This window comes from Paraburkholderia sp. WS6, from assembly GCF_030464835.1.
Taxonomy (GTDB): domain Bacteria; phylum Pseudomonadota; class Gammaproteobacteria; order Burkholderiales; family Burkholderiaceae; genus Paraburkholderia; species Paraburkholderia madseniana.
Map to the genome: position 1 here is coordinate 1 of NZ_JALQCK010000056.1, position 53,528 is coordinate 53,528.

General features: G+C 60.6%; 50 protein-coding genes. 21 read left to right on the forward strand and 29 right to left on the reverse strand.

Going from position 1 to position 53,528, the window contains the following annotated elements; all coding sequences use genetic code 11:
• Positions 1–387 precede the first annotated feature (387 nt).
• The 3 genes from kynA to kynB form a co-directional block, all read right to left on the reverse strand.
• Positions 388–1,332 (reverse strand): tryptophan 2,3-dioxygenase, encoded by a 945-nt coding sequence (kynA, locus tag M0D64_RS39915; RefSeq protein ID WP_171926079.1) that lies wholly within the window; start codon positions 1,330–1,332, stop codon positions 388–390.
• 10 nt (positions 1,333–1,342) lie between these two features.
• Complete coding sequence (gene kynU, locus M0D64_RS39920; protein ID WP_171926080.1) at positions 1,343–2,593, reverse strand: kynureninase; 1,251 nt, start codon at positions 2,591–2,593, stop codon at positions 1,343–1,345.
• A gap of 76 nt (positions 2,594–2,669) precedes the next feature.
• On the reverse strand, positions 2,670–3,308 hold the full coding sequence (kynB, locus tag M0D64_RS39925; RefSeq protein WP_171926081.1) for an arylformamidase: 639 nt from the start codon (positions 3,306–3,308) through the stop codon (positions 2,670–2,672).
• Positions 3,309–3,438: 130 nt separating this feature from the next.
• On the opposite strand from kynB, the gene M0D64_RS39930 reads away from it, so the two are divergent.
• Positions 3,439–3,948: an Lrp/AsnC family transcriptional regulator gene (locus tag M0D64_RS39930; RefSeq protein ID WP_054034335.1), complete on the forward strand. Its 510-nt coding sequence runs from the start codon at positions 3,439–3,441 to the stop codon at positions 3,946–3,948.
• Positions 3,949–4,032: 84 nt separating this feature from the next.
• On the opposite strand, the gene M0D64_RS39935 is transcribed toward M0D64_RS39930, so the two are convergent.
• Positions 4,033–4,542: a flavin reductase family protein gene (locus M0D64_RS39935; protein WP_154558628.1), complete on the reverse strand. Its 510-nt coding sequence runs from the start codon at positions 4,540–4,542 to the stop codon at positions 4,033–4,035.
• A gap of 256 nt (positions 4,543–4,798) precedes the next feature.
• Here M0D64_RS39935 and msrA point away from each other — a divergent pair, with 256 nt between their 5' ends.
• Positions 4,799–5,347, forward strand: a complete 549-nt coding sequence (msrA, locus tag M0D64_RS39940) for a peptide-methionine (S)-S-oxide reductase MsrA (RefSeq protein ID WP_153134590.1) — start codon at positions 4,799–4,801, stop codon at positions 5,345–5,347.
• Between the two features lie 151 nt (positions 5,348–5,498).
• Here the strand turns inward: msrA and M0D64_RS39945 are convergent, their stop codons facing one another.
• From M0D64_RS39945 to pdxH, 3 genes are all read right to left on the reverse strand, one after another.
• On the reverse strand, positions 5,499–6,860 hold the full coding sequence (locus M0D64_RS39945) for a DUF72 domain-containing protein (protein WP_266261714.1): 1,362 nt from the start codon (positions 6,858–6,860) through the stop codon (positions 5,499–5,501).
• Positions 6,861–6,962: 102 nt separating this feature from the next.
• The gene (locus M0D64_RS39950) at positions 6,963–8,177 is read right to left on the reverse strand and encodes a cyclopropane-fatty-acyl-phospholipid synthase family protein (RefSeq protein WP_266261715.1); all 1,215 of its coding nucleotides are present in this window, start codon (positions 8,175–8,177) and stop codon (positions 6,963–6,965) included.
• 140 nt (positions 8,178–8,317) lie between these two features.
• Positions 8,318–8,959 (reverse strand): pyridoxamine 5'-phosphate oxidase, encoded by a 642-nt coding sequence (gene pdxH / locus M0D64_RS39955; RefSeq protein ID WP_171926084.1) that lies wholly within the window; start codon positions 8,957–8,959, stop codon positions 8,318–8,320.
• Positions 8,960–9,203: 244 nt separating this feature from the next.
• On the opposite strand from pdxH, the gene tcdA reads away from it, so the two are divergent.
• Positions 9,204–10,073, forward strand: coding sequence for a tRNA cyclic N6-threonylcarbamoyladenosine(37) synthase TcdA (tcdA, locus tag M0D64_RS39960; protein ID WP_171926085.1), 870 nt, complete (start codon positions 9,204–9,206; stop codon positions 10,071–10,073).
• 12 nt (positions 10,074–10,085) lie between these two features.
• Here tcdA and trxA read toward each other — a convergent pair whose 3' ends face one another.
• Positions 10,086–10,934 carry a thioredoxin gene (gene trxA, locus M0D64_RS39965; protein WP_171926086.1) on the reverse strand — a complete coding sequence of 283 codons (849 nt, stop codon included), beginning with the start codon at positions 10,932–10,934 and terminating at the stop codon, positions 10,086–10,088.
• Between the two features lie 156 nt (positions 10,935–11,090).
• Positions 11,091–11,966 carry a pirin family protein gene (locus tag M0D64_RS39970; RefSeq protein WP_171926087.1) on the reverse strand — a complete coding sequence of 292 codons (876 nt, stop codon included), beginning with the start codon at positions 11,964–11,966 and terminating at the stop codon, positions 11,091–11,093.
• A 173-nt stretch (positions 11,967–12,139) separates the two neighbouring features.
• Here M0D64_RS39970 and vapB point away from each other — a divergent pair, with 173 nt between their 5' ends.
• From vapB to M0D64_RS39990, 4 genes are all read left to right on the forward strand, one after another.
• Positions 12,140–12,373 (forward strand): type II toxin-antitoxin system VapB family antitoxin, encoded by a 234-nt coding sequence (vapB, locus tag M0D64_RS39975; protein WP_054034329.1) that lies wholly within the window; start codon positions 12,140–12,142, stop codon positions 12,371–12,373.
• Positions 12,373–12,774 (forward strand): type II toxin-antitoxin system VapC family toxin, encoded by a 402-nt coding sequence (locus tag M0D64_RS39980; RefSeq protein WP_266261716.1) that lies wholly within the window; start codon positions 12,373–12,375, stop codon positions 12,772–12,774. Before vapB ends, M0D64_RS39980 begins: the two co-directional genes overlap by 1 nt.
• A gap of 74 nt (positions 12,775–12,848) precedes the next feature.
• Positions 12,849–13,730, forward strand: coding sequence for an EamA family transporter (locus M0D64_RS39985; RefSeq protein WP_266261717.1), 882 nt, complete (start codon positions 12,849–12,851; stop codon positions 13,728–13,730).
• Between the two features lie 127 nt (positions 13,731–13,857).
• Positions 13,858–15,699 (forward strand): hypothetical protein, encoded by a 1,842-nt coding sequence (locus M0D64_RS39990; protein WP_266261718.1) that lies wholly within the window; start codon positions 13,858–13,860, stop codon positions 15,697–15,699.
• A 151-nt stretch (positions 15,700–15,850) separates the two neighbouring features.
• On the opposite strand, the gene M0D64_RS39995 is transcribed toward M0D64_RS39990, so the two are convergent.
• Together M0D64_RS39995 and tsaE are read right to left on the reverse strand one after the other, a co-directional pair.
• Complete coding sequence (locus M0D64_RS39995; protein ID WP_266261719.1) at positions 15,851–17,428, reverse strand: N-acetylmuramoyl-L-alanine amidase; 1,578 nt, start codon at positions 17,426–17,428, stop codon at positions 15,851–15,853.
• A complete protein-coding gene (gene tsaE, locus M0D64_RS40000; protein WP_266261720.1) occupies positions 17,410–18,030 on the reverse strand; it encodes a tRNA (adenosine(37)-N6)-threonylcarbamoyltransferase complex ATPase subunit type 1 TsaE in 621 nt (206 codons plus the stop codon). The genes M0D64_RS39995 and tsaE overlap by 19 nt, the downstream gene beginning before the upstream one ends.
• A 17-nt stretch (positions 18,031–18,047) precedes the next feature.
• Here tsaE and queG point away from each other — a divergent pair, with 17 nt between their 5' ends.
• The 3 genes from queG (at position 18,048) to xerD (ending at position 20,801) form a co-directional block, all read left to right on the forward strand.
• Positions 18,048–19,289 carry a tRNA epoxyqueuosine(34) reductase QueG gene (gene queG / locus M0D64_RS40005; protein WP_266261721.1) on the forward strand — a complete coding sequence of 414 codons (1,242 nt, stop codon included), beginning with the start codon at positions 18,048–18,050 and terminating at the stop codon, positions 19,287–19,289.
• Positions 19,290–19,398: 109 nt separating this feature from the next.
• Positions 19,399–19,869 (forward strand): methylated-DNA--[protein]-cysteine S-methyltransferase, encoded by a 471-nt coding sequence (locus tag M0D64_RS40010; protein ID WP_266261723.1) that lies wholly within the window; start codon positions 19,399–19,401, stop codon positions 19,867–19,869.
• The gene (gene xerD, locus M0D64_RS40015; RefSeq protein WP_266261724.1) at positions 19,866–20,801 is read left to right on the forward strand and encodes a site-specific tyrosine recombinase XerD; all 936 of its coding nucleotides are present in this window, start codon (positions 19,866–19,868) and stop codon (positions 20,799–20,801) included. The genes M0D64_RS40010 and xerD overlap by 4 nt, the downstream gene beginning before the upstream one ends.
• Before the next feature lie 6 nt (positions 20,802–20,807).
• Here the strand turns inward: xerD and M0D64_RS40020 are convergent, their stop codons facing one another.
• Entirely contained in the window at positions 20,808–22,370 is a 1,563-nt protein-coding gene (locus M0D64_RS40020; protein WP_266261725.1) for a class I adenylate-forming enzyme family protein, read from the reverse strand.
• A gap of 196 nt (positions 22,371–22,566) precedes the next feature.
• Between M0D64_RS40020 and ybaK the strand changes: the two genes are divergently transcribed.
• Both ybaK and plsY read left to right on the forward strand, forming a co-directional pair.
• Entirely contained in the window at positions 22,567–23,058 is a 492-nt protein-coding gene (ybaK, locus tag M0D64_RS40025; RefSeq protein ID WP_266261726.1) for a Cys-tRNA(Pro) deacylase, read from the forward strand.
• Between the two features lie 113 nt (positions 23,059–23,171).
• Positions 23,172–23,792 carry a glycerol-3-phosphate 1-O-acyltransferase PlsY gene (gene plsY / locus M0D64_RS40030; RefSeq protein WP_266237453.1) on the forward strand — a complete coding sequence of 207 codons (621 nt, stop codon included), beginning with the start codon at positions 23,172–23,174 and terminating at the stop codon, positions 23,790–23,792.
• Positions 23,793–24,018: 226 nt separating this feature from the next.
• Here plsY and M0D64_RS40035 read toward each other — a convergent pair whose 3' ends face one another.
• Entirely contained in the window at positions 24,019–24,504 is a 486-nt protein-coding gene (locus M0D64_RS40035; protein ID WP_054034313.1) for a YajQ family cyclic di-GMP-binding protein, read from the reverse strand.
• Between the two features lie 184 nt (positions 24,505–24,688).
• Here M0D64_RS40035 and murB point away from each other — a divergent pair, with 184 nt between their 5' ends.
• Positions 24,689–25,732, forward strand: a complete 1,044-nt coding sequence (gene murB, locus M0D64_RS40040; RefSeq protein WP_266261727.1) for a UDP-N-acetylmuramate dehydrogenase — start codon at positions 24,689–24,691, stop codon at positions 25,730–25,732.
• Between the two features lie 144 nt (positions 25,733–25,876).
• Here murB and M0D64_RS40045 read toward each other — a convergent pair whose 3' ends face one another.
• Entirely contained in the window at positions 25,877–27,103 is a 1,227-nt protein-coding gene (locus M0D64_RS40045; RefSeq protein ID WP_154558610.1) for an argininosuccinate synthase, read from the reverse strand.
• A gap of 246 nt (positions 27,104–27,349) precedes the next feature.
• Entirely contained in the window at positions 27,350–28,279 is a 930-nt protein-coding gene (gene argF / locus M0D64_RS40050; protein WP_097390264.1) for an ornithine carbamoyltransferase, read from the reverse strand.
• Between the two features lie 437 nt (positions 28,280–28,716).
• Between argF and M0D64_RS40055 the strand changes: the two genes are divergently transcribed.
• A complete protein-coding gene (locus M0D64_RS40055) occupies positions 28,717–29,064 on the forward strand; it encodes a DUF3579 domain-containing protein (RefSeq protein WP_154558609.1) in 348 nt (115 codons plus the stop codon).
• 244 nt (positions 29,065–29,308) lie between these two features.
• Here the strand turns inward: M0D64_RS40055 and rpsT are convergent, their stop codons facing one another.
• On the reverse strand, positions 29,309–29,587 hold the full coding sequence (gene rpsT, locus M0D64_RS40060; RefSeq protein ID WP_054034306.1) for a 30S ribosomal protein S20: 279 nt from the start codon (positions 29,585–29,587) through the stop codon (positions 29,309–29,311).
• A 576-nt stretch (positions 29,588–30,163) separates the two neighbouring features.
• Between rpsT and murJ the strand changes: the two genes are divergently transcribed.
• Positions 30,164–31,714 (forward strand): murein biosynthesis integral membrane protein MurJ, encoded by a 1,551-nt coding sequence (gene murJ, locus M0D64_RS40065; protein WP_154558608.1) that lies wholly within the window; start codon positions 30,164–30,166, stop codon positions 31,712–31,714.
• A gap of 5 nt (positions 31,715–31,719) precedes the next feature.
• Entirely contained in the window at positions 31,720–32,562 is an 843-nt protein-coding gene (locus tag M0D64_RS40070; RefSeq protein ID WP_154558607.1) for a SirB1 family protein, read from the forward strand.
• A gap of 110 nt (positions 32,563–32,672) precedes the next feature.
• On the opposite strand, the gene M0D64_RS40075 is transcribed toward M0D64_RS40070, so the two are convergent.
• The 5 genes from M0D64_RS40075 to lpxK all read right to left on the reverse strand — a co-directional run bounded on the left by M0D64_RS40075 (position 32,673) and on the right by lpxK (position 36,763).
• Positions 32,673–33,431: a 3-hydroxyacyl-CoA dehydrogenase gene (locus M0D64_RS40075; RefSeq protein ID WP_115780869.1), complete on the reverse strand. Its 759-nt coding sequence runs from the start codon at positions 33,429–33,431 to the stop codon at positions 32,673–32,675.
• Positions 33,432–33,712: 281 nt separating this feature from the next.
• On the reverse strand, positions 33,713–34,378 hold the full coding sequence (adk, locus tag M0D64_RS40080) for an adenylate kinase (RefSeq protein WP_266261728.1): 666 nt from the start codon (positions 34,376–34,378) through the stop codon (positions 33,713–33,715).
• Between the two features lie 214 nt (positions 34,379–34,592).
• The gene (kdsB, locus tag M0D64_RS40085; RefSeq protein WP_266261729.1) at positions 34,593–35,393 is read right to left on the reverse strand and encodes a 3-deoxy-manno-octulosonate cytidylyltransferase; all 801 of its coding nucleotides are present in this window, start codon (positions 35,391–35,393) and stop codon (positions 34,593–34,595) included.
• A 169-nt stretch (positions 35,394–35,562) separates the two neighbouring features.
• Positions 35,563–35,766: a Trm112 family protein gene (locus tag M0D64_RS40090; RefSeq protein ID WP_006050060.1), complete on the reverse strand. Its 204-nt coding sequence runs from the start codon at positions 35,764–35,766 to the stop codon at positions 35,563–35,565.
• Positions 35,747–36,763 (reverse strand): tetraacyldisaccharide 4'-kinase, encoded by a 1,017-nt coding sequence (gene lpxK, locus M0D64_RS40095; RefSeq protein ID WP_266261730.1) that lies wholly within the window; start codon positions 36,761–36,763, stop codon positions 35,747–35,749. Before lpxK ends, M0D64_RS40090 begins: the two co-directional genes overlap by 20 nt.
• Before the next feature lie 576 nt (positions 36,764–37,339).
• On the opposite strand from lpxK, the gene xseA reads away from it, so the two are divergent.
• Together xseA and M0D64_RS40105 are read left to right on the forward strand one after the other, a co-directional pair.
• Complete coding sequence (xseA, locus tag M0D64_RS40100) at positions 37,340–38,719, forward strand: exodeoxyribonuclease VII large subunit (RefSeq protein ID WP_154558602.1); 1,380 nt, start codon at positions 37,340–37,342, stop codon at positions 38,717–38,719.
• A 219-nt stretch (positions 38,720–38,938) separates the two neighbouring features.
• Positions 38,939–39,517 (forward strand): superoxide dismutase, encoded by a 579-nt coding sequence (locus M0D64_RS40105; RefSeq protein ID WP_054034297.1) that lies wholly within the window; start codon positions 38,939–38,941, stop codon positions 39,515–39,517.
• A 523-nt stretch (positions 39,518–40,040) separates the two neighbouring features.
• Here the strand turns inward: M0D64_RS40105 and M0D64_RS40110 are convergent.
• The 4 genes from M0D64_RS40110 to M0D64_RS40125 all read right to left on the reverse strand — a co-directional run bounded on the left by M0D64_RS40110 (position 40,041) and on the right by M0D64_RS40125 (position 43,913).
• Complete coding sequence (locus tag M0D64_RS40110) at positions 40,041–40,805, reverse strand: hypothetical protein (protein ID WP_266261731.1); 765 nt, start codon at positions 40,803–40,805, stop codon at positions 40,041–40,043.
• Positions 40,806–41,199: 394 nt separating this feature from the next.
• The gene (locus M0D64_RS40115; protein WP_266261732.1) at positions 41,200–42,939 is read right to left on the reverse strand and encodes a hypothetical protein; all 1,740 of its coding nucleotides are present in this window, start codon (positions 42,937–42,939) and stop codon (positions 41,200–41,202) included.
• Between the two features lies 1 nt (position 42,940).
• Complete coding sequence (locus M0D64_RS40120; RefSeq protein WP_266261733.1) at positions 42,941–43,369, reverse strand: hypothetical protein; 429 nt, start codon at positions 43,367–43,369, stop codon at positions 42,941–42,943.
• Between the two features lie 52 nt (positions 43,370–43,421).
• Complete coding sequence (locus M0D64_RS40125) at positions 43,422–43,913, reverse strand: hypothetical protein (protein ID WP_266261734.1); 492 nt, start codon at positions 43,911–43,913, stop codon at positions 43,422–43,424.
• Between the two features lie 730 nt (positions 43,914–44,643).
• Here M0D64_RS40125 and M0D64_RS40130 point away from each other — a divergent pair.
• Positions 44,644–45,765 carry a winged helix-turn-helix domain-containing protein gene (locus M0D64_RS40130; RefSeq protein ID WP_266261735.1) on the forward strand — a complete coding sequence of 374 codons (1,122 nt, stop codon included), beginning with the start codon at positions 44,644–44,646 and terminating at the stop codon, positions 45,763–45,765.
• A 707-nt stretch (positions 45,766–46,472) separates the two neighbouring features.
• The gene (locus M0D64_RS40135) at positions 46,473–47,474 is read left to right on the forward strand and encodes a dienelactone hydrolase family protein (RefSeq protein ID WP_266261741.1); all 1,002 of its coding nucleotides are present in this window, start codon (positions 46,473–46,475) and stop codon (positions 47,472–47,474) included.
• A 1,973-nt stretch (positions 47,475–49,447) separates the two neighbouring features.
• Here the strand turns inward: M0D64_RS40135 and M0D64_RS40140 are convergent.
• From M0D64_RS40140 to M0D64_RS40155, 4 genes are all read right to left on the reverse strand, one after another.
• Positions 49,448–50,062 carry a hypothetical protein gene (locus tag M0D64_RS40140; protein ID WP_266261736.1) on the reverse strand — a complete coding sequence of 205 codons (615 nt, stop codon included), beginning with the start codon at positions 50,060–50,062 and terminating at the stop codon, positions 49,448–49,450.
• A 456-nt stretch (positions 50,063–50,518) separates the two neighbouring features.
• Positions 50,519–51,061 (reverse strand): hypothetical protein, encoded by a 543-nt coding sequence (locus M0D64_RS40145; RefSeq protein WP_266261737.1) that lies wholly within the window; start codon positions 51,059–51,061, stop codon positions 50,519–50,521.
• Between the two features lie 149 nt (positions 51,062–51,210).
• Positions 51,211–51,756 (reverse strand): hypothetical protein, encoded by a 546-nt coding sequence (locus M0D64_RS40150; protein WP_266261738.1) that lies wholly within the window; start codon positions 51,754–51,756, stop codon positions 51,211–51,213.
• A 194-nt stretch (positions 51,757–51,950) separates the two neighbouring features.
• Positions 51,951–52,577, reverse strand: a complete 627-nt coding sequence (locus tag M0D64_RS40155) for a tyrosine-type recombinase/integrase (RefSeq protein WP_266261739.1) — start codon at positions 52,575–52,577, stop codon at positions 51,951–51,953.
• Between the two features lie 134 nt (positions 52,578–52,711).
• Between M0D64_RS40155 and M0D64_RS40160 the strand changes: the two genes are divergently transcribed.
• Positions 52,712–53,356, forward strand: coding sequence for a hypothetical protein (locus M0D64_RS40160; protein ID WP_266261740.1), 645 nt, complete (start codon positions 52,712–52,714; stop codon positions 53,354–53,356).
• Positions 53,357–53,528 lie beyond the last annotated feature (172 nt).

The window sequence follows — 53,528 nt, forward strand, 5'->3', positions numbered from 1 at the left end:
ATGGATGAATGAAAACCGAGCTTGCTAAAAAGGGGAAGTCCTTATAGGTGAGCGGGCACGTAGCGAGTTTGAGAGACCGAGCAACAAAACGAAACCGGCGGGTCTTGCGACCCACTCACCACGACCCGCCCATAGAAAAGGTGTGCGTGATTGAGCACTACCTACTTTCGCAAGTAGTGCGTTTCGTTGCTTCGGGCTCTCACACCCAGCCGTCTTTTCCGACGGCACATGGAAATCTAACCCAACCGTTTTTTAAGACGATCAACCAAACAGGCTAAACGCACAAACTGTGACCAATCTTTACATTGTGACCTGTGCGTCTACGCTGCACCACGCGTTGCGTGAACGTGCTCAATGCATCGAGCATTGGCAGCGAAACGAAGACGCTTAAAGCATCGTCCTCACATGCCAAAGCTCAGGAAACAAAACCACATCCAGCATCTTCCGCAGATAGGGGGCACCGCTCGTACCACCCGTGCCTTGCTTGAACCCAATAATCCGCTCAACCGTTGTCACATGCCTGAACCGCCACTGTCGAAACGCGTCCTCGAGATCGACAAGCTCCTCCGCCATCTCATACAACTCCCAATGCTGAGAAGGATTCCGATAAACCTCCAACCAGGCCGCCTCAACGGAAGCATCATGCACAGTAGGTTGCGTCCAATCCCGATCCAACCGAGACGGTGAAATGGCAAACCCGCGCCGCGCCAACAGTCGAACAACTTCATCGTAAAACGAAGGCGCTTCCAGCGAAGCCGTTACCTCGGCAAGAACATCCGCGCGATGCGCGTGCGGCTTCAGCATCTGCTCATTCTTATTGCCGAGCAAAAACTCGATCTGCCGATACTGATAAGACTGAAAGCCGGAGGAGCTACCCAGATAAGGCCGCATTGCCGTGTACTCGGATGGCGTCATCGTCGCGAGAACGCTCCATGCCTGCACGAGTTGCTCCATGATCCGCGACACGCGAGCGAGCATCTTGAACGCCGGCGGCAACTCATCGCGATGCACCGCCTTCAGCGCCGCGCGCAATTCATACAGCGCGAGCTTCATCCACAACTCACTCGTCTGATGCTGGATGATGAACAGCATCTCGTTGTGATCCGGAGACAACGGATGCTGCGCATCCAGCACCGTCCCCAGCGAAAGATAGTCGCCGTAACTCATCGACTCTGAAAAATCGAGCTGCGCATCATGCCAGCCATCGCCGGAATCGGCAGCGGCAGAGGCCGTAGCAGCGGCCGAAGGGGCAACCCCACTGCCATGCCCAAACGGACACCCTTGCGCCGGCTTTTCTTCCGGCAATCCCGGCGTTTGCATATGATCTGTCATCGCGCGCTCCTTAGGTCACAGCGCCGCGAGCGGCAAATTCAGGTGCCCGCCAGGTCTCTTGCGTAAGCACATCGCGCAGCGTCTCCACCGCGTCCCACACATCGACAAAGCGCGTATACAGCGGCGTAAAGCCAAACCGCAATACATGCGGCTCGCGATAGTCGCCGATCACGCCACGCGCGATCAACGCCTGCATCACTTCATAACCATGCGGATGCTCGAAGCTTGCATGCGAACCGCGCTGCGCATGCTCACGGGGTGTCACGAGCTTCAAAGGAAACTCACCACAACGCGCTTCGACCAGTTCGATAAACAAATCGGTCAACGCGAGCGACTTCGCGCGGATCGTCTGCATATCAGTTTGCAGGAACACATCGAGACCACATTCGACCAGCGACATCGACACCATCGGTTGCGTGCCGCACAGGAAGCGGCCGATGCCATCGTCAGGTTGGTACTCCGGGTCCATCTTGAACGGCGCACGATGACCCCACCAACCGGACAGCGGCTGCGAGAAATCGTTTTGATGCCGCTTCGGCACCCACACGAACGCCGGCGAACCCGGACCGCCATTCAGATACTTATACGTGCAGCCCACCGCGTAGTCGGCGCCAACGCCATTCAGGTCGACCGGCACCGCGCCCGCTGAATGCGCGAGGTCCCACAGCGCAAGCGCGCCTTTGTCGTGGATGAGCTTCGTCAACGCGGCCATGTCGTGCATATAGCCGGTGCGGTAATTCACATGAGTGATCATCGCGATCGCGGTGTCGTCGCCGATCGCGGCGGGCAACTCGGACGGATCGTCAACGAGGCGCAACTCATAACCGCGGTCGAGCTGTTCGATCAGCCCTTGCGCGATATACAGATCGGTCGGGAAATTCGAGCGCTCAGAAACGATCACGCGACGCTTCGGATCGCGTGCGTTCGCCAAGCGCAGGGCTGCCGACAAAAGCTTGAACAGATTGATCGAAATCGTATCCGTGACGACCACCTCGTTTTCAGCCGCACCGATCAGCGGTGCGAGCTTGTTGCCAAGACGGCGCGGCAATTCAAACCAGCCGGCGGTGTTCCAACTGCGGATGAGACCTTCGCCCCATTCGGCGCCGATCACGGTCTGCGCGCGCTGCGCGGCGGCCGCCGGCGGCACGCCGAGCGAGTTGCCGTCGAGATAGATGGTCGTCGGTGACAGCGCGAACTGGTCGCGCAGCGTTGCGAGCGGGTCGGCGCTATCCAGCGCCAATGCTTCTTCACGAGTGTTCATGATGGTCCAGTCAGTCAGATCAGGGAATTCGGTGGATGCGATGAGTGCGTTGATTCAGTTTGCAGAGCGTCGGCGATCAGCGAGAGTCGGGCAGCGCGCGCAGCACGGCGCGCACGGGGCTCGCATCGAGCGTGGTCAGCTTCAGCGGCAGCGCGATCAGTTCGTAGTCGCCGGGCGCGACGGCATCCAGCACGATGCCTTCGAGAATCGCCATGCGGTGCGCGCGAATCCGGTGGTGCGCGTCCATCGTCTTCGAGTCCTGCGGATCGAGCGAAGGCGTATCGATGCCGATCAGCTTCACCCCTTTCGCTGCCAGCAGATCGATGGTCTCCGGCGCAACCGCGCAGAACGCGCTATCCCAGACCGCAGTCGGCGCGTTTTTGTAAGTGCGTAGTAAGACTCGCGGCGGCAGGTCGTCGAGCGAGCCGCTCAGGTGTTGTGGCGTCACAACAGGCGAAGCGCCGATGCAATGAATTACGCGGCAGCGTCCAAGGTACGCATCGAGCGCAACCTGGCCGATCGCCGCGCCTTCGGCGTCGTAGTGAAGCGGGGCGTCGGTGTGGGCGCCGGTATGCGGCGACAAGGTCAGGCGCGCGACGTTGACGGGCGAGCCCGCCTCCATGCGCCACACGCGTTCGATGCCGACCGGCGTATCGCCGGGCCAGACGGGCGTCGCGGTATCGACGGCGGGGGTGATGTCCCAGAGTGTTTCCATGTCTCCATCGGCGGATTGTGTCTATCCAGGAATGATAGGTGGCTTGGCGCGAAATGTGATTGCGAAAAAATCTCCTTCTGAGCCGTGTCTTGGAACATAATTTGAGTCAAATGGGAAAGGGAGACCGAATATGAACGCGATCTCGCTCGACGCCACCGATTGCCGTATCTTGACGGTGCTTCAGCAAGAAGGACGGATCAGCAATCTCGATTTGGCGGAGCGCATTTCGCTTTCGCCATCGGCCTGTCTACGACGCCTGCGCCTGCTGGAAGAGCAGGGCGTCATCGAACATTACCGCGCGTGTCTGAACCGCGAAGTGCTGGGTTTCGAACTGGAAGCATTCGTGCAGGTGTCAATGCGCAACGACCAGGAGAACTGGCACGAGCGTTTTGCTGAGGCGGTGCGGGACTGGCCGGAAGTGGTCGGCGCGTTTGTCGTGACCGGCGAAACCCATTATCTGCTGCGGGTGCTCGCCCACAACCTCAAACACTATTCGGATTTCGTGCTGCAACGCCTCTATAAGGCGCCGGGCGTGATGGATATTCGTTCGAATATCGTGTTGCAGACGTTGAAAGAAGATTCGGGCGTGCCAGTGTCGCTGGTGCCGAAAACGACCGGACATAGCGCGCCGCATAGCTGAGTGCGAGGAGCTGCTCAGCTTGCGTCGGCGTGTACCCGCTTTTGCCCGCGTGCGGGCCGCTGTTAAAACACAGCGGCGCCGCGTTCAGAGCGATTTGAGTCCGTGGAATTGACCGCTATGGAAGACCAGCGGCGCAATCTCCGCGGCACTCTCGTGGACGCCGCAGCGCTCCACTTCGCCGACGAAAATCACGTGGTCGCCTTCTTCGTAGCGGCTGCGGTTATGGCATTCGAACCAGGCGAGCGCGCCGTCGAGCACCGGCATGCCGGTATCGCCTTCGGCGTGCGAGACACCTTCGAAACGATCGCCCTTCACCGTGGCAAAACGCTTGCACAGATCGAGCTGCGACGCGGCGAGTACGTTGACCACGTAGTGACTGTTCGCCCGGAACACCGACATCGACGCCGAGCGCGTGGCGAGGCTCCACAGCACCAGCGGCGGATTGAGCGAAACCGAATTGAACGAGCTGGCCGTGATGCCGATCAACTGGCCGGATGCTGCACGCGTGGTGATGACGGTGACGCCGGTGGCGAATTGGCTGAGCGCCTGTTTAAAGGCGGGCTGGTCGAAGTTGGGCGGGCTGGCGCGCTTCATCGGGCAGAAGCCTTCGGCGCAAACCGGGCGAACCCCGGACTGAACCCATCGCGCGTGCGGCCGGAAACAAATGATTCAAAAGTCATAGTGAAAATCGTCGATTTGCCCCAATTTTAACTGCAATCGCGGTGGACTGGCCGCGACACCTGCCGGTTAATGGAAAAACCGCTAAGCTGGAAAGTCTTGGTGGTGGCATGAGCGTTGCGGTTAACTGGGACCGGCATCGGCCGACTATGAGTATCAAGGAGCAAGCAGCATGAGTCAGACAGGCGAAGTCGCCACCCTCGGTGGCGGGTGTTTCTGGTGCCTCGAAGCGGTGTATCTGGGCGTCGAAGGCGTGAACTCGGTGGAGTCGGGCTATGCGGGCGGCCAGACCCAGCGGCCGACCTACGAACAGGTGTGCGACGGCGTGACGGGCCACGCGGAAGTCGTGAACGTCGACTTCGATCCGGCGAAGATCAGCTATCGCGAGATTCTCGATATTTTCTTCGCGATCCACGATCCGACCCAGTTGAACCGGCAGGGTAACGATGTCGGCACGCAGTACCGCTCGGTGATTTTTACCCACTCCGACGCGCAGCGAGAAACGGCGCTGCAGGCGATTCGCGAGATCGGCGAACAGGGGATTTACGACGGCCAGATTGTCACCCAGGTGCTGCCGCTCGACGGCAACTACTGGCCGGCCGAGGCGTATCACCAGAACTACTTCGCGCAGCATCCGAATCAGGGGTACTGCTCGTTCGTGGTGGCGCCGAAAGTTGCGAAGTTCCGTCAGAAGTTCGCCCATCGGATCAAGGCGAGCTGAGTCGGCGCGGCAGTGGAGATTTGATGGCGGACTGATTGGCGAGACGGCGAGATAGGCGGCGGTTCAGGTTTCAAGCTGGGCCGCCGCTTACATCGCGGCTCGGCAAGCCAGGAGACCTCAGGCGCTTCGCCATGCGCGGGCGCTGCGCCGCTCAGCCTTGCTCGTCCCCTTCTTGCTGCCCATTCTCGTTCAGATTCGGCTCCGACTCCGGGCGCGTTTGCGCATGGTCATGCTCGTGTTCGTGCTCATGAGCAAGCCGCGCATACGCTTCAATAATCTCCCGCGCCAGTTCCACGCAACTCAACGGCGCCGACCCCTCTGCCTTGTTGTTGATCGCAATCACCACCGGCTGGCCGGCTAGCGCATAGCGCGCAGCCAGCTCGGCGAGCGCGGCGCGGGTCGACGGGTCCTGATCGACCAACTGGTCGAACGGTTCGTACTTGGCTTTCGCCTGTTCGTATTTGAAGCCGCCGTGCAAACTCCAGCGCACGATCAGCGGGCCGGCCGGCTCGCCGTCCAGCAGCGCGAGCGCCGCCGCCTGGCGCAGCGGATCCGGCATCCGCGCATGAATCCCCACGCAGTACCGCACGCCCGCCGCCTTTAGCGTGCGGATAAAGCGCGGCGTGAGCAAACTCCCATCGCGGATTTCGATCGCATAGCACGTGCCTTCGGGCAGCTTCGGCAACGCCGTCAGGAACTCGGCGAGTCGCTCGATGAACACCGCCGGTTGCGCGAGCATCTGGTCGGGCAGCGGCGAGAGCTGGAACACCAGTGCACCGGCTTTCGTGCCGAGGCCTTCGAGACATGGCGTGACGAATTCGTCGATTGCCATTTGCGCGTTCAGGAAGCACGGGTTCAACGAAACCGGCTCGCCGCGTTCGGCGCGGACGGTCGCGTCGGTGATCGTCATCGGCGCTTTGACAATGAAGCGGAAGTGCTCCGGCACCTGTTGCGCATAGCGCAAGTATTCGGTGACGGTGAGCGCCTGGTAAAACGACCGGTCGATGCTGACAGTCCTCAACAGCGGATGCGCGCCGTAGGCGGTCAGACCTTCGCGCGAGAGTTTGCTGTTGCTGTACTCGTCGCCGTAGACGATGCCGTTCCAGCCCGGAAACGACCATGTCGACGTACCGAGATGGATCTGCGACGGCAGTTCGGCGGCGAGCGCCAGGAGTTTAGGAGAGGGTGGAGCGGCGAGCACGTCGCGTGTACGGCGTTTCTTCGGCGCATCCGGGGCAGACGGTGTTGAACTGGAGTCGGCGTTGGCGACGGGCGCTGGCGGCGCGTCATCTTCTTGCCAGAGGGTGGTGGCGCTTTTCTTCGCGCGCGGCTGGCGCCGCCGCTCAAGCTGTGCCGTTTCGTCGGCTGTTGCCGGGGTGGCAGCGGCAGGCGCCGCCGATGCCGGCGCCTGCTCGACCGGCATCCCGAACAGATCGAACTGCGGTGCGTCGGCCTGTGCGTCCTGCTCGCCGCTCACCGGCTGTTCAACTTCGCTTGTCCCGCTCTGGTCCATCGATGTTCGACCTGCTGTTTAAGGTTTGCGCCGTGTCGGGCCGCCACGCAATGCACGTAGACCCGGCACGCAGCCACGGCACATCGCCGTGGCGCAACCGTATCACAGTGATTTGTCGTACATATAGTGACGCGACCACGGCAAGGTTGTCGCACTGCGGCCGGCTTTGCGGCACACCACCTGGTAGATCGAGACGTCGTCGGTTTCGAACGCGTACGCGCAACCGGCGAGGTACACGCGCCAGATGCGGAATTTTTCGTCATCGACCAGCGTGCGGGCTTCGTCCGCATGCGCCTCGAAGTTTTCCGCCCAGATGTCCAGCGTGTGCGCATAGTGACGGCGCAGGCTTTCGACGTCAACCGCTTCGAGCCCACCGCGCTGCATTGCTTCGAGCGCGAGGCCGATATGCGGCAGCTCGCCGTCCGGGAACACATAGCGGTCGATGAATTCGCCGCCGCCGAGCGCGGTTTCGCCGCTGTCCGAATCGCTCGACGTGATGCCGTGATTCATGGCGACGCCGTCGTCGACGAGCAGATCGTGGATCTTCTGGAAGTAGCCCGGCAGATTCTTGCGGCCCACGTGCTCGAACATGCCGACGCTGGTGATGCGATCGAACTGCCCTTCGACGTCGCGGTAATCCTGCAGACGAATCTCGATCTGGTTTTCCAGGCCCGCGGCTTTCACGCGGGCGGTAGCGAGATCGAACTGGTTTTGCGACAGCGTCACACCCACGCACTTCGCACCGAATTTCTGCGCCGCGCGCAGTACGAGCGCACCCCAGCCGCAGCCGATATCGAGCAGGCGCTGCCCCGGTTGCAACTGGATCTTGGTGAGGATGTGGTCGATCTTCTTGATCTGCGCGGTGGCGAGATCTTCATCGCCATTCTCGAAGTACGCACACGAGTACACCATGTTCTCGTCGAGCCACAGCTTGTAGAACTCGTTCGAGACGTCGTAGTGATACTGAACGGCCCTCTTGTCCGACGACTTCGAGTGCTGGAAGTAGCGCCGCACGCGCGCCAGCTTGCTCGCGCTGGTGACGGTGTTGCGCGCGAGCTGGTAGCTGACGTTGATGATGTCCGACAGCTTGCCCTCGATGTCGATCTTGCCCTTCACATACGCCTCGCCGAGATTGTCGAGGCTCGGTTCGAGCAGATAGGGCAGCGCAGTGGCGCTTTTGACATGTAGCGTGACCTGAGGCGCGGCGAACTGCCCGAAGTCATGTTGCTGGCCGTCCCACAGCACAAGGCGTGCTGGCACGTTAGCCTTGGTTTTTACATCTTCCACCCACTGCGCCAGCTTTTTCTCCCAGAACATGTGATTTCTCCGTGTCCGTTGAACTAAAGCAAAGCCTGTGTGGATCGCAGCTCACTGCGGTGCAACTCCCATACCGCGAGGCGCAATCCGGCCGTCGCGCGCTGCTGCGTTGGCAACGCGCATACGTGTTGTATTCCGATTCAAGGCGATAGGCGGGAGATTTGCCAGTCGCTACTTTCGCTTGAACGCGTGTAGAGCAAACGGTCGTGTAGACGCGACGGTCGGCCCTGCCAGAATTCGATTGCTTCGGGTACCAAACGATAACCGCCCCAGTGCGGTGGGCGCGGTGGCTGGTCGCCGTATTGCAGGGTGATTTCGCGTTCACGTGTTTCGAGCTGCGAACGGCTTTCAATTACCTGACTTTGATTGGATGCCCACGCGCCGATGCGTGAACTGAGCGGACGCGACGCGAAATACGTATCGCTTTCTGCCGGGCTGGTTTTGACGATGCGGCCTTCAACGCGCACCTGGCGTTCGAGTTCGATCCAGTAGAACAGCAAGCTCGCGTAGGGATTGGCGGCCAGTTCGCGGCCCTTGCGGCTTTCGTAATTGGTGAAGAACACAAAGCCGCGCTCGTCGACACCTTTGATCAGCACGATGCGCGCCGACGGCCGGCCACGCGAGTCGACGGTGGCCAGTGTCATGGTATTCGGCTCGGGCAGTTGGGCGTCTACCGCTTGCTTAAACCACGTGTCGAATTGACGAAACGGGTTGCGGTCGATATCGGCAACGTCCAAAGAACCCAGCGAATAGTTTTTTCGAAGTTCGGCGAGTGAGGTCATGTTCTTATGCGAACGCTACAGTACAACCAGTATAGCCAAGGCGTGAATTCTTTGCGCGCGACCAGATCAAGGCCCGCCGCGCTGTGTGGACATCCAGGCCACTACGTTTTGCAGCCATCCGTGCCTAAGTGGGTGTGGCCATGTGCATCGTCGCGATCAGGCAAAATACGGGCTGCGAACGCTTGGGTGTACCTGAGCGTTTTTATCACTTTGTGTTTTGCCTGCTTTGAACGAGCCTTCCGCCATGTCCAGCCCCACCGCGCATTCCGATCTTACTACCAGCCTCGACGGGAGTGAAACCGCCGACCGCGCACGGCGCTTCGGCGGCATTGCCCGCCTGTACGGCGCGCCGGCGCTCGCTGCGTTCGAAGGGGCGCACGTCGCCGTGATCGGCATCGGCGGGGTCGGCTCCTGGGTGGCAGAGGCGTTAGCACGCAGCGCGGTCGGCACGCTGACCTTGATCGATCTGGACAATGTCGCCGAGAGCAACACTAACCGCCAGATCCACGCGCTAGACGGTAACTACGGAAAACCGAAGGTTGAGGCGATGGCCGAACGCATCGCGGCAATCAATCCGTTCTGCGACGTGCGGCTGATTGAAGACTTCGTCGAGCCGGACAATTTTGCGGCGACGCTCGGCGGTGGTTTTGATTACGTGATCGATGCGATCGACAGCGTGCGCACCAAGACTGCGTTGATCGCGTGGTGTGTCGAGAAGAAGCAGCCGTTGATTACGGTGGGCGGCGCGGGTGGCCAACTGGACCCGACGCGGATTCGGATCGACGATCTCGCGTTGACCATCCAGGACCCGTTGCTGTCGAAAGTGCGCGGACAGTTGCGCAAACTGCATGGCTTTCCGCGTGGTCCGAAGGCGAAGTTCAAGGTGAGCGCGGTGTACTCCGACGAACCGCTGATCTATCCGGAAGCCGCTGTCTGCGATATCGACGAGGAAGCGGAGCACGTCACGACGTCGCCGGGTCATACGGGACCGGTGGGTTTGAACTGTGCGGGATTTGGATCGAGCGTGTGCGTGACGGCGAGCTTCGGTTTTGCCGCGGCCGCGCATGTGTTGCGGGCGTTGGCGGAGCAGGCGCGGCTCGTTTGCCGCACCTGAACACCCCCCCAATTAATACAACAACGCGCTCAGCTTGCGCCGCCATTGCGACACCAGCTCCGGCTGATGCGCGGCGAGATCGAACACCGACAGCATCGTCTTACGGCCAATGTCATCGCGGAACGTGCGGTCGCGTTGCACGATCGCCAACAAGTGCTCGAGCGCGCCTTCGTATTTGCGGCGGGCGATGAGCGCGCTGGCCAGATCGAAGCGTGCTTCGAGATCGTCCGGGTTCGCTGCGACTTTGGCTTCGAGTGCATCCGTGGGCGGCAGGTCAGCCGCCGCGTCCACCGCATCGAGCCGTGTCTTGATCGTGTTGAAGCGGGCGTCGATCCCTTGCGTGGTTTTCGGCGACAGCAGGTCGACTTCATTGCGCGCTTCGTCGATGCGATTATCTTCGAGCAGCATTTCGATTCGATCCATGCGCGCTTCGTCGAAGCCTGGGTCGTAGGCGAGGGCAGCTTGCAGCGCGTCATACGCATCCTCACGACGGCCTTCGGCCAACGCGGCCTGCGCTTCAACACGTGCCGCGTCCGCGCCTTGCGGCACGAGGCGCTCGATAAATTCGCGTAACTGGCCTTCCGGCAGCACGCCGACGAATTGATCGACCGGTTGGCCATCGGCAAACGCCATGACGTGCGGAATGCTGCGCACCTGGAAGTGCGCGGCCAGTTCCTGGTTCTCGTCGACGTTCACCTTCACCAGCTTCCATTTGCCGGCGGCTTCGGCTTCGAGCTTCTCGAGCATCGGGCCGAGCGTCTTGCAGGGGCCGCACCACGGCGCCCAGAAATCGACCAGCACAGGGGCCAGTGTCGACGCCGTAATGACGTCCTGTTCGAAAGTGGCCAGAGTGGTGTCCATTGCGTCCTCGTCGATAAAAACGGTTTGTCGGCTAGATGGGGCCGTATGCCGCGAATTCAATGGTTCAACGCGGCGGATGCAGGCCACCGCGGCCGCACATGCTCACACAGAAGGCGGGCTTGCCGGTGGCGCCCGCATGAGAGTCGCCTCGCTCACTCATTTTCTTGTCGGCAGCGGAATCCATTCGGTTTCGCCGGGCACCTTGCCCATCTCCTGATTGGTCCATGCCAGCTTCGCGGCTTCGATCTTCTCGCGCGAACTGGCGACGAAGTTCCATTCGATAAAGCGTTCGCCATCCAGCTTCTCGCCTCCGAGCAGCATCACGCGCGCGCCGTGGGTGCTGGCCAGCGTGACGGTTTCGTCGAGTGCGAGCACGGCCATCTGGCCGACTTCGAGCGGGGTGCCGTCGATCTCCAGATCGCCGTCCACCAGATAGACCCCGCGTTCCTCGTGTTCCGGTTCGAGCGCGAAGGCGCCGCCCGGGGCGAACTCGGCGGCCACATAGAGCGTGCCGGAGAATGTCGCGACCGGCGAGGTTTCGCCGAACGCCGTGCCCGCGATCACGCGCAGGGTGACGCCGTTGCGCTCGACCACCGGCAGTGTATTGGCCGCATGATGCGCGAAGGACGGTTCGATGTCTTCGTCGTCGAGCGGCAGCGCGACCCAGGTCTGGATGCCGTGCATGGTCTGGCCGCTCTCGCGGTCTTCGGCCGGCGAGCGCTCGGAATGGACGATGCCACGTCCCGCCGTCATCCAGTTGACGTCGCCCGGGACGATCTTCTGCTCGGAGCCGAGGCTGTCGCGATGCATGATCGAGCCTTCGAACAGATACGTGACGGTGGCGAGGCCGATATGCGGGTGGGGGCGCACGTCGAGTCCGACGCCGGGTTCGAGCGTGGCGGGGCCCATGTGGTCGAAAAAGATGAACGGGCCGATCAGGCGCGCCGCCATGGCCGGCAGCACACGTCGCACGGTAAGGCTGCCGACGTCGCGCAGATGCGGTTTGAGAACTGCTTTGATCGAGGAAGACATGGGCAGGCTCGGCTGGAAGGGTGGGTTGGATTTTGTTTAATGAATGATTCTACTGCGGTTGAGGCTGCGGCCGCATTCCGCGCTCGATGTACACACATGTATTTACATCGTCGCCGTGGAGAGCTATAGTATTGGTTCGTACATACAGCGTACATCCGTAGCAGGAGTTCGGCGTGCTTACAAAAGTCTTTCGCAACGGCAATTCGCAAGCGGTGCGCATTCCAGCCGAATTGGCCTTCGACCGGGCCGACGTCGAGGTTGAAATCGAACGAGTCGGCGAAGAATTGCGGATCCGCCCAACCCGGCGTCCGCTGACCGGCGTGCTCAAGAAATTCGCTAAGTTCGGGCCCGACTTCATGGCGGAAGGACGTGGTGACCACGAGCAGGCCGAGCGCGAGGATTTGTAATGCCGCGCTACATGCTCGACACCAATATCTGCATCTACCTGATGAAAAACCAACCGGAACAGGTTGCGAAGCGCTTTGCGCAATGTCTCGTTGGCGACGTGGTGATGTCGGCCATCACCTTTGCGGAACTCGAATACGGCGTGGCGGTATCGGCGAACCGCGCGCGCGATCGCCGCAATCTGGCGGCGCTTGCCGAAGACATTCTGGTCATGCCGTTCGACAGCGTTGCAGCAAGCGCGTACGGTCCGATTCGCGAAGCGACGCGCGAGCGCAAGAAGGATCAACTCGACAAGCTGATCGCGGCACATGCCGTGGCGCTCGACGTTGTGCTGGTGACCAACAACGAACGTGACTTCGCCGCGTATCCAGGGTTGCGCGTGGAAAACTGGCTGAACGGCTAACTACGTTTTAACGCACTGCCGAGTGAGGCGGCGTCCGCTAAACTGCCGGATCCAACAACGAAATGGAGACCGGGATGTCGCCCAGGGATTTACTGCTCGCGCTGGTCGTCGTGATTGCGTGGGGCGTCAATTTCGTCGTGATCAACATGGGCCTGCATGGCGTGCCGCCGATGCTGCTCGGCGCGTTGCGTTTCGCGCTCGCCGCCGTGCCGGCGGTGTTTTTCGTCAAGCGGCCGCAGATGCCGTGGCGCTGGCTGCTTGCTTACGGCGCGACGATTTCGTTCGGGCAATTCGCTTTCCTGTTCTCGGCCATGTACGTCGGCATGCCCGCGGGGCTCGCGTCGCTCGTCTTGCAGGCGCAGGCATTCTTCACGCTGATCTTCGCGGCGCTGTTTCTGCATGAGCGCTTTCGCGTGCCAAACATCGTCGGTTTGCTGATCGCGGCGGGCGGCCTCGCGGTCATCGGCATGCAAGGCGGCCATGCGATGACGTTCGCGGGTTTCATCCTCACGCTGTGCGCCGCGTGTTCGTGGGCGCTCGGCAACATCGTCACGAAGAAGGTCGGCAAGGTCGATCTGGTCGGGCTTGTGGTGTGGGGCAGCCTGATTCCGCCGTTGCCGTTTTTCGCGCTGTCGTACGCATTCGAGGGGCCGCAGCGGATCGTCGCGGCGCTGTCCGGGATCAGTGCGATGTCGATTTTCGCCATCGTGTATCTCGCGTTTATCGCGACGCTGATCGGCTACGGGTTGTGGAGTCGGCTTCTGTCGCGCTATCCGGCGAGCCAGGTGGCGCCGTTCTCGCTGTTGGTGCCGATTGTCGGGCTGGCGTCGGCGTCCCTGTTTCTCGACGAGCAGTTGTCCGAGGCGCAGGTCGTAGGCGCCTTGCTGGTGATGGCGGGGTTGGCGGTGAATGTGTTCGGCGGTTGGGTCGTGCAGCGGCTTTCACCGGCACGTTGACGGCCTCTTAAGCGTGAAGCAGAAAAAACGGCCGCATCGAGCCAAGCCCATCGCTTAATCTGTTGATAAGCGGTCTTTGATTCTGCAAAATAGCCCCTGCTAGTCAATGACTTACAGGGGTTTCTTCATGTCGGGTCTTCCTGATGCACCTGAAACGCCGGGTGCGGCGCCGGCCAAGGTCCCTCCCGCCGTTGAGGTGACGCTGCCGGACGGGCGCAGGCGACTTGTCCAGGTCAACTTCTGCAAGAATCCGCGCTGCGAGAATTTCGGCGTTTCGGCCGTCTTGCCCCGTTACGCCCGCAGAGCGAAGGCCGCCGGTGCTGCAGGTAGCGCGTACACCATTGCAGCGCGCGGCAAAGACCTACCTCTACTCCATTGCCGGTTGTGCGGCGAGATGCCGCCGATGAAGAGCAACCTCGGCATAGTCGAGGAATTGGTGCGCCTGTCCCGTTATCTTGCGAAACCGCTCGAGGGCGGCTGCCGTAACACGACGTGCTCGAATTACGGCCGACCGGCATCCGACTCTTTGGCATATCAGCGGTTTGGCTGGACAGACCGGGGGTCGCCACGATTCAGGTGCCGGTCGTGCAAGAAGACGTTCTCTGTGCCGGTTTCGCCTATCCTCCGGCAGAGAGTGCCCCACAAGAACCGCATCATCCTGAAGCTGCTCATGAACAAGTCCCCGCTATCGCGTATCTGCGAGGTGGCGGACGTCAGCATGCAGACGGTGTATGACAAGCTGGATTTCTTCTTCCGGCAGCTCACGACATTCGCAGCTGAGCACGAACGGGCGTTGCTCGATGGATTTGCACGAGACCGCGTGTACGTCGCTGTAGACCGGCAGGAGTACATCGTCAACTGGAGCCGACGACAGGACAAGCGGAACGTCGTACTGCAGGCGTTGGGGAGTGCGGAGCTGGAGACGGGCTATGTGTTTGGGATGCATCTGAACTTCGACGGCAGTCTTGACCCGGCGACTGTCGGCGCCGAGGCAGCGACCGCCGGAGACTTCAGCGCTGCGCCGCCGTTCAGGCGACATGCTCGCCTGTGGCTCGACCCAGACTACGCGGCGGCACAGGCAGAGTCGCTCAAACGCATGTCGAAACGGTCGCCGCCGGCGCAAAGTCTGGCCGACGACATCGAGGCGACATACGACAATGCCGACGTACGGCCGGACATCGAGAGCGCGGAACTGATGACGAGCGCCCGCCAGTTTCCCAGTGCTGGGATGCAGGTGCGCAATGAGTACACCCTGTACGCGCACTTCTTCCTGCTTCGGGAGCTGTTCAGAGGCGTTGAGAAGGTCCGGTTCTACCTCGACCAGGAGCCCGGTATCCGTGCGGCGTGTCTCGCCGCATTCGAAGACGAGATTCGAGAGCGGCGTTGTGATGCTTTTTATGTACGTATCGCGAAGGAACTGACGGTAGATGAGAAGCGGCGACTCGTGCGCGAGAGCCAGGAGCGGTTTAACGAGGCAGTCGACGCTAACCCGGACATGAGCCTGAACGAGGTCGCCGTGCTCCTCATGCAGGAGGAAATGGACCGGGCCGCGTCAATTGGCAAATGGAAGGACCGCTGGCTGGCGCATCCCGTGCCGAACAGCAGCGAAGCGCAGAAGGCGCTGTGCTATCTGACCGACTTTGACGATTACGACCGTGACCACGTGGCCAACCTGTATCTGAAGGGCAGCCTGCACGCCGTGGACCGCTTCTTCATGCAGGTCCGGCGGCGGCTCTCGTTTCTTGAACGGCCGATTGGCACGGCGAGCAAGGCCGGCCGGACCTGGTACGGTTACGCCGCCTACCGCCCCGTCCATATCGAGAAGATACTGGCGGTGTTCCGGGTCTACTACAACTACGCGCTCAAAGGTGCCGACGGAAAGACACCCGCCATGAGGCTGGGTCTCGCAACTCACGTCGTGAAGCTGGATGAATTGCTGGGCGTCCATGAGGCAAGAAAAAGCCCCTAAGGAACCGAGTTCCAAGGGGCTTCGAAGCAGCGCCAACATCAGTCAAGCCAAAACCAAATCGTCAACAGATTAAGCGATGGGCTTGGCATCGAGCGGCCGTTTTTTTATCGCTTGCATGACACGGTATGACGCGGCGTCACGCCGGCTAGCGTCAGGTCATTCGGTTCTTCGCCAACGGCGGATTCGCCGCGAAATAGCGCTTGATGCCGGTCATGATCGCATCGGCCATCTTCTCCCGATACGCGTCGTCGTTCAGGCGGCGCTCTTCATCCGGGTTGCTGATAAAGGCGGTCTCCACAAGGATCGACGGAATATCCGGCGCCTTCAGCACCGCAAACCCGGCCTGTTCGACCGAGCCTTTGTGCAGCTTGTTGATACCGCCGATCTCCTTCAGCACGAAGTTGCCGTAGCGCATCGAATCGCGAATCTGCGCGGTGGTCGACATATCGAACAGCGCGCGATTAACGGTCGCGTCGGCGGACTTGATGTTGATCCCGCCGATCTGATCCGACGAGTTCTCCTTGTTCGCCATCCAGCGCGCCGCGGCGCTCGACGCACCGTGCTCCGACAAGGCGAACACCGACGAGCCCTTCGCGTCGGGCGTGGTGAACGCGTCCGCGTGGATCGACACGAACAGGTCCGCGCCGACGCGCCGCGCCTTCTGCACGCGCACGTTCAGCGGCACGAAGAAATCGGCGTCGCGCGTCATCATGGCGCGCATGTTCGGCTGTGCGTCGATCTTCGCGCGCAACTTCTTCGCGATGTCGAGTGCGACGTGTTTCTCGTACGTGCCCGAGCCGCCGATCGCGCCCGGGTCTTCGCCGCCGTGACCCGGATCGACCGCGACAGTGAGCAGACGCACCGTGTTGCTCTTGCCGGTTTTCGGGTTGGTGAAGGCGTAGTTATCGTCGCCGTCGTTGTCGTCGCCACCGAGGTTGCTGCCACTAGTGCCTCCCTTGTTGCGGGCGATCGCTGTGGGCGGCGCGACGGGCGCCGTCGGGGTAGAAGGCTTGCCGAGGATGGGCGGAGCCGGTGTCGGCGCAACGTGCACCGGCGGACGCGGTACGCTCGGCGCCGTCCCGCCGCTGCCGTTCTGCGCATAACGCTCGAAAAAGGCTTCGCTGTTGTCGGCGGTGGGCGGCGTGGTGCCAGGGCCGCTCAGCGTGGCGGGCGGCGCGTTGTTTTCGTCCAGCGTTTGCTGCTTACGCTCGGTCTGCGCGAGCAGATCCATCAGCGGATCGGGCGCGACAGCGGGGTACAGGTCGAACACCAGCCGGTATTTGTATGCGCCGACCGGCGGCAGCGTGAACACCTGCGGCTTCACCGAACCCTTCAGATCGAACACCATACGCACGACGTGCGGCTGATATTGCCCGACACGCACCGACTGGATCTGCGGATCGTTCGGCGTGATCTTCGATACCAGATCCTTCAGCGCCTGATCCAGATCGAGGCCGCTCAGATCGACCACCAGCCGGTCAGGACCCTGCAGCAACTGCTGCGCGTTCTGCAAGGGCTGATCCGATTCGATCGTCACTCGCGTGTAATCGCGCGCCGGCCAGACCCGCACGCCCAGCACCGAGCTCGCCCACGCAAGACGCGGGGCAACAAGGCCGAGCACCAGCGTGGACGCGCCCGCGCGCAGAATCTGCCGGCGCCGCCAGTTATGCGTTGCGGTAGCCGCCGATTCGATCGAGCGGAACGGTTTGATCAACATCTTTCGAGACATGCCTTTCCTGATTCGCTGTATGCCCGTGCGACGAGTACCCGGCCGTCGCCCTCGTGGTCCAGGTCGAGCGCGAAGACGAGATCCGGCACGCCAAGGAGACGCCCGGCACGCTGCGGCCATTCGACGAGGCAGATGGCGCCGCTGTCGAAGTACTCGCGAAAGCCCGCGTCGGCCCATTCGGCCGGGTCGGTGAATCTGTACAGATCGAAGTGATAGAGCGCGAGTTCCCCAGCGGGCCGCTCGAGCACGTAGGGTTCGACGAGTGTGTAGGTGGGACTGCGCACGCGGCCGGTGTGGCCGAGGCCGCGCAAGGTCGCGCGCACGAGCGTGGTTTTGCCAGCGCCGAGGTCGCCGACGAGTTGGACTTGCAGTCCGTGGAATGCCTGATTACTCGCGGCGCCAGGCGTGTGTTGTTGCGCTGGTTGCTGCGCTTTTTGCAGCGGGCTTTGGTGCGGGTTTTGGTGCAACTCGCGCACGCTTTCGATCGCCTGCGCGAAGCGCTCGCCGAATGCGTTGGTGGCGGCCTCATCCGCGAGCGCGAAGGAGCGTTCGAGCAGGATATCGGCGGGCGTTTGGATCGCGAGATCGGGATTGACGGGCATTCTCGTAAAATGGCGTGATGAACCGAAGTCCGGAGTCCCCTGTTTCCTGCACGCCTGCGTCTAACGACGATGTGCGTGCTGAGCGTCATTTCGATGAAGCGGCGCTGAATGCGCTCGCGCTCAACATCAAAACGTGGGGCCGTGAACTGGGTTTCGGGGCGATCGGCATCAGCGACACCGATCTCTCCGCTGCCGAAGCGCCGCTTGCAGCATGGCTGGAAGCGGGGTGCCACGGCGAGATGGATTATATGGCGAAACACGGCATGAAACGCGCGCGCCCCGCCGAGCTTGTGGCCGGCACGCGACGTGTGATTACCGCGCGCATCGCCTATTTACCTGCGGAAACGTTAAGCGGAAAGGCGCACGAAAGCGCTTCGCAGGACGCGCCGCCGGCAGCGCCAGACTGGCGTGCGGCCGAGCATGCGCGGCTTGCGGACCCGTCGGCTGCGGTGGTGTCGATCTATGCGCGGGGCCGCGATTATCACAAGGTAATGCGTAACCGTCTGCAACATCTGGCCGAGAAAATCGAGGCGGAGATCGGCGCGTTCGGCTACCGCGTATTTACCGATTCGGCGCCGGTGCTCGAAGTAGAACTGGCCCAGAAGGCCGGAATCGGCTGGCGCGGCAAACACACGCTGCTGCTGCAACGCGATGCTGGTTCGCTGTTTTTCCTGGGCGAAATCTACGTCGACGTGCCGTTGCCGACCGATGCCGAGACCTCGCCCGACGATGCGCCAGAAACGCCGGGCTCGCATTGCGGCAGTTGCACGCGCTGCATCAGCGCCTGCCCGACGGGTGCGATCGTGGCGCCCTATAAGGTCGACGCACGCCTCTGCATTTCGTATCTGACGATCGAATTGAAGGGCAATATTCCCCTGGAAATGCGGCCGCTGATCGGTAATCGTGTGTATGGCTGCGACGATTGCCAGCTCGTCTGTCCGTGGAACAAGTTTGCGCAGGCCGCGCCTGTCGCCGATTTCGATGTGCGCCATGGACTCGATCGCGCGACGCTTCTCGAACTGTTCGCATGGTCCGCCGACGAGTTCGATACGCGCCTGCAGGGCAGTGCGATTCGTCGCATCGGCTATGAGAGCTGGCTGCGCAATCTGGCGGTGGGGATGGGTAATGCGCTGCGTGCGTCACCGGAGAGTTTGAGTGTGGATGCGCGCGAGGCGATTGTTCACGCGCTGAAGTTGCGCGTTGGAGACCCTTCTGCCGTCGTGCGCGAGCATGTGGAATGGGCGTTGGAAGCGGCGTAAAGTAGCGGCAATTCGGCGGCGGTTTTTCTGCGCGAAGCCACCTGCACCCCATGCAGGTACGCTACCGTGATGTTTAAAAGACGCCGGTCGAGTCATGAGGCAAGCAACCATGTTCAACGCAGTGATCGATGCACCGTTCGGCAAGGTCGGCATCCGCCTCGAAGGCGAGGCCGTGCGCCAGATCGTCTATCTGCCGGAGTCGGTGCAGAGCGTAGCGCCGGACACGCTTCTTGCAAAGCAGGCAGTCGAGCAGATCGAGCGTTATATCGAGCGGGCGTCAGCGAAGTTCGAACTGCCGCTGGCAGCAGTCGGCACCCCGTTTCAGCGGCGCGTGTGGCAAGCAATCAGCGACATCCCGCCGGGCGTCGTGCTGACCTATGGGCAACTGGCAAGGCAGCTAGGCAGTGTTCCGCGCGCGGTCGGGCAGGCGTGCGGTTCCAATTACTTTCCGATCGTGATTCCGTGTCATCGGGTGGTCAGTGCGAGCGGCATCGGCGGATTCGCGCATCACGCCGGCGATGGCTTTTTTCGCAACGTCAAGCGCTGGCTTCTGGCGCATGAAGGCATTCCCTACGCATGAGCGACACCGTGACTGACGACGCGCCCATTGCGTCACCTCTGTTTGTATCGAGCTCGGCTTCGATCGATGCCTTCTGCGACGCGTTGTGGCTCGAGCACGGCTTGTCGCGTAACACGCTCGATGCGTACCGGCGCGATCTGCGCCTGTTCTGCGAATGGCTCGCGCAAACCCGCAACACCTCGCTCGACACAGCCAGTGAGGCCGATCTCAACGCCTACAGCGCGGCCCGTCAGAAAGACAAATCCACCTCGGCGAACCGGCGGCTTTCGGTGTTTCGCCGCTATTACGGCTGGGCCGTGCGCGAGCATCGCGCAAAGGCCGATCCGACGGTGCGTATCCGTTCGGCCAAGCAACCGCCGCGTTTTCCGTCGACGCTCACCGAAGCGCAAGTCGAAGCGCTGCTCGGTGCGCCGGATATCGATACGCCCTTGGGCCTGCGCGATCGCACCATGCTGGAGTTGATGTATGCGAGCGGTTTGCGTGTCACCGAACTCGTCACGCTGAAGACCGTGGAAGTGGGCCTGAACGAAGGCGTAGTGCGCGTGATGGGCAAGGGCTCGAAAGAGCGCCTGATTCCGTTCGGCGAAGAGGCGCACGGCTGGATCGAACGCTATCTGCGCGAAGCGCGTCCTGCTTTGCTGGGGGCGCGCGCGACGGATGCGCTGTTCGTCACGAGCCGCGCGGAGGGCATGACCCGCCAGCAATTCTGGAACATCATCAAGCGCCACGCGGCAGCGGCCGATGTGCATGCGCCGCTCTCACCGCATACGCTGCGGCACGCGTTCGCGACGCACCTGCTGAACCATGGCGCCGATCTGCGCGTCGTGCAATTGCTGCTCGGTCATACGGATATCTCGACCACGCAAATCTATACGCACGTGGCCCGCGAACGGCTGAAGTCGCTGCATGCGCAGCATCATCCGCGGGGGTGAGGCGCGTTAGACGAATTCGCGAAGCCGGTGCTTGAGAATCTTGCCCGTCGACGCGGCCGGCAGCGCGGCGAGTACCTTCACTTCGGCAGGCCGCTTGTACGGCGCGAGACGCTCACCGCACCACGCGATCAGCTCGGCCGGCGTCACCTTTGCGCCCGCGATCAATTCAACGAAAGCGATCACTTCCTCGTTACCCTCCACGGCGCGCCCGATTACCGCCGATTGCACCACCTGTGGGTGCTCGTTCAACACATGCTCGACTTCTGCCGGATACACGTTGAAGCCGGAGCGGATGATCAACTCCTTGCTGCGCCCGACGATATGCAACGCACCGTCCGCGTCCTGCCGCGCGAGATCGCCGGTCTTGAGCCAGCCGTCTTCGGTAACGACGGCGCGGGTCTGCTCCGGGCTGCGGTAGTAACCCAGCATCACATTCGGACCACGTACCCACAGTTCGCCGATTTCGCCCGGCGCAGCCTCCACGCCGTCGAGTCCGACGAACCGCACGTCGACGCCAGGGATGACCTCGCCGACCGAGCAATCGCTGCGCGGCGCATCGAGCATGGTGTGAGAGACGGTCGGACTGCTCTCGGTCATGCCATAGCCGTTGTGCAGCGGCAGGCCGTAGACGCTTTCGACGTGCGCCTTGAGCGCGGCGTCGAGCGGCGAGCCGCCCGAATAGGCAAAGCGCAGACGCGGCGCGGACCACGCGTGGCCGTGCGTCTGCAAATGTTCGAGCAGTTTGGCGTGCATGGCTGGGACGCCCTGGAGGATCGATACCCGCTCTTCGGCGAGCGCGCGCCGCACCGCTTCCGGTGCGAAACGGGATGCGAGGCGCAGGGTCGCGCCGGCGTGCAGGCTGCCGAGACAGACCGAGGCAAAGCCGTACACGTGCGAGATCGGTAGAACGGCGTACACGACATCGTCCGGACCGACTTTGCGCAAGCGGCTCGACACGGTCGCGATGAAGAGCAGATTGCGGTGGGACAGCATCACGCCTTTCGGCGCGCCCGTGGTTCCCGTGGTGTAGATCAGCGCGGCGCATTGACGGTCATTCGCGGCTTCGACCGGTTCTGCCTTTGCGTCGGTGTCGATCGTGTACGACCAGGCACCGATATCCGGCGTGATGGCAGGCGCTGTGGCGGCTTGAAGCCGCTGCGCATGCTGTTGGGCATCCACGGAGCTTTCGACCGCATACGCGACCACGCGAGGCTGCGCGTGCGCACGGATCGCGTCGAGTTCGGCGGCGGACAGGCGTGCATTCGACACCAGCGCCCACGCGTCGAGTTTCGCGGTCGCGAACAGCAGCACGATCTGCACGACGCTGTTCTCGGCCACGATCATCACGCGATCGCCGCCACGCACGCCCCATTCGCGTAGCCGCGCGGCGGTGGTATCGACGGCTTCCAGAAGTTGCGCGTTGGTGAGGCGGCGCGCATCTTCGATCAAGGCGACGTGTTGCGGATCGCGTGCGGCCGCGAGCGCCGGAATGTCGGCAATACGCGCGGGCAGGGCGGCCAGCAGCGCGGGAATGTCGATCGTGGAGCGGGTGGATGAATCGAGGCTCAATGCTGCCTCCTTTGTCGACCAGAGTTGACGCTTTAGCGTCTTACTCTGGTTCCATGCAACTGGTCGCTAAACGTATCAAGTGCCCGGCATACAGTGTGCCGGAAGATTTGCGAACGATCGTGCCACAAACGCCGGACCCGCACAATTGGCCATTCGGCAAATAGCCGTCGTGCAAACTCGCCATTACAATGCGCCGATGAGCAAATCCAGACACGTCTCCGAAACGCCCGCGACGCAGTTTCTGCGCCGTCATGGCGTCACTTTCGGCGAACATCCTTACGATTACGTCGAGCACGGCGGCACCGAGGAATCGGCGCGCCAGCTCGGCGTGGACGAACATCATGTCGTGAAGACTTTGGTGATGGAAGACGAGCACGCCAAGCCGCTGATCGTGCTGATGCACGGCGACCGCACCGTCAGCACCAAGAATCTGGCGCGGCAGATCGGCGCGAAACGCATCGAGCCATGCAAACCCGAGGTGGCGAGCCGGCATTCCGGCTATCTGATCGGCGGCACATCGCCGTTCGGTACGAAGAAGCAGATGCCGGTGTATGTCGAGTCGAGCATTCTCGAGATGGACAGGATCTGGCTGAACGGCGGGCGGCGCGGTTTTCTGGTCAGCATCGAGCCCACGGTTTTGACCGGCTTGCTGGCAGCGAAGCCGGTTCAGTGCGCGAGCGTCGATTGACGTTTGTCTCAATGTTTTCCGGACGGGTGGGTTCGGTAGAATGTGCGCCGCCTTGTTCCCTGTTGCGGTTGGGGTGTCGAGATTCAGACCGCCGATCCTTATAAGAGTCCCAGATGCAAAACCTGATCGTTGCTGTCGTTGCCTACCTGATCGGCTCGGTGTCGTTTGCCGTGATCGTGAGCGCCGCCATGGGGCTGGACGACCCGCGTTCATACGGCTCGGGCAACCCGGGCGCCACCAACGTGCTGCGCAGCGGTAGTAAGAAGGCCGCGATTCTCACCTTGATCGGCGACGCCTTTAAAGGATGGCTGCCGGTGTGGTTCGTGGTGCACTTCGGCGCGCGTTACGGCCTCGACGATACGTCGGTCGCGATTGCGTCCATTGCAGTGTTTCTCGGCCACCTGTATCCGATCTTCTTCCGCTTCAAGGGCGGCAAGGGCGTGGCGACCGCGGCGGGCGTGCTGCTCGCGATCAACCCGATCCTTGGCGTGGCCACCTTGCTGACGTGGCTGATCGTGGCGTTCTTCACGCGCTATTCTTCGCTGGCGGCACTGGCCGCGGCGGTGTTCGCACCGATCTTCGACGGCTTTCTGTTCGGGCCGCATATCATCGCGCTGGCGATTGTCGTGATGAGTTCGCTGCTGGTCTGGCGCCACCGCGGCAACATCGCCAAATTGATGCGCGGCCAGGAAAGCCGCATCGGCGCCAAGAAGAAACCCGACGCAACGGCCTAGCGCGGCGGGTGGTAATGAATCCTGAGCGCAGGCGGCGTGTGCCCGGTAGGGCGCTAGCCGGCGTGCCTGAGCGTGGTACTGAAGTGTGGTGCCTGAGTGCGTTCACGGAGTGCGCGCTGAAGGCGCACTGCCTGTGTGCTGGTCGTTCAGCCTGCGCCGGATTACGGGCCTTGACATAGCCCGTGCCGGGCGTCAACACGCACCCGGTACCAAGCGTGACGCGCGTTCAGTCGCGGAAGTTATTGAAGTCGAGCGGAGTGTCAGTCACGTCCTTGCGCAGCATCGCGATCACGCTTTGCAGATCGTCGCGCTTGCCACCGGTGATACGTACCGCGTCGCCCTGAATGCTCGCCTGGACCTTGATCTTGCTGTCCTTCACGAGACGCACGATTTTCTTCGACAGGTCGCCGGACACACCTTTCTTGATCTTGATGATCTGCTTGACCTTGTCGCCGCCGATCTTCTCGATCTTGCCGTAGTCGAGAAAGCGCACGTCCACATTGCGCTTGGCCATTTTCGACAGCAGGACGTCTTTCACCTGGCCGAGCTTGAAGTCGTCGTCGGCGTAGGCGGTGATTTCGCTTTCCTTGTGCTCGACGCGCGCGTCCGACCCTTTGAAGTCGAAGCGGGTTGAAATTTCCTTGTTGGACTGCTCGATCGCGTTCTTGACTTCGATCATGTCTGCTTCGCAGACGACGTCAAACGATGGCATTGTTTTCTCCCAATAGTGCTGCGGTGCGTGGCGCGGCCGGTCGGCTGCTCACGGGGCACTCGCTATAATCACGAACCGGACGTCATTTTACCGACGCCACTCCCTTTTGCCTAAGGCCGCCGCGCATTGTCGCGCGGCCGGGGCCAGATGTCGTTTAGCTGGCCGTTCCATTCATCTCATTCCGATGTCCCAATCCGACTCCGCCGCATTCATTGCCGGCTATCCGCTGAAGGCGCATAACACCTTCGGTTTCGATGTTCGCGCGCAGTTTGCGTGCCGGATCGAACACGAAGCGCAACTGATGGCTGCCGTGCGCGATCCGCGTGCTGCCGGCTTGCCGCGGCTGGTGCTGGGCGGCGGCAGCAATGTCGTGCTGACTGGCGACTTCGCCGGATTGGTGTTGCTGGTGGCGCTGCAAGGCCGCCGCGTCGTGCGCGAGGACGATGATGCTTGGTACGTCGAGGCGGCAGCCGGCGAGCCATGGCATGACTTTGTCGCGTGGACTTTGTCGCAAGGGCTGCCGGGGCTGGAGAACCTCGCGCTGATTCCGGGCACGGTGGGGGCGGCGCCGATTCAGAACATCGGCGCGTATGGGCTGGAGATGTGCGAGCGATTTGCGTCGCTGCGGGCGGTTGAGCTGGAAACGGGCGCCGTAGTCGAGCTTGATGCTAAGGCGTGCCGATTCGGTTACCGCGACAGTTTTTTCAAGCGGGAAGGGCGCGACCGGTTTGTCATCACGTCGGTCACTTTCCGTTTGCCGAAGGTTTGGCAGCCGCGCGCCGGCTATGCGGATATCGCGCGTGAACTGGCTGCTGGTGGTCATGCCGATGCCGCCGCGCCGAGTGCGCAGGCGATTTTCGACGCGGTAGTCGCCGTGCGGCGCGCCAAACTGCCTGATCCTCTTCAGCTCGGTAACGCCGGGAGTTTCTTCAAGAATCCGGTTGTGGAGGTCACGCAGTTCGAGGCGTTGAAAGTCAAGGAGCCCGAGGTCGTGTCTTACCTTCAACCGGACGGCCGGGTAAAGCTCGCGGCGGGCTGGTTGATCGATCGATGTGGCTGGAAAGGCCGCGCGATGGGCGCAGCGGCCGTGCATGAACGGCAGGCGCTGGTGCTGGTCAATCGCGGTGGGGCGAGCGGCGCCGAGGTGTTGGCGCTTGCAAAGGCGGTTCAGCGCGATGTGCTGGCGCGATTTGGGGTTGAGCTGGAAGCGGAGCCGGTTTGTTTGTGATTGCGTGAGTGGCATGCAGCAATGAAAAAGGCGCCGGGAGTTTCCTCCCGGCGCCTTTTTAGCATCTGCGCTCCGGCTTCGGCTGCGCTTCTCGGCGCTTAACTTCGCTAGCGCGAAGTTAGCCTTCACCCGAAACGTACGTCCTTAGCTGCGCTGACGACGCGCGTTCTCTGCAATCCGCATACGTAGCGCGTTCAGCTTGATGAACCCGCCGGCGTCGGCCTGGTTGTACGCACCGCCATCATCGTCGAACGTAGCGATCGTCTTGTCGAACAGCGTTTCCTTCGAATCGCGCGCGACAACCGAGACACTGCCCTTGTACAGCTTCACACGCACCCAGCCGTTGACCTTCTCTTGCGTATGGTCGATCAGCACCTGAATTGCGCGACGCTCCGGGCTCCACCAGTAGCCGTTATAAATCAGCGATGCGTAACGTGCCATCAGGTCGTCTTTCAGGTGGGCCACTTCGCGGTCGAGCGTGATCGACTCGATGCCGCGGTGCGCCTTCAGCATGATCGTGCCGCCCGGCGTTTCATAGCAGCCACGCGATTTCATGCCGACGTAACGGTTTTCGACCAGGTCCAGACGGCCGATGCCGTGCTTGCCGCCCAGGCGGTTCAGCTCGGTCAGCATTTCAGCCGGCGACAGACGCTTGCCGTTGATCGCGACCGGGTCGCCGTGCTCGTACTCGATGTCGAGGTATTCAGCCTGGTCGGGCGCCTGTTCCGGCGACACCGTCCAACGCCACATATCGGCTTCGGCTTCGGCCTTCGGGTCTTCCAGGTGACGGCCTTCGAACGAGATGTGCAGCAGGTTCGCGTCCATCGAATACGGCGCGCCACCTTGCTTGTGCTTCATTTCGATCGGAATGCCGGCCTTTTCAGCGTAGGCAAGCAGCTTTTCGCGCGACAGCAGGTCCCATTCGCGCCACGGTGCGATCACCTTGATGCCCGGTTCCAGCGCGTAGTAACCGAGTTCGAAGCGAACCTGGTCGTTGCCCTTGCCGGTTGCGCCGTGCGAGACCGCTTGCGCGCCGGTGGCGCGGGCGATTTCGATCTGACGCTTGGCGATCAGCGGACGTGCGATCGACGTGCCCAGCAGGTATTCGCCTTCATAGATCGTGTTGGCGCGGAACATCGGGAACACGTAGTCGCGCACGAATTCTTCGCGCAGGTCTTCGATGAAGATGTTGTCCTGTTTGATGCCGAGTTGCAGGGCTTTCTTGCGCGCCGGTTCCAGCTCTTCGCCCTGGCCGATGTCGGCCGTAAACGTGACGACTTCGGCGTCGTAATTGTCCTGCAACCACTTCAGGATGACGGAGGTGTCGAGGCCGCCCGAATAGGCGAGCACGACTTTCTTGATATCGCTCATGGTGAACTCGTAGCTGGAGAAAGCTGGAAAACAAGGCGCGCCGGCGGTTCCGGAGCGCGGAAAACCACTATTTTGACACTAAACCGCCGCGTGCCCGCGTTTTTGGAGCGGTGCGGTGGGTGAGCCGGTTCCGCCTGCAACCGTGGACGCCGGCTCGATGCGTGGCGTTAAACGTGGATGCCTTGCCTCGTATTCAAGGCCCCGTCACGCTTCACGCAGATGCTGCAGAGGGTGAAAAAGGCTCGCTTAGTGATTCAGCTTGCCGAGCAGCAGATATTCCATCAACGCCTTTTGCACGTGCAGACGATTTTCCGCTTCGTCCCACACGACGCTTTGCGGGCCGTCGATCACTTCCGCGCTGACTTCCTCGCCGCGGTGGGCGGGCAGGCAGTGCATGAACAGTGCGTCAGAATTGGCACGCGCCATCATGTCGGCGTCTACGCACCAGTCCGCAAAGGCTTTCTTGCGGGCTTCGTTTTCTGCCTCGAAGCCCATGCTGGTCCATACGTCTGTGGTGACCAGATCGGCGCCCGTGCAGGCCTCGTTCGGGTCGTCGAATTCCTGATAGAACGGGGCGCTTTCAGCCGCGACCATGGCGTGGTCGAGCTTGTAGCCCGGCGGCGTGGACAGGCGCAGCTTGAAACCGAGAATCTGGGCGGCTTCGATCCACGTGTACAGCATGTTGTTCGCATCGCCGACCCACGCGACCGTCTTGTCGCGAATCGGACCGCGATGTTCGAAATACGTGAAGATGTCCGCCAGCACCTGGCACGGGTGATATTCGTTGGTCAGCCCATTGATCACCGGCACGCGCGAATTCTCGGCAAAGCGCGTGAGAATGTCCTGGCCGAACGTGCGGATCATGATGATGTCGACCATGCGCGAGATCACTTGCGCGGCGTCTTCGATCGGTTCGCCGCGCCCGAGCTGAGTGTCGCGCGTGCTCATGAAGACGGCGTGACCGCCCAACTGGAAGATGCCGGCTTCGAACGACAGGCGCGTGCGCGTCGAGTTTTTCTCGAAGATCATCGCCAGCGTGCGGTCGTGCAGGGGGTGGTAGGTCTCGTAGTTCTTGAATTTGCGTTTCAGAATGCGCGCGCGTTCCAGCACGTACTCGTAGTCTTCCAGCGAGAAATCCTTGAACTGCAGGTAGTGGCGAATTTTCTTGGCGGTCATGAAACAAATACGGCGGTCTCACCCGGCAGGATTGCCGGACGGCGCCGCCGTCGTTTGTGGTAACTCAATGCAGCATAAAGGATTTCGCCCCGTTTGACGAGTCGGCCAAAAGGCCAGGCAAGCTGTCTGAAAGCCTTTCGCAACCGTCAAACGAGGCTTGTGTGCGGTGCGGAAAAAGGTCCGCTGCGCTATAATCTACCGGTTATCCCTAAGCCCAGCAGGCCGGTATTAAGCTTGCGGGACACGGCTCGCGCACTCCGGAAAGTTTCCTCGCGGTGCGCCGTCAAGATGAGCGCCGAGGCGGCTTATCTGGCCCTTCGTGGTTTCTGGCGGCGCAGCTCGCCATTCAGGCGTGGCCAACGTGTTCAGGCATCTCAAAGCCGCTTTGCAGTCAGCTTTGCCGTCATCCCGCTGGGCAGTCACACAGGTATTCCTACATGGCCGAAGCAGCTCCAACCGAATATTTCATTCAGGGCATCACGTCGACCGGAAAAAAGTTTCGGCCGAGTGACTGGTCGGAGCGGCTCGCAGGTGTCATGGCGTGCTTTGGTCCCAGCCCGCGCGGCAAGGGGCCGAATGCTTACCTGCAATACTCGCTGTACGTCCGGCCTACCATGATCGGCGACCTCAAATGCGTGATTCTCGATTCGCGCTTGCGCGACATCGAGCCGATGGCCTTTGATTTCGTCCTGAACTTCGCGAAAGACAATGACCTTCTCGTGACCGAGGCGTGCGAGTTGGAACTTGAGCACGCTACGCCGCAAGAAAAGAGGCATGTGATCTAGCGCGAGCTTGCCGGGCCGGATCGCCAGAAGAAAAACCCGCCAGTAGCGGGTTTTTTTGCGCCTGGAGCAATGGCTTCAAGGCGGGCGGCTCCAATGCGGTGGCTTCGATGTGCAGCCAACTGATTCGCGAGCAAGCGTGAGTCAGTATCCGGTTCCGTCGGCGCCAAGCAAAAAAGCCCGCCGAAGCGAGCCTTTCTGTAGCAGCGGAAACAGGAGGTAGCCCACCGAAGCGGGCTGACCGAATTTACTGCGCTGCGGGTGCTTGCAGACCCTTGAGGGCTGCAGCCAGACGGCTCTTGTTGCGAGCTGCCTTGTTCTTGTGAACGATTTTCTTGTCGGCGATGATGTCGATGGTCTTCGACGATGCCTGGAAGATCTCGACGGCCTTAGCCTTGTCGCCTGCTTCGATTGCCTTGCGGACAGCCTTGATAGCCGTGCGGAACTTCGAGCGCAGTGCCGAGTTGTGCGAGTTTGCCTTGGCGGCCTGGCGGGCGCGCTTGCGTGCTTGTGCGGAGTTAGCCATGACGGTTCCTTATCCTGTTCCTGTTTCCAGTACCTGACCTTCAAATGGTGAGGTGCTGCTTTTAGATCGAACTCTTGGAAGCGATTGCCCAAGAGCGCAAAAGTGTCGAAATAATTCGAAAAATCGATCGGACTACGCGAAGGCGGGCCCGTGTTCCGGTGTATTTCGAGGCTGGTCGGCGCCTCAATACGGCTTGCGCGCTGCTGGAGCGACGCCTGCCTACTGCGTGCCCGAACCTCATCGAAAACCCGTCCGAAAATTGAGCGAGCTTCGAAACCGGCGATTATAGCAACAAAATCAGGCACGTGGCAACGAGGAATCGCCAATTCCGAGATCCTGGGTCGGCGCGTATCGCCGGGGATTCTGTTAGTTTTGGCGAGCTTCGGCGGTTCACGAACGTCTCGACGCCGTCGCAACGGGCAAGCGGGCGGCGAGGGTGTGGCTCGAGGAGCCCGCGGCAAGCAACAAAAAAACAACCCGATCCGCTCATTCGACCGAACGTCTGCGGCGCAAATCGGTCCGATTCGCGTTCCGGCTCGTCGTCCGCACCTGCGGCACCCGTATAATAAGCGCCCCATGAATCTATTCCGAGCCCTGCTGACGGTCAGCGGCTTCACGCTGCTGTCGCGCGTGACCGGACTGGCCCGCGAAACGCTGATCGCCCGCGCGTTCGGCGCCAGTCAATATACTGACGCGTTTTACGTCGCCTTCCGTATTCCGAACCTGCTGCGCCGCATTTCCGCCGAGGGTGCGTTCTCGCAAGCCTTCGTGCCGATTCTGGCCGAATTCAAGAACCAGCAAGGACACGACGCCACCAAGGCGCTCGTCGACGCGACCTCGACGGTACTTGCCTGGGCGCTCGCGATTCTCTCGCTGATCGGCGTGGTGGGGGCGTCGGGCGTGGTGTTCATCGTCGCGTCAGGGCTCGCGCATGAAGGGCAGGCGTACGCGCTGGCGGTCACGATGACGCGCATCATGTTCCCGTACATCATTTTCATCTCGCTGACGTCGCTGGCGTCGGGCGTGCTGAATACGTACAAGAACTTTTCGCTGCCCGCGTTCGCGCCGGTCCTGCTGAACGTCGCCTTCATCGTCGCGGCGGTGTTTGTCGCGCCGCGCCTGCAAACGCCGGTCTACGCGCTCGCGTGGGCGGTGATCGCCGGCGGCGTGCTGCAATTCATCGTGCAACTGCCGGGTCTGAAGAAGATCGATATGCTGCCGCGCATCGGCCTGAATCCGCTGAAGGCGCTCGCGCACCGCGGTGTGAAGCGGGTGCTGTCGAAGATGGTGCCGGCGATGTTCGCCGTGTCGGTCGCGCAGATCAGCCTGATCATCAACACCAATATTGCGTCGCGTATCGGCCCGGGCGCCGTCTCCTGGATCAATTACGCCGACCGGCTGATGGAGTTTCCGACCGCGCTGCTCGGAGTCGCGCTCGGCACGATCCTGCTGCCGAGCCTCTCGAAGGCGCACGTGGACGCCGATCCGCATGAGTATTCATCGCTGCTCGACTGGGGGCTGCGCGTTACCTTCCTGCTGGCCGCGCCAAGCGCCGTCGCGCTGTTCTTCTTCGCTCAGCCGCTCACCGCGACGCTGTTTCACTACGGTAAGTTCGACGGCAACTCGGTGGTCATGGTTGGCCGTGCGCTGTCGGCCTACGGCATCGGCCTGATCGGCCTGATTCTCATCAAGATCCTTGCGCCCGGTTTTTACGCGAAACAGGACATCAAAACGCCGGTGAAGATCGGCATCGGCGTGCTGATCGTCACGCAGATGAGCAACTATCTGTTCGTGCCGATCTTCGCGCATGCGGGTCTCACGCTGAGCGTCGGGCTCGGCGCGTGCGTCAATGCGCTGTTCCTGTTCCTCGGCCTGCGCAAGCGCGGCATCTACATGCCGTCGAACGGCTGGTTGAAGTTCTTCGTGCAGTTGTTCGGCGCCTGTCTGGTGCTGGCCGGCACGATGCACTGGCTCGCGATCAGCTTCGACTGGATTGGCATGCATAACCGGCCGGTAGACCGCATCGTGTTGCTGGGGGCGTGCCTGGTACTGTTCGCCGCGCTATATTTCGGTATGCTTTGGCTGATGGGCTTCAAGTACGCGTATTTCAAAAGGCGAGTGAAGTGATCACGATGACGCGAGTTCTCGACTATTTCAGTACGCTGGTTGCCGAAGATGACAGCCTGCCGCTGACCGAGGCGGCGCTCTCGCTCGCGCAGGACGCTTATCCCGATCTCGATTTGCAAGGCACGCTGGCCGAGATCGACGAGCTGGTTTTGCGTTTGCAGCGCCGCATGCCGGACGACGCCGACATCAGGCAGAAGGTCGGCATTCTCAACCGTTTTTTCTTCCGCGAGCTGGGTTTCGCCAGCAACCTCAACGATTATTACGATCCCGACAACAGCCATCTGAATGTGGTGCTCAAGCGGCGCCGCGGCATTCCGATTTCGCTGGCGGTGCTGTATCTGGAGATGGCCGAGCAGATCGGCATTCCGGCGCGCGGCGTGTCGTTTCCGGGTCACTTCCTGTTGCGCGTCACGACGCCGGACGGCGACGTGATGCTCGATCCGACCAGCGGACATTCGCTGTCCGAATCGCAGATGGTGGACATGCTGGAGCCGTATGTGGCGTCGGCGGGCGAATCGGTGAGCAGGGCGCTGCGCATCTTGCTGCAACCGGCCACGCGCCGCGAGATTATCGCTCGCATGCTGCGCAATCTGAAGTCCACTTATCTTCAGACGGAACGTTGGCAGCGTCTGCTGGCGGTGCAGCAGCGTCTCGTGATCCTGCTGCCGGACAGTATCGAGGAGGTGCGCGATCGCGGTTTCGCTTACGCGCGGCTCGATTATCTGCGCCCAGCGCTCGAAGACCTCGAACGATATCTCGGCGACCGGCCGGATGCGGAGGACGCGACGGTGGTGGAGTCGCAGTTGCATGAACTGCGTCAACGCACCCAGTACGACGACCGCGACTAAGAGCCGCTTTCCGGCCGACCGGTCAAAACAAAACAAAACGCCTGCACGTGACTCACCTGCAGGCGTTTTTCATTGGCGCGGCCGCATAAAGCGGCGCGCTGGGTACATCATTACTTCGGCTGCATCCGGATCGCGCCGTCCAGACGAATCACTTCGCCGTTGAGCATCGGATTGTCGAAGATCTGCTTGGCCAGCATCGCATACTCGGCCGGTTTGCCGAGACGCGGCGGGAACGGCACCATCGCGCCGAGCGCATCCTGCACTTCCTGCGGCATGCCGAGCAGCATCGGCGTTTCGAAGATGCCCGGGGCAATCGTCATCACACGGATCGCGTTGCGCGACAGGTCGCGTGCGATCGGCAACGTCATGCCGACCACGCCGCTTTTGGACGCAGCATACGCGGCCTGGCCGATCTGGCCGTCAAACGCGGCCACCGATGCCGTGTTGATGATCACGCCACGTTCGCCATTCGCATTCGGTTCGTTCTTCGACATGGCCGCGGCGGCGAGCCGGATCATGTTAAAGGTGCCGATCAGATTGATGGAGATGGTGCGAGCGAACGACTCGAGAGGATGCGGGCCGTCTTTGCCGACCGTCTTGATGGCGGGCGCAACGCCCGCGCAATTGACGAGGCCGCGCAGCGTGCCGAGCTTCGTGGCGGCTTCGACCGCTTGTGTGGCGTCGTCTTCGCGGCTCACGTCGCACTTGACGAACACGCCGCCAAGTTCCTTCGCGAGCGCCTCACCGGCATCCTGATTCAGATCGGCCAGCACCACCTTGCCGCCGTTCTCGACGAAAAGGCGCGCCGTGGCCGCGCCCAGTCCCGATGCACCGCCGGTGATCAGGAATACGTTGTCACGAATCTCCATGTCTTCTCCTTTGCTTCAGTTCAGTAACGTCTCGATCGAATATCTTTTCGATGATCGATTGTAACGGCTATGCTGCAATGCGGAAAGCGAAGCGGCGGGGGTGCCGGCCGGGTGAGGCCTCTGTCGAAGACCGATAGTGCCGCTGAACTGCTACGGATGGCTAATTAATGCGGGGCGCGGTGGACGATGGAGATCGGGGGTAAGAACGCATGTCGCACCGCGTGCAATAAAAAACCCGCCGGAATGGGCGGGTTTTTCGACCGACAACCGCAGTTGTGCGATTACTTCAACGCATCGAACGCGCGGTTGCGAATTTCGTCGACCGAGCCGAGGCCCGAAATGCGGCGATATTGCGGTGCCGTCAGCGAGGTCGCCGGGTCGCCGTTTTGCGCCCAGTTGTTGTAGTACTCGATCAGCGGCTTGGTTTGCGCAACATACACATCGAGGCGCTTCTTGACCGTTTCTTCCTTGTCGTCGTCGCGCTGGATCAGCGCTTCGCCCGTCACGTCGTCCACCCCTTCAACCTTCGGCGGGTTGAACTTGACGTGGTACGTACGGCCCGACGCGGCGTGCGAGCGGCGGCCGCTCATACGCACGATGATCTCTTCGAACGGCACGTCGATTTCCAGCACGTAGTCGATCGCGACGCCTGCCTGCTTCATGGCTTCAGCTTGCGGAATGGTGCGCGGAAAACCGTCGAACAGATAACCGTTCGCGCAATCCGGCTGCTGCAGGCGTTCCTTCACCAGATTGATGATCAACTCGTCCGTGACCAGTTCGCCGGCATCCATGAAACGCTTGGCTTCAAGGCCGAGCGGCGTGCCTGCCTTGACGGCGGCGCGCAGCATGTCACCGGTGGAAATTTGCGGAATGCCGAATTTTTCCTTGATGAAGTTTGCCTGAGTGCCCTTGCCCGCGCCGGGCGCACCCAAAAGGATCAAACGCATGTGATATCTCCAGATCTATGTGAATTCTTTGGTGACGCTGCAGCCATCCCGCGATTCGTCGAGGGACCCGCATCGGCTGCCGTTTCGCGTCTCGCGCAGCACGTCGAACACGACGGCGCTGCAAGACCACAACGGTGCGACCGGGGCAAACCCTGACTCTCGCGTTTAACGGGAGGCGCGCACAACCGTCTGATTATGCCATGGGTTTTTCCGCTCAAGCCCCGAATAAAGCCTGTACGCGCGCGAGATCGGCGGGCGTGTCGACGCCGGGCAGCGGCGCATTCTGCGTGACGAGCACGGCGATGCGCTCACCATGCCACATCGCGCGCAGTTGTTCGAGCGCTTCGACCTGCTCGATCGGCGAGATCGCGAGACCCGGATACGAGCGCAGGAATCCGGCGCGATACGCGTACAGGCCGATATGCCGGTGGACGACCGCGGGCGCCGGCGGCGTGGGCATCGACGCCACGTCGGGCCAATGCGGCTGATATGCGTCGCGTGCCCACGGAATCGGCGCGCGCGAGAAATACAGCGCGACGTCGCGCGCGTCGAGCACGACCTTGACGACGTTCGGATTGAAAATTTCCGCTGGGTCGGTGATCGGATGTGCAGCGGTGGCGATCGCGCAACCATGGCTCGAAGCCAGGTGCGACGCCACGCCGCACACGAGCGCCGGGTCGATTAGCGGCTCGTCGCCCTGAACGTTTACCACGATCGTCTCGTCGCTCCAACCGAACTGCGCCGCTACTTCCGCGAGACGGTCGGTACCCGACGGATGATCGGCGCGCGTCAGCACGGCTTCGAAACCGTGCTCGCGGGCCACATCCAGCACCGCTTGCGCGTCGGAGGCGATCAGCACCTGCTGCGCGCCGGATTCGCGCGCGCGTTCGGCGACCCGCACCACCATCGGCTTGCCGCCGATGTCGGCGAGCGGCTTGTTGGGCAGACGCGTCGAGGCGAGCCGGGCCGGCACGACGGCGATGAACGGGGGAGTGGTGGCGTTAGCGTTGGTCATCGGAAGGACGAGCGGCGATGAAACCGGAAGAATGCGCTCGCAAGTGCAGTGCGGGCGCTGATGGGAAAGACGGCAAACAAGACGGCAAATGCGGCAATTGCTGATCAGACACGCACGGCGCGCTGGATGGTCTCGCGCCGCACCCGCCCCGCGTCGGGCAAAAGCTGACTCAGGCCACAGAACCCGGATTCAGATCGACCGGCGTGCCTTCCACGGTCTGCCGTGCTTCGTCGACCAGCATCACGGGAATGCCGTCGCGGATCGGATAGGCAAGTTTGTCCGCGTTGCAGATCAGTTCCTGCGCAGAACGGTCGTAGCTGAGCGGGCCCTTGCAGATCGGGCAGACGAGAATTTCAAGCAGGCGAGCGTCCACGGACTTTCTCCACAACTAATGCAATGAGGCGATGATCGAGCGCGGCTTCGACAGGGACAACCCAGATGCGCGCGTCGTGCCAGGACCCTAATTTTACCGCATCCTTTTCAGTTATCAGGATGGCGTCCGCGTCGACGTCCGCAAAAGGATTGCGTTCGAACGCGTAGTGATCCGGCAAGGCGCGGGTGGCGGGCGAGAGGCCAGCCGCGCGCAGCGTCGCGAAAAAACGCTCCGGCGCTCCGATGCCGGCCGCGGCCAGCACGCGCTCGCCGCTGAATTGCGCGAGTGGGCGGCGCAGACCGGGGTTGTCGAGATGCCAGGCGTCGGCGGGCGCGAGTTGCAGCGCGAACGTATTCGGCCATGCGGGCAGCGTGCGGGCGTACGGGTCGTTGATCAGCGTCGCATCGCGGCGGCGCGACAGCGGCTCGCGCAACGGACCGGCCGGCAGCAGAAAACCATTGCCGCCGAGCCGGTGATCGAAGACCACCAGTTCGGCGTCGCGCTTGAGACGGTAGTGCTGCAAGCCGTCGTCGCTGACGATCACGTCGACTTCGCGATGCGCGGTGCACAGCGCCTGCGCGGCCGCGACGCGATCCGGGCAGACCCACACTGGCGCGCCGGTGCGGCGCGCAATCAGCAGCGGTTCGTCGCCGCCAACGCTTGCCGCCGACGTCGCGAGAACCGGCGTCGGTCCTTTGACGCGCACGCCATAGCCACGCGACACCACGCCGGGCTTAAAGCCGGCGGCGCGCAAGGCTTCGACCAGGGCGATGACGGTCGGCGTCTTGCCGGTGCCGCCAACTGTCACGTTGCCGACCACCACCACCGGCACGCCAATGCGCACGGATTTTAGCCAGCCGAACGAGAAAGCGGCGCGGCGCGCGGCGGCAATCGCGCCAAACACGCACGCGAAGGGCGTCAGCGCCCAGGCAAGCGGTCCACGCTGCTGCCACTCGCGCGCGAGGCGTGCTTCGAGACGGTCGCTCAGTCCGCTCATCGGCAAGCCGCAGGGACGGGCGAAAGGGGCCGGGACGGCGGCACGGAAGCGCCAGGCGCAATACGCGGTGCAAGCATCAACGCGGTTCTCCGGACAGTCGAAAAGTGAAGCGAAAAGGTCAGGCAGCGGCTGCATCCGATGCGCTCGCGCAGTGTGCCCGCAGTCTGCAGTCAATGGGCCGTCATGGCGAGCGCGGCGGACGTTCAACATGCCGTCGAACCCGCCACTCTAGCGCGCTCAAGTCCCGCCCGGCAAGTCACGCGCCTCGCGCCGCACGGCAAGTCACGGTTCCGGACGATGCTCACAGCCTGTGGATAACTTTGTGGAGAACCTGCCCATCAACGGTCTGAGAGGGCCGCGCCGAGCGCTCCGTATCGGCAATCGTTCTCTTTAACGAGATGCAAAATCCATATAAATCAAAGACATGCTTCCAATTCACGCGACCTGGCGGGCGATCTGGCGGCATTCGTCTAACGGCTCCCGACATGTGGACACTTTTAACAATTCGTCTGCTGTGCTGGACGCCGATGGCCACTCGGTCTATCGTCTGTCCGGCCAGTCACCGATATTCCTCGCATGAATCCCGAAAGCCCTTTTTCCTCGTCGGCTACGCCCGGCGGTGAAGTTGTCGTCCCCGTTTCCGCGCTCAACCGTGCGATTGGCACGATGCTCGAACGCTCGTTTCCGCTCGTCTGGGTGTCCGGGGAAGTGTCGAACTTCACACGTGCCGCGAGCGGCCATTGGTATTTCTCGATCAAGGACGCGCAGGCACAGATGCGCTGCGTGATGTTCCGCGGTCGCGCGCAATACGCCGAGTTCACGCCGCGCGAAGGCGACCGCATCGAAGTGCGCGCGCTGGTGACGATGTACGAGCCGCGCGGCGAGCTGCAACTGAATGTGGAAGCGGTGCGCCGCACGGGGCAGGGGCGTCTTTACGAAGCCTTTCTCAGGCTGAAGGCGCAACTCGAAGCCGAGGGTCTCTTTGCCGCCGAACGCAAACGCGCCTTGCCGGCCCATCCGCGTGCGATCGGTATCGTGACGTCGTTGCAGGCCGCTGCGTTGCGTGACGTCCTGACCACCTTGTCGCGCCGCGCCCCACATATTCCGGTGATCGTCTACCCGGCACCGGTGCAGGGTGTGGGCGCCAGTGCCAAAGTAGCGGCCATGGTCGATGCTGCCAGCGCGCGGCGCGAAGTCGATGTGCTGATCGTGTGCCGCGGCGGCGGCTCGATTGAAGACCTGTGGGCGTTCAACGAAGAAGTGCTGGCGCGCGCGATTGCCGAAAGCGCGATACCGGTGGTGAGCGGCGTGGGTCACGAAACCGATTTCACGATCGCCGACTTCGCCGCCGACGTGCGCGCACCGACGCCCACCGGCGCCGCCGAACTCGTCAGCCCGCAGCGCGTGCTGTTGCTGCGCGAGCTCGATCATCGGCATGCGACGCTCGCTCGTGGCTTCGGCCGCATGATGGAGCGGCGCGCCCAACAACTCGACTGGCTCGCACGCCGGCTCGTGTCGCCCGCCGAGCGGCTCGCGCGGCAGCGCACGCATTTGCAGCAATTGAGCGTGCGGCTGGCATCGGCGGGCGCGCGTCCCGTGCGTGACGCCCGAGCGCGGTTTTCTCTGCTGCAGATGCGCTGGCAGCGCTGGCGGCCGGATCTCGCCGCGCATCAGGCAAAGCTCGGCATGCTCTCACAGCGTCTGGACGCAGCATTGTTACGCCAGCATGAACGTCAGTCCGCGCGTATCGACACGCTCGCTGCCCGGCTCGAAGTACTGAGCCCGCAGCGCACGCTGGAGCGCGGCTATGCTGCCGTGCTCGACGCACAGAGCGGCCGCGCGGTGCGCTCGCCGTCGTCGCTGAAGCCGGGGCGGCGCCTCACAGTGCATCTCGCCGAAGGGGCGGCGGACATTGCCCTCGCCGACGTGCAACCGCGCCTGACCGACGGTTTCTGACACTTCGCCGACGGTGCGCAAAAGCGCATTTTTGACCGTCGCGAGAGTCGGGCACAGCCCGTGCGAATGCACTAATTACGCTATGTGTGCGGCATGTTCGTCGATGCCGGGCATAAAGTCCGTTGGTTTGCGGGGTTATTCCAACTCGCCTACAATCGAGTGCTCTAAAGCGTTATCCGCAGACTCCCCCACAACAGATACAGACACAAGGAAAGCACCATGGAACATACGCTCCCGCCGCTGCCGTTTGCAAAAAACGCACTCGTTCCGAACATGTCGGAAGAGACGCTTGAGTATCACTACGGCAAGCACCATCAGACCTATGTGACCAACCTGAACAATCTGATCAAGGGCACGGAGTTCGAGAACCTGTCGCTCGAAGAGATCGTCAAGAAGGCATCGGGCGGCATCTTTAACAACGCTGCTCAGGTGTGGAACCACACGTTCTTCTGGAACAGCCTGTCGCCGCAAGGTGGCGGTGCACCGACCGGTGCATTGGCCGACGCGATCAACGCCAAGTGGGGTTCGTTCGAGAAGTTCAAGGAAGAATTCGCCAAGACCGCAGTCGGCACGTTCGGCTCGGGCTGGGCATGGCTGGTGAAGAAGGCTGACGGTTCGCTCGACCTGGTGTCGACGAGCAACGCGGCTACGCCGCTGACCACGGACGCGAAGGCACTGCTGACGATCGACGTGTGGGAACACGCGTACTACATCGACTACCGCAATGCGCGTCCGAAGTTCGTTGAAGCGTACTGGAACATCGTCAACTGGGCATTCGCGTCGAAGAACTTCGCGTGAGTTTGCTGTTCCGTGACAATAAAGTTTGGAAACGGCAACAAAGTTCGGAAAGCGGGCAGGGAGCCACGCAATAAACTTTGGAAACTGTAGCCGATATGAAAGCCCTCTACGAGAGGGCTTTTTTGTGGCCGTCGCCTTGGCCTTGGCCAAGGCGGTTGCTTCGAGCGGACAGGCTAAGGGGTATGGGCGACTAGGTGGCGCGATGTTGCCAGAATGACCGTTCTAAGTCTCATAGTCACTTAGCGCGGTCGGGCTATGTCGACCACGACAAAATCGAAGTCCTCGGCGATGCTTCCGGCCACCCATGTTCCGAGGCGGCGGTTTTGCCAACAGGGAATCAGGACGACCTCGAAGAGGCGAATTCTGCCGAACGAGGACCGGTTCACGACCGATGGTCTTACGGACTTACCATCCGTCCGAGTGCCAGTTACGGCCGTCCGTCGACGAAAATACACGGTCGTTTGAGCGGCCGCTCCGCTCGATCAGCGGACTTGCATGCTCGCACTGGCCACCATTTTCGTGACTACCACCCCATCAGGTCGTAGATGGCGGCGGCCGGGACGATGTAGAGCAGATCGAACTCCGGCGAGTATTCATAGACGATTCCGCCGAAGCTGTGACTGATGATCCCTGCCTCGCTCTCGTGAATGCGCAGGACCGGGCATCCGCTGATGCCGCCGATCGTAGCCGGCTCTGGCTCATATCCCTGCCGAACCCATTCAGCGCGCTCGAACTGACAGACCAAATAGTCGTCCCTCGACGTCGTCACCGGCGTCGCGCCGCAGCTGTAACTTCCGAAGTTGAGTTCCGCCACGCTAGGTTGAAGGCGAAGATCACCGGGAAATCCGCCGAAGGCAATTCCCATCCCTTCGGGCACGAGCTCCGAACGCGCGTCCTCGATCTCCAGGAATGCTTCGCCAATGCCGTTGGAATCGCGGGTAATCTCGGCGGCCTGCGCTGCCGACAGCCGGATCACCGCGACGTCCGGTCTGTCACGTTCCTCGGCCAACTGCGCGAACGGATCGAGCCGGCAATTCGCGACCTGAAAGAAGGCCCGTTTGGATTCCGCGCGCTTCTGGCGGAACCCATCGAGGACATGATGGCACGTTATCGCGAAGTGCTCTTCGCCTCGGCGAATCAAGGAAGCCGATCCATTGTTCACGACCAGCGGATCGCCGCGGCGCGGCCAGATTCCGAAAAATGCTGGCTTTGTAAAGCGCAGTGGAAAACGCATGAGCTCGAGTCCGAACGGACCGGCGAGCAGCGCTCTTGCTTCGTCTGGCGTCATTTTGGATGTGCCGCAGAGTGTGGATCGCGAGACCGCACAAATAGCAAGTTTCTCGCGATCCGTACAGAGGGGATCCGATCAGTTCGCGCCCTTGACGCCTTGTTTGATGTCGCCGAGGTCGCGCGTGACCCAAATCAATGGTATTTAGCCACCCGGTTTGAAAATGTGTTCCGCGCCTACGTCTCCGTGCGGCCATGAAGCGTCATTCGCCCGCGGCGTCGCTCGGACATTCAGACGTCGTTTCCACCCAGGAAGCGGCCGTTCGCGATGGCGAACGTTGCTTGATCGGCCTTAGCAGACGTCGATGTGATTGCGCAGGTAGGATTGCTATCGAACGCAGACTAGCCACTCGAGAGGAGCCAAGGACGAGCCAAGACTTCCACCCGATACAATCTTAATGGGCCGGTTCCGCCTGCGACCAAGCGAACGTGACTTGAAGGGCGAAGTCGATCGCATGCTCAGTGACGGTGGACTGCGTCTTTTTCTTCTCCTCCCGCGCCTCGGGAGTATCGCCTTGATGTTCACCGTTATCTGCCACCGCCTTGATCCAGAGGCAATGGGTACGCTTCAGCGCGCGGTAGAAGCCGTACCCTTCCATATCGAAGGCCACGACATCGGGAAACGTCTGGCCAATACTTGTGACCAATTCGGTACTCGCATTCTCGATCTTTGTGCTGGCGCTTGCCAAGCCCTTATCCGCCACCACCGCGTAGTCAGTCTGGCGCTCACTCAGCAAGCGAGCGACAGCATACAGTCCATTGTCTGTCTCACCACCATGAGGGCGGAACCGCTCGCCGTCCTCGGTGAGACGTCGATGATCGAACCCATACACTTCATTCGGAACGACGACCGTCCCGGGGGACAAGCCCTTGCCCGGCAGGCCCATACACATGCCGACCATCAATGCGACGCTCGGATGAAGCAGATGGCTCAAATGGGTAGAGAGCACACCTGCATCAACGGCCCCTTGAAAGGCCTGCCCGACTAAATACCAAGCCACACCGGTCCGTGGATCGGTAAACCTAAGGCCGAAATGTGTCCTGTGCTGATCAAGAAAGACCATTTTCTCCGGGCCAAATTCCTTGGTCAGACGCAAGCGAACCACCTCAAGCTCGACGGCGGCGGCCGCCACGCAGAGCACCGTGGTCTTGGGAGGCGCCTCAGGGGCAGGCGAAACAGGCGATATGTCGTTCATATTAAACATAGGAAAGGAGGTGGAGGGCGACGGATCGGACACCGCAGCCGATCCGGCTGCCCGATGGTCGCTCATGGCGAGTTGCGTCGCGGCCAGCCACTCCGGTTCGTTACCGATACGAACTAGGTCGCTGGGCGAACACTCTAGCAACTTGGCCACACGGTCTTGTGCCTGCATAAACCGGAGCATCTTGATATATGACAGATCCGGGTTGCGTGATGGAATGGCGAAGGGGCTAGCCAGTTGCCTGAGGTCGATCATGACGCCGGCCTGCAGGTCGTCCACATAGCTCTTGAAATACCCTTCGTTGATCACGCTCCGAATCCGTGAAGCCACCATATCGGACGGATTGTTCAAATCGAGAATTTCATAAACGTGCTCGGGAACGAACGCGAGACTGCCCAGTTCCTGCGGCACGCGTTCCAATCGCGCTTCCAGACCAGCTAAGGGTGCTTCCATCGCGTCGCGCAACTTGCGCATCAGGCTGTCGTCTGCCACCCCTTGCTTCCAGTGCTCGGTGACATCGCGCGTGGCGCTGCGTTGGCGCTGCATATAGGTCAACTCGGCGGTCGATGCGTGCTCGGCTCGATACCATTCATGCTGCAAACTCCCCTTGCGATAAAAATCCTCGTCTTGGCGCTCGCGAACATACTCTTCGATGTTGACCGCGCTGCCCGACAGCGCAATGTGGCCGAAGCTCAGCAAGTCCTCCAACTCGCCCAAGATTTGCCGGCATAACGGGGATTCGTAGTAGGAAGCAGCTGGCACAAACACGGTATGCGCACACGCCACCGCGATGCGGGTAGCCAGTCGCATCTCCCGGACAAACGCGGTCGACTCCGCGGCACGGCCTTTGTCGGCAATGAAATGCGTATCGAAAAAATGGAGGAAAAGACGATCCAGCTTGGTCGCCGTCTCGATGGAGCCCGGTGCACGCATATCAATCGAACAGACGAGCCTGCGGGTCTTCGACCATGCAGTCTTCCCGGAACGTCGCAATCAATCTATCGAGCCGGCCGAGCAAGGGCGTGGCGCGCCACGCGGACAGTTCGTCGTGATAGGCCTCGGGGACATTTTGGAGCAGGAAGATTTTCTTCGATTGGGCGAACGCCACCGCAATTTCCGCAAAGGTGTTCGGGCCGACATAATTCAAAATCCCGTGTCGATCCACGTTCACGGCGAGCACCCCGTAGGTGCGGGGATCCCGAATTTTACGCAAATGCGCAAACGACACGCGGCGCTTGAAGGTTTCGAACTCGAACAGAGACAACTGCTGCACGACCTCGTCTTCCGGCTCGGGGACGACGGTCGCGATGCCCTCGGCATTCAAGACGCTCGCGCAATCAAGCAATTCGGGATAGGCGCTCATGCTCCCGATAAGGACGATGCGTCGATTGCTGCGAAACTGCAACGTACCCGGGTTACGCATCGCGTAGTGTTCCCGCTATCAATTCCTGTTCCAAGATGCTTGTAACGTTAGCACCGTCGTTGAATGGCCACTCCGGCACCCACGTCGAGTCGGTCACGCGGCTCAGGAAGGTTGACCGGTCAAGAATGAACGCATCAGGCACCCCTATCGGCAGATCGTTTGGACGCTGACTGAAATAAATCGGCCGTCTCGCCTGCACGACACGCCCGACCTCGTAGCATGTGGTCCGGCCAATATAGCCATTCGGCAACACGGCATACACGAGACTCGCACCGAGAATGCGATGGAGCGCAAGCGATTGCACCGCGTCATCAGACAGCGCCGGATCGTCGGTCCCGTACCGGACAAATTCGTGGCCAGCGTTGATAATGCTTTCGCCTTGCGGCGTCGTCACGGTGATTCCCAATTCACGCAGCGTGCGGCATAAGGCTTGGATCTCCTCGTTGTGCTGCTTGAAGCTGCCGATAATTGCGATTGTTCTCATAGCGCTGCTGTCTCCCCGATCACGCAGCGGCTATTGTAGCGAAGATCAGACTAGCACAGCCCGCAGACGCCGAGGACGCTCGATCAACGTTTGCCGGTCGGCACACACACAAAAGCGCCAGACCTATTCTCGTGAGAACGCATATCGCGTACGTGCGGTTATTCTCCGCTGACTGCTCGGGGTCGAAACGGTGAGTTGGCGGATGCCGGAAGCGGCCATCACGCTGCGCGGCGCCGCACGGTCGGCAACCCGCCATACTGCTGACGTTCAAGGAGACTCGTCGAACGTCTGCAAAGGCCGAACTCTTATTTTCTAGTGCGACTAAACGAACGACCGTTGTACCTTGAAAGCTGCCCATATGTCGCGCTGGGACGACCGGCTGCAGTGGGTCGAACTGAGCCGTTCAAGGTCACTTTGACGGGTCTTCTCAGGCGGAGACTACCCGAAGCGTCAGTCCATCGCGATCTGATGCATGTCGTTGGGAGCGCACGCGGCGTGGAAAAAAAAGCCGGCGCGAAGCCGGCTTGAAAGGATCTAGCGTCCGAGTGAGCTAGAACCTGAGAGAAGGGCACAGCCCCGGCCTTCCCAGCGACACTGAATGCGACTGTGAATATCTGACGTGAACGGAGTCGCGCATACTACCTGACAATCGCCTGGGTATGCTTAAGGAAAACTGAAGGGCCAATTTCCAGGTACCACGCGAAGCGAGGAAGGGGTTTCGCCACGAAAGATGCCGGAAATCGTGTATAAATATCGCCAATACCAGAGCGATATAACCGCCAAAGTACTTCCGCAAATTACAATGAGAAAACACTTGGACGATGCTCCGCTCGCGCGCCGTCGGGCTCTCGCTGCTGAACTCCTATTGAACGGTGAAGGTATCAGCGAAGTATCCAGGAAGGCCCGGTTGAGTCTTCCGACTGTGAGCAAATACAAGATCCTGATAGAGAAGGGTGGACCTGAAGCCCTTGCGCGGCTTCGTATCAATGGGAACGTCCCGCGCCTCGATGATGCTTCGCAAAGCTGGCTCGTTAGCGCGATCAAGCACTCACCTGGGCTTCTCGGCTATCCAGGGCCGACCTGGACTATAAGCCAACTGCGCGAATTGATCTTCCGGCGTTTCGGCGTCCAGTTTTCAGCTTCGCATGTTGGCCACCTTGTTCGGGGCTATGGCCTCGCATACCGGCTCACCTATTCAACTTCAGAAAAAGCGTCGCCTGCTACCGGCCGGAAATCGCCGAGCGACGTCTATGCCGCGCGCCGAAAGATTGCTGCGAAAATGCTGCTGGATGGGGACAGTGTCGAGCACGTCGCGAAAGCGCTCAACATCAGCGTGCGCACCATTACAAAATACAAATCAATGGTAGTTGCTGATGGCGTTGAGGCTGTTGAACAGATCAAGTCATCCGGGCGCAAAGCCACGCTTGGCCCCGAAGCCCTTGAGTGGTTACGGGCGACATTGGAGGGCAGCCCCATGGCCCACGGCTATCAAACCGAACTCTGGCGAAACGGGGATGTTCAGAAGCTGATCAACGAAAAATTCGGCATTTACCACTCCAGCGGACATGTGAGAACCCTCGTCGGGAAGCTCGGACTGGAGCGCAGGATGCGACCACCGAAGCAGCGCACTGAGAAGAAGCACCTGACGATCAACGATGAAACGCTGGCATGGGTAGCCGCAACAGTCAGGGAATCGCCGCGAGTCCACGGCATAGACGCTGATCATTGGACGAACGGCCGTTTGCGCACCGTGCTTCATCGGCGGGTGGGTGTCGACTATTCCCGAGGATATATTTGGGAAATTGCCACCCGTGCCGGCGTGGCGGACCTGCTTACAAAACTCCGTAGCTGATCAATTCTTTCTGGCCCTGGCCGCCTCGTCATGTTTTGTGCGGCCATCAGGCGTCCGTCGCATTCGCCGGGTGAGTGACCGAGATGGGTGGCAACTTCTGCCATATGTGATCTCGTCGGTGGTCGCGTGCTCAGCCGTTCTGTCTACCTGGGCGCAAGCCGCCGCGTTGACATGCAGCATCATGGTTAGGCTGACTGCACCGTGTGTACCGGGCTAACGCGATGACATAGAAATTTGGCTCATGTTGAGCCAGACGCGGCCGCTCACGAGCCGTTTCGGAAAGGCTCAGTCGGGTCGCACTGAGACAAATAACCACCGCCCCACGACGCTGGCCATCGACCTGCACCGAACTTCCGTAGCCGACCCGTTTGAGTCAGTCAGAGGACGCTCCCGAGCGTCTGTTCTTCGGTCGACAGAGGTCGATCGCCGATGGCGGTCCGTCCTGCCGCCGGCTACTCGGGACACCCGTGCCCGGTGCAATCCATCCGATCCATGAATTGGGCAGCCGCTTATTTGATAGAGCATGTATGAACGAGAACCCTTGAATGTTCGTTGCTTTGGCTCCCACGGGCAGTCTGGCGCTGTCAGGGCCGTTTGCATCGCCTAGAATGTATTAGGTCCTGCGTCGTAAGGGTCAGCCCTCGCTAGATGACCAGCGGCGGCCGGTGGGTTCGTGTCGAGTGGTCAATGTGGGAGGACTTATCTTGATGCCGTTCGAAAGACATCCGCCAAGCCTGCGTCAGCTTGCGCTCGTTGTCGTGCTCATTCTCGCGACTGGCCTCTCACCTGTTGCTTGCGCACAGGTTGCGCGAATGGAAATCGTCACTTTTGCGTCAGTTACGCTGACCGACCAGGAATTCTTGGCGGGCCGCGAGGATGGCAAACCGGTGACTGTGGCTGGCGAACTCCGCCTGCCGCGCGCAGGCAACGAGAGATTCCCGCTGGTCATCCTGCTTCACGGCTCGGGAGGCATAGCCGGGTTTGTGACGGACTGGGAGCAGGAGCTCCTCGCGATGGGGGTTGCCACCTTTGTCATCGATAGTTTCACCGGTCGCGGCATCACCAGTACAAACAACGATCAGAGCCAGCTTGGCCGGCTAGCGCAAACCGAAGACGCGTATCGTGCGCTGGCGGTATTGGTTAAACATCCCAGGATCGACCCAAGCCGGGTGATACTAATGGGATTCTCGAGGGGTGGTCAAAATGCCCTCTATGCAAGTCTGACTCGATTTCAACGAATGCATCTTTCCGCGTCCGGAGCTCGCTTCGCCGCTCATATCGCTCTCTATCCAGACTGCAGCTACACGTACCGCGACGACGACGATGTTGCTGCTCCCGTTCGGATATTTCACGGAATCGCCGACAATTACGACCCCGTTGCGCCGTGCCGCGCCTACGTCGAGAGGCTAAGAGCTGAGGGCAAGGACATCCAGATTACGGAATATCCCGGGGCGGCCCATGTGTTCGACGGGCGGGCGTACAAACCGGCGGTGCAGCTCCCCCAGGCACAGACAACGCGTAACTGCCGGTGGGAGGAAGGAGAAAACGGGCAACTTTTCAACGCCAAAACCAAGCAACCTTTCTCCTACGGCGATCCGTGCGTCGAACGCGGGGTAACCATCGCTTACGACGAAGAAGCAGCAATAGAAGCCAGAAAGGCTGTTGAGGAGTTTGTTACCGCCATGCTCAAACCGCCACGCTCTCCGTAGCTGGTTGCGCAAAGGCGGTTGGTTCGCATTCCTTGTTACCTGAGGCTGAAGGCATAAGAGAAAGCAAGCCAACGCTTAAAAACACATGTGCTCGTCAAAGCTTCGCGTGGGAATGTGCGTGTTGATATTCATGCGCGACACCGAGCACGCGCTTGATCCACATTGGGAAGCAAGCGAAGAGTTTACTGAAGCAGTTCTTGACCGTCCGCAGGCGACCCGAAGCGGTCGCTCGGTCCTGTCTTTTATGAACGACCGCTCCACAGCGGTGCAACGGCCATTCAGTTTCTCCTTCTAGCCTGCAAGTCCGCGTCCGTTTCGACTTTTTCATGGTTATCCCGGCATGCACGCGGGGGCCATCGCTAAGCAACCCGAAACTTCTCCATTCATTCCTCGATCGTGGCTGAGCATTTATTTGGTTGGTCCAATACGGTGCACTGCCCTGCGACGCTGTGCGCGTGATCGCGGTCCTTGCCGCGGTAATGCGATCCACACGACCGGTTGATTCGCAAATCCCATGGTTTCCGGTTGACTAGTGGATAAAATTACCTACCATCCATTGGGAGCCAGTCGGGGTAATGAAACGCCGTTCAATGACAAGTTCACGGTGCGCGCTGCTCCGAAGAAATGCAAGATGACGGTTAATCGTAATTTTTGGAGTTTAAAAAAGACTCTGCTAATTGCACGCCGTATTATTCATTTAGTTAATATTTTCATAGAGATCGAGATGAAGCTTAAAATCGTCGTTGCCGTGGTGGCCTCCTTCATGTCATTTGCAGCGCTAGCCTGCACGGCTACCAACGAAACTGGAGGGAGCTGTTCCATCGATTCGTGCCCCGACGGGAGCCACCCACAGTGTCAAAATTCTTCCGGTGGGTCCACTCCAGTTTGCGAATGCGCGCATAACTAGGTAGCTAAAATTGCTTTCGTGGGCTAATGCGTCATGGTGCTTTCCGTATTCAAGTCGCTTCTGAGGCTTTCTATGTCACCTACAGTGCGTCGAGTCGTATTGGAGGTGGTCGGCGTTATCGGGTTATCAGTTTTGGTCTGGGCTCCGCCCGCTGCGGCGGTTGAGATCAACACTAAAGTAGGGGGCGGAAAGTACGTTGAGCCGAGAGACCGGGACCTATATGACGGAAAAGAACACACGATGAATCGACAAGGATGGCTGAACGAGGTGCCTGTTAAGTCTCCCCAAAACGACCCAGATTGTAAGGACGAGCTTCATGCGCACTGTCATGAGATGTGCGTGACAGTTGACCTCTCAAAGTATCATGTAGAGAGACCATTGTCCGTGCAATATGGGGGAAGGTTTGCAAAGGACCCGGAGGAGTGTCGTCATGGACCATATAGCAGTTGCGCCTATGGCCAAACCTGTGCTGACGGATACAGCAATTTCAAATCCCAGACAGAAAGCGAAAATAACAACGAATTAAAGGTTTGCGCTATCTTTAAACACTGGGTCGCTGAGTCAGGCCGATGTGGCGCAATGCTTATTAATGGAGTCACTCCGCGTTAGTTCTCGTGTCAGTAGACTCAGTTGCAGCGGTTTTCAAGTCCGCATCCGCTCGAAGTGATAGCTGACATTTGTGGCCGCCGAGGTGTGAGTATCGGGAAAGCGATCTGTAGCCGCCTCGTAGATGCCGGTACATGGATGTCGGGTATGGCCGAGAAGCGGCTTCGGTCTGCCGAAATTCAAAGTCCGTTTGCTGGGCCTACCCGACGTCCGGATGCTCTGTTGACGGTGCTGGCGAGCGACGGTACATGGCCGGATCCTGCCCGATGTTCCACATGGGCAGACTCGCCCGCCGCGCATCCCGCGTCGGACCGTACCGGACCCATCTCGACCTTTTGCGGTAGCCAGGCTGCAATGGTCCCTTTCGAGGTAGAACCACCCCTCGAATCACGACCGCGGGGCCAGCGATCCGGTCGCCGCTATTGTTGATTCGCATCCGCTCTGCTTGAATCGCAAATCGCTAATAGCAGTTTGTACGGGTCGTATTTCCATCGGTATCCGATCTGCAATTCAGTGTCTGAGTCGGAGGATGATTCATTCCTTGCGCGACACCCGACACGAAGCCTCCGAGTAACATCAGGGCGACATCCGTCCCTGAAACGCCGGAACTTGCCTGCTGCTGTTGTTGTTGCGCCTCTTGCTGTGCGCGCTGGTTTGCTTCTTGTCGAGCCCGCATCTGCGCCATCTCCTGTTCAACCCGTTGCCTCTGTTCAGCCCGTAGCCTTTGGTCCTCTAGCGCAAAAAGCGGCTCCATCATTCGAACACGTAACGAATCCTGGTACGGGCCATCAACCTTGGAGGGTTGTGTCAGCCACACAGTGGCGGTCTTGAGCGGGTGACCGGGAGGCATAGGCGTCACTATGCGCCCATCCCATATCGCACCGTTGGGCCATACAGCTGTGATTTCGGTCGTCAGCAGACCGTGAGCCTTACCCCATTCCGTTGGAATCAGCGGCGGTACATTCAAGGGTGACACGCCGACGTAGTTGCCCGCCGAGAAAATGGTGGCACCCTCCGGAACCGTATGAATCGTCCATGTCAAGGTATCGGGACCAACAGCCTTGAGGGCTGCCACTGGGGTGATCGCCCCCCTGTTAGCCCCCTGCGGGTTTGTGGTGCACCCCGTGAAAAAAGCAATGGCTACCATCGCCGATATAGCGAAGCATGCTCTCATGGCCGTTCTTCTTATTGGTTAGGTCGCGTAGAGTTTAACGTTCCATCTTCTTACAACCGTTCGCTGGGCAACACGTGTTGATCTTCATCCGATCTTGTAGTGTGCACGTCCGCGGTACAAGGTTTGATGTCGACGATACTGGCCGAACGCAGTCCGAGCAGGCGTGTCCGCTGTTCAAGGCGGAGCGGCCATTCGAACGACCGAATGTCATAGACGGCGAAAGGCGGCAACTGGCCGAACCCGGTCCGATGCCGAACCGACGAGTTGGCCACCGTTGATCTTTCCGCTGCCGGCAGAACCGACCCTGAGCGGCCCTCGCATTTTCCGAAAGCAGCCATCCAACATCAACCAGAGATGCTAGCTAACTAATACTTCACCGGTCACGTAATCAAGCCGATACACACTTCCGTTGAAATCCACGGCTTCGATATAACCGGGCAGCAAGCGAAAGCCTTCAGAAAACACGTCGGCGCCAGACGCCTGCCAAACCAGATCTCCTTCTAACGAGAGTCGGGAAATCTCCAGCTCCCCGTGTGAAATGAGGAAGCCTCGACTACTTTCCCAGTAGAGACCGAAGCACGTTGCCATATCGACTCGAGTTGACCATACCAACCCATGGGGCGACGACAACGAAAGGCAAGCAGCGTGATCGCCGACTGCGAGGTAAAGCTTGTCATTGAGCACCAGCGCAGAACGATCATGCACGGACGAGCATCCTCCGTCCGCGCCAACGACTACTATTCCGGTGGCGTTCAGCGCTATCCCGTGAACAGAAGTTGGCTGGTCTCGCGTAAGCAGTACCTCAAGCGCGTACGTCCGCACATTGTCTTTCGAATCAAATGAGTATGCAGGCTCGTTCACAATGCTGACTGTGCCAAATTGCGTGTCAATTTCTTGCATTTGAATTTGTCATCTGCTGAATTAACCCGGATTGTCGACCATTCGTGTATCGATGTCGAACGACCGTTCCTGGCCGCACTTTGCCTTTGCCGCGCCCCCCGGTTCATCAACAACCGCGCGCTCGACAGCGATTAAGCGTGAACCTGCAATCAGCGCTCATCGGGGACGTATTCCGCAAAGAGGATCCGCATATCATCGCTGACCCCGTAGCCAAAGCTATTGCAGACTCGACATACTGCGTCGAGTCGCGCGAAGAATCGATCGCGCTCGTCACGCGACAAGGCAACCGACAATCTCAGAGCCTGTTCATACATTCGTACTAACGCAGCAAAAAACGTGTCGTCTTCGAAGCCAACCTCAGCGCAAAATCCAGCGGCGCGTTCGCAATAAAACACCATAAGCTCTGCCAACCCTTCGGGCCGTCCGACAGCTTTCCTGTAATCCGAGATCGCCTTCTTCGCATTCGAGACCGAAGCGGCCTGATCCCTGAAAACGTCAGGACATACCCATCTGTCAATGGTGCGTTTGTATGGCTTCAGAAGATCGTCACCCAGGTTAAATCGCGCATGCAGGAACGCCTGGTTTTCCTTGCTCGCGGCGTACAGGTCTTGAACGAGCGCAAGCAAACCGGCACGATCGAATTGCGAGAGATGTCCTTTGACATCAACCCACGACGGCTTGGCTGTCTTTTTCACGATTACCTAAATTGACGATCAAGCTGCCGGTCCGCCTGCATGGCAGCCATATGGATGCTATTTCCGAACGCGACGGACGACGCTCGGAGTTTCGCACATCCCGAGTCGGTACTGATTGTCAAAGATTTCAACCAGAAGTGCGACAGGTCGCTTGTGGCCGGACAGCGACCGTTACCATCCGGCCTGACCGTAGCTCAAACCTCGGTCTGCTCCGCCATCTCGAGTGCATCGTCGACTTCGATGCCGAGGTATCGAACTGTGCTTTCCAGTTTCGTGTGACCGAGTAGCAACTGAACCGCCCGCAGGTTTTTCGTTCGGCGGTAAATTAGCGACGCCTTGGTTCGACGCATCGTATGCGTTCCGTATGCGGTATCGTCAAGGCCAATCGACCCTATCCAGCGGTGCACCAGACGGGCGTATTGGCGCGTGGACAGGTGCGGGGACCCGTGAATGCGGCTCGGGAATAGAAAGTCGGCCGGCACCAGCTTCGCCAGCTTGATCCAGGCCTCCAAACTATCGCGGGTCTGTTCGGTGATTTCAAACTGGACCGGACGTTGCGTCTTCTGCTGCATGACCATCGCCCGTGACGCTACACGCTGGCCAAGGCAGACATCACGCACTCGCAATTTGGTCAGATCGCATGCCCTCAGCTTGCTGTCGATGGCCAGGTTGAACATCGCGAGGTCGCGGGTTCTTGCGGCCAGTTGCAGACGAATCCGTATCGCCCAGATCTCTTTCAGTTTTAGCGGGGGCTTCTGCCCAGTAAGCTTGCCTTTGTTCCAGGGCATGCGTGCCGGGCTGGCCGTGGTAGTAGCTTCCATGACGATCTCCTTTCAAGTGAAGGGAGTACCAGTCTGCGCGAATCACTGGGGGCGATAACCGGCCAGGTGCGGTCATTGGACTGATGGTGCTAGATTGGCGACAATCTGAAGCACCAAACTTTGGGCACTCCGACATGATCGTTAAATTCATCCTCGAAATCATCGATGCGGCCACGGCGTGTCCTGCAAAGAGCTTTGCGATCGAACTGCCAGATCCGTCTGTCGTTTCCTCTTTACTGGAGGACGAGGAATTTGATGCACGTTGTGTCTATGAGTTAGACGCGCACGAGACGGCTAGAATCTCAGCGCATTTCGGTTTCTCGGTTGGAGAATCGGCCTCAGCAATTCTGAGACCCCGTCATTGGCTTGATGACCTTCCTTACCAGGTCCACACAAATCGGGAGCTTGCGCTGATGCTTGACGGCGTGAAACCCATTGCCGCTTTCGCCGACGAATATCCATCGTTGACGGACGTCAGTGTGATTCCAGAGCGGCTATTCGACCGTTATGTGGCGGCTGGACGATTTGTAAAGAGAGAGTACGTCGGAATAAAGGTTCTCAAAGGCCACCGTACAAGGCGCGTTTTGTATGCGCGACCTGACGAAGCGTGGCGGATCGACGCCTATATACTTCTTTGGCATACAGGAGAAGTGACTGGCTGGAACGAATCGCTTGAACGCATGGAGGGGTTCCTTCTAGGTTACGAGGAGTGGCAGACAGACGCATACATTCGCGCGGCCAAAGCACGAACGGGTGCGAGCCAGCAAAACACCTCATGACTGGCGACGGTAGTAAATTGCTGTTCCTCCCGCCATAGGGTGCATCGAACGTCTCGTCTCGGGGGATTCGACTGATTGCTCAGGGTCGCCTGCGGAATTTCGACATGGGACCGGGTTCGGCCAACAGGAGACACTCGACTCAATCCCGAGGATCGTTGACAATGCCTCGCCG

Excerpts from the sequence above, each read along its gene's own strand:
- kynA (WP_171926079.1), bottom strand. The coding sequence starts at position 1,332 with ATGACAGATCATATGCAAACGCCGGGATTGCCGGAAGAAAAGCCGGCG.
- kynU (WP_171926080.1), bottom strand. The coding sequence starts at position 2,593 with ATGAACACTCGTGAAGAAGCATTGGCGCTGGATAGCGCCGACCCGCTC.
- kynB (WP_171926081.1), bottom strand. The coding sequence starts at position 3,308 with ATGGAAACACTCTGGGACATCACCCCCGCCGTCGATACCGCGACGCCC.
- M0D64_RS39930 (WP_054034335.1), top strand. The coding sequence starts at position 3,439 with ATGAACGCGATCTCGCTCGACGCCACCGATTGCCGTATCTTGACGGTG.
- M0D64_RS39935 (WP_154558628.1), bottom strand. The coding sequence starts at position 4,542 with ATGAAGCGCGCCAGCCCGCCCAACTTCGACCAGCCCGCCTTTAAACAG.
- msrA (WP_153134590.1), top strand. The coding sequence starts at position 4,799 with ATGAGTCAGACAGGCGAAGTCGCCACCCTCGGTGGCGGGTGTTTCTGG.
- M0D64_RS39945 (WP_266261714.1), bottom strand. The coding sequence starts at position 6,860 with ATGGACCAGAGCGGGACAAGCGAAGTTGAACAGCCGGTGAGCGGCGAG.
- M0D64_RS39950 (WP_266261715.1), bottom strand. The coding sequence starts at position 8,177 with ATGTTCTGGGAGAAAAAGCTGGCGCAGTGGGTGGAAGATGTAAAAACC.
- pdxH (WP_171926084.1), bottom strand. The coding sequence starts at position 8,959 with ATGACCTCACTCGCCGAACTTCGAAAAAACTATTCGCTGGGTTCTTTG.
- tcdA (WP_171926085.1), top strand. The coding sequence starts at position 9,204 with ATGTCCAGCCCCACCGCGCATTCCGATCTTACTACCAGCCTCGACGGG.
- trxA (WP_171926086.1), bottom strand. The coding sequence starts at position 10,934 with ATGGACACCACTCTGGCCACTTTCGAACAGGACGTCATTACGGCGTCG.
- M0D64_RS39970 (WP_171926087.1), bottom strand. The coding sequence starts at position 11,966 with ATGTCTTCCTCGATCAAAGCAGTTCTCAAACCGCATCTGCGCGACGTC.
- M0D64_RS39980 (WP_266261716.1), top strand. The coding sequence starts at position 12,373 with ATGCCGCGCTACATGCTCGACACCAATATCTGCATCTACCTGATGAAA.
- M0D64_RS39985 (WP_266261717.1), top strand. The coding sequence starts at position 12,849 with ATGTCGCCCAGGGATTTACTGCTCGCGCTGGTCGTCGTGATTGCGTGG.
- M0D64_RS39990 (WP_266261718.1), top strand. The coding sequence starts at position 13,858 with ATGTCGGGTCTTCCTGATGCACCTGAAACGCCGGGTGCGGCGCCGGCC.
- M0D64_RS39995 (WP_266261719.1), bottom strand. The coding sequence starts at position 17,428 with ATGTCTCGAAAGATGTTGATCAAACCGTTCCGCTCGATCGAATCGGCG.
- tsaE (WP_266261720.1), bottom strand. The coding sequence starts at position 18,030 with ATGCCCGTCAATCCCGATCTCGCGATCCAAACGCCCGCCGATATCCTG.
- queG (WP_266261721.1), top strand. The coding sequence starts at position 18,048 with ATGAACCGAAGTCCGGAGTCCCCTGTTTCCTGCACGCCTGCGTCTAAC.
- M0D64_RS40010 (WP_266261723.1), top strand. The coding sequence starts at position 19,399 with ATGTTCAACGCAGTGATCGATGCACCGTTCGGCAAGGTCGGCATCCGC.
- xerD (WP_266261724.1), top strand. The coding sequence starts at position 19,866 with ATGAGCGACACCGTGACTGACGACGCGCCCATTGCGTCACCTCTGTTT.
- ybaK (WP_266261726.1), top strand. The coding sequence starts at position 22,567 with ATGAGCAAATCCAGACACGTCTCCGAAACGCCCGCGACGCAGTTTCTG.
- plsY (WP_266237453.1), top strand. The coding sequence starts at position 23,172 with ATGCAAAACCTGATCGTTGCTGTCGTTGCCTACCTGATCGGCTCGGTG.
- M0D64_RS40035 (WP_054034313.1), bottom strand. The coding sequence starts at position 24,504 with ATGCCATCGTTTGACGTCGTCTGCGAAGCAGACATGATCGAAGTCAAG.
- murB (WP_266261727.1), top strand. The coding sequence starts at position 24,689 with ATGTCCCAATCCGACTCCGCCGCATTCATTGCCGGCTATCCGCTGAAG.
- M0D64_RS40045 (WP_154558610.1), bottom strand. The coding sequence starts at position 27,103 with ATGAGCGATATCAAGAAAGTCGTGCTCGCCTATTCGGGCGGCCTCGAC.
- argF (WP_097390264.1), bottom strand. The coding sequence starts at position 28,279 with ATGACCGCCAAGAAAATTCGCCACTACCTGCAGTTCAAGGATTTCTCG.
- M0D64_RS40055 (WP_154558609.1), top strand. The coding sequence starts at position 28,717 with ATGGCCGAAGCAGCTCCAACCGAATATTTCATTCAGGGCATCACGTCG.
- rpsT (WP_054034306.1), bottom strand. The coding sequence starts at position 29,587 with ATGGCTAACTCCGCACAAGCACGCAAGCGCGCCCGCCAGGCCGCCAAG.
- murJ (WP_154558608.1), top strand. The coding sequence starts at position 30,164 with ATGAATCTATTCCGAGCCCTGCTGACGGTCAGCGGCTTCACGCTGCTG.
- M0D64_RS40070 (WP_154558607.1), top strand. The coding sequence starts at position 31,720 with ATGACGCGAGTTCTCGACTATTTCAGTACGCTGGTTGCCGAAGATGAC.
- M0D64_RS40075 (WP_115780869.1), bottom strand. The coding sequence starts at position 33,431 with ATGGAGATTCGTGACAACGTATTCCTGATCACCGGCGGTGCATCGGGA.
- adk (WP_266261728.1), bottom strand. The coding sequence starts at position 34,378 with ATGCGTTTGATCCTTTTGGGTGCGCCCGGCGCGGGCAAGGGCACTCAG.
- kdsB (WP_266261729.1), bottom strand. The coding sequence starts at position 35,393 with ATGACCAACGCTAACGCCACCACTCCCCCGTTCATCGCCGTCGTGCCG.
- lpxK (WP_266261730.1), bottom strand. The coding sequence starts at position 36,763 with ATGAGCGGACTGAGCGACCGTCTCGAAGCACGCCTCGCGCGCGAGTGG.
- xseA (WP_154558602.1), top strand. The coding sequence starts at position 37,340 with ATGAATCCCGAAAGCCCTTTTTCCTCGTCGGCTACGCCCGGCGGTGAA.
- M0D64_RS40105 (WP_054034297.1), top strand. The coding sequence starts at position 38,939 with ATGGAACATACGCTCCCGCCGCTGCCGTTTGCAAAAAACGCACTCGTT.
- M0D64_RS40110 (WP_266261731.1), bottom strand. The coding sequence starts at position 40,805 with ATGACGCCAGACGAAGCAAGAGCGCTGCTCGCCGGTCCGTTCGGACTC.
- M0D64_RS40115 (WP_266261732.1), bottom strand. The coding sequence starts at position 42,939 with ATGCGTGCACCGGGCTCCATCGAGACGGCGACCAAGCTGGATCGTCTT.
- M0D64_RS40120 (WP_266261733.1), bottom strand. The coding sequence starts at position 43,369 with ATGAGCGCCTATCCCGAATTGCTTGATTGCGCGAGCGTCTTGAATGCC.
- M0D64_RS40125 (WP_266261734.1), bottom strand. The coding sequence starts at position 43,913 with ATGAGAACAATCGCAATTATCGGCAGCTTCAAGCAGCACAACGAGGAG.
- M0D64_RS40130 (WP_266261735.1), top strand. The coding sequence starts at position 44,644 with ATGCCGGAAATCGTGTATAAATATCGCCAATACCAGAGCGATATAACC.
- M0D64_RS40135 (WP_266261741.1), top strand. The coding sequence starts at position 46,473 with ATGCCGTTCGAAAGACATCCGCCAAGCCTGCGTCAGCTTGCGCTCGTT.
- M0D64_RS40145 (WP_266261737.1), bottom strand. The coding sequence starts at position 51,061 with ATGCAAGAAATTGACACGCAATTTGGCACAGTCAGCATTGTGAACGAG.
- M0D64_RS40155 (WP_266261739.1), bottom strand. The coding sequence starts at position 52,577 with ATGGAAGCTACTACCACGGCCAGCCCGGCACGCATGCCCTGGAACAAA.
- M0D64_RS40160 (WP_266261740.1), top strand. The coding sequence starts at position 52,712 with ATGATCGTTAAATTCATCCTCGAAATCATCGATGCGGCCACGGCGTGT.